The 57,671-nt window shown below is 36.5% G+C and carries 47 protein-coding genes and 1 pseudogene (1 of these 48 running past the window's edge); 10 read left to right on the top strand and 38 right to left on the bottom strand.

Annotated elements, in window-relative coordinates; genetic code table 11:
• Positions 1-443: the 3' portion of a metallophosphoesterase family protein gene (locus AAIB49_RS10245; protein WP_186868414.1), read on the top strand. 274 nt of this gene lie to the left of the window's left edge; 443 of the gene's 717 nt are visible here — the last part of the coding sequence; the start codon falls outside the window, past its left edge; the stop codon is at positions 441-443.
• A 66-nt stretch (positions 444-509) separates the two neighbouring features.
• Positions 510-1,250 carry a YdcF family protein gene (locus AAIB49_RS10240; protein ID WP_343458018.1) on the top strand — a complete coding sequence of 247 codons (741 nt, stop codon included), beginning with the start codon at positions 510-512 and terminating at the stop codon, positions 1,248-1,250.
• A 63-nt stretch (positions 1,251-1,313) separates the two neighbouring features.
• Here AAIB49_RS10240 and AAIB49_RS19995 read toward each other — a convergent pair.
• From AAIB49_RS19995 to AAIB49_RS10195, 10 genes and pseudogenes are all read right to left on the bottom strand, one after another.
• A pseudogene (locus AAIB49_RS19995) lies at positions 1,314-1,589 on the bottom strand (ATP-binding protein); the annotation flags it as partial.
• 228 nt (positions 1,590-1,817) lie between these two features.
• Positions 1,818-2,699 carry a UTP--glucose-1-phosphate uridylyltransferase GalU gene (gene galU / locus AAIB49_RS10235; protein WP_343458017.1) on the bottom strand — a complete coding sequence of 294 codons (882 nt, stop codon included), beginning with the start codon at positions 2,697-2,699 and terminating at the stop codon, positions 1,818-1,820.
• Between the two features lie 586 nt (positions 2,700-3,285).
• On the bottom strand, positions 3,286-3,708 hold the full coding sequence (locus tag AAIB49_RS10230; RefSeq protein ID WP_343458016.1) for a hypothetical protein: 423 nt from the start codon (positions 3,706-3,708) through the stop codon (positions 3,286-3,288).
• Positions 3,709-4,006: 298 nt separating this feature from the next.
• Positions 4,007-4,768, bottom strand: coding sequence for a tyrosine-protein phosphatase (locus AAIB49_RS10225; protein ID WP_343458015.1), 762 nt, complete (start codon positions 4,766-4,768; stop codon positions 4,007-4,009).
• Positions 4,769-5,251: 483 nt separating this feature from the next.
• Complete coding sequence (locus AAIB49_RS10220) at positions 5,252-5,992, bottom strand: hypothetical protein (protein ID WP_343458014.1); 741 nt, start codon at positions 5,990-5,992, stop codon at positions 5,252-5,254.
• 79 nt (positions 5,993-6,071) lie between these two features.
• Entirely contained in the window at positions 6,072-7,307 is a 1,236-nt protein-coding gene (locus tag AAIB49_RS10215) for a serpin family protein (RefSeq protein ID WP_343458013.1), read from the bottom strand.
• Positions 7,308-7,411: 104 nt separating this feature from the next.
• Positions 7,412-7,546 (bottom strand): YvrJ family protein, encoded by a 135-nt coding sequence (locus AAIB49_RS10210; protein WP_343458012.1) that lies wholly within the window; start codon positions 7,544-7,546, stop codon positions 7,412-7,414.
• Positions 7,547-7,609: 63 nt separating this feature from the next.
• Entirely contained in the window at positions 7,610-7,825 is a 216-nt protein-coding gene (locus AAIB49_RS10205; RefSeq protein ID WP_343458011.1) for a DUF2922 domain-containing protein, read from the bottom strand.
• Between the two features lie 48 nt (positions 7,826-7,873).
• Positions 7,874-8,098: a DUF1659 domain-containing protein gene (locus tag AAIB49_RS10200; protein ID WP_339213253.1), complete on the bottom strand. Its 225-nt coding sequence runs from the start codon at positions 8,096-8,098 to the stop codon at positions 7,874-7,876.
• Positions 8,099-8,299: 201 nt separating this feature from the next.
• Positions 8,300-9,232 (bottom strand): LCP family glycopolymer transferase, encoded by a 933-nt coding sequence (locus AAIB49_RS10195; RefSeq protein ID WP_343458010.1) that lies wholly within the window; start codon positions 9,230-9,232, stop codon positions 8,300-8,302.
• A 230-nt stretch (positions 9,233-9,462) separates the two neighbouring features.
• Between AAIB49_RS10195 and tagD the strand changes: the two genes are divergently transcribed.
• A complete protein-coding gene (tagD, locus tag AAIB49_RS10190) occupies positions 9,463-9,861 on the top strand; it encodes a glycerol-3-phosphate cytidylyltransferase (protein ID WP_186868395.1) in 399 nt (132 codons plus the stop codon).
• A 143-nt stretch (positions 9,862-10,004) separates the two neighbouring features.
• Here tagD and AAIB49_RS10185 read toward each other — a convergent pair whose 3' ends face one another.
• The gene (locus tag AAIB49_RS10185) at positions 10,005-11,171 is read right to left on the bottom strand and encodes a nucleotide sugar dehydrogenase (RefSeq protein WP_211741155.1); all 1,167 of its coding nucleotides are present in this window, start codon (positions 11,169-11,171) and stop codon (positions 10,005-10,007) included.
• A gap of 455 nt (positions 11,172-11,626) precedes the next feature.
• Here AAIB49_RS10185 and AAIB49_RS10180 point away from each other — a divergent pair, with 455 nt between their 5' ends.
• Positions 11,627-12,661: an LCP family protein gene (locus AAIB49_RS10180; protein WP_186868393.1), complete on the top strand. Its 1,035-nt coding sequence runs from the start codon at positions 11,627-11,629 to the stop codon at positions 12,659-12,661.
• A gap of 228 nt (positions 12,662-12,889) precedes the next feature.
• On the opposite strand, the gene AAIB49_RS10175 is transcribed toward AAIB49_RS10180, so the two are convergent.
• The 4 genes from AAIB49_RS10175 to AAIB49_RS10160 form a co-directional block, all read right to left on the bottom strand.
• Complete coding sequence (locus AAIB49_RS10175; RefSeq protein ID WP_343458009.1) at positions 12,890-13,975, bottom strand: glycosyltransferase family 4 protein; 1,086 nt, start codon at positions 13,973-13,975, stop codon at positions 12,890-12,892.
• A 179-nt stretch (positions 13,976-14,154) separates the two neighbouring features.
• Positions 14,155-17,736, bottom strand: a complete 3,582-nt coding sequence (locus AAIB49_RS10170) for a peptidoglycan-binding protein (protein ID WP_343458008.1) — start codon at positions 17,734-17,736, stop codon at positions 14,155-14,157.
• A gap of 167 nt (positions 17,737-17,903) precedes the next feature.
• A complete protein-coding gene (locus tag AAIB49_RS10165; RefSeq protein ID WP_343458027.1) occupies positions 17,904-20,117 on the bottom strand; it encodes a peptidoglycan-binding protein in 2,214 nt (737 codons plus the stop codon).
• Between the two features lie 424 nt (positions 20,118-20,541).
• On the bottom strand, positions 20,542-21,993 hold the full coding sequence (locus AAIB49_RS10160) for an acylphosphatase (protein ID WP_343458007.1): 1,452 nt from the start codon (positions 21,991-21,993) through the stop codon (positions 20,542-20,544).
• A gap of 368 nt (positions 21,994-22,361) precedes the next feature.
• Between AAIB49_RS10160 and AAIB49_RS10155 the strand changes: the two genes are divergently transcribed.
• Positions 22,362-23,906 (top strand): ATP-binding protein, encoded by a 1,545-nt coding sequence (locus tag AAIB49_RS10155; RefSeq protein WP_343458006.1) that lies wholly within the window; start codon positions 22,362-22,364, stop codon positions 23,904-23,906.
• A 317-nt stretch (positions 23,907-24,223) separates the two neighbouring features.
• Here AAIB49_RS10155 and AAIB49_RS10150 read toward each other — a convergent pair whose 3' ends face one another.
• From AAIB49_RS10150 to galU (AAIB49_RS10095), 12 genes are all read right to left on the bottom strand, one after another.
• The gene (locus AAIB49_RS10150) at positions 24,224-25,255 is read right to left on the bottom strand and encodes a CapA family protein (RefSeq protein WP_343458005.1); all 1,032 of its coding nucleotides are present in this window, start codon (positions 25,253-25,255) and stop codon (positions 24,224-24,226) included.
• Between the two features lie 85 nt (positions 25,256-25,340).
• Positions 25,341-26,981: an acylphosphatase gene (locus tag AAIB49_RS10145; RefSeq protein ID WP_343458004.1), complete on the bottom strand. Its 1,641-nt coding sequence runs from the start codon at positions 26,979-26,981 to the stop codon at positions 25,341-25,343.
• A gap of 32 nt (positions 26,982-27,013) precedes the next feature.
• The gene (locus tag AAIB49_RS10140; RefSeq protein WP_343458003.1) at positions 27,014-28,636 is read right to left on the bottom strand and encodes an acylphosphatase; all 1,623 of its coding nucleotides are present in this window, start codon (positions 28,634-28,636) and stop codon (positions 27,014-27,016) included.
• A 39-nt stretch (positions 28,637-28,675) separates the two neighbouring features.
• Positions 28,676-30,118 carry an ATP-grasp fold amidoligase family protein gene (locus AAIB49_RS10135; protein ID WP_255488051.1) on the bottom strand — a complete coding sequence of 481 codons (1,443 nt, stop codon included), beginning with the start codon at positions 30,116-30,118 and terminating at the stop codon, positions 28,676-28,678.
• Entirely contained in the window at positions 30,111-32,267 is a 2,157-nt protein-coding gene (locus AAIB49_RS10130; RefSeq protein WP_343458002.1) for a glycosyltransferase family 2 protein, read from the bottom strand. Before AAIB49_RS10130 ends, AAIB49_RS10135 begins: the two co-directional genes overlap by 8 nt.
• Before the next feature lies 1 nt (position 32,268).
• Positions 32,269-34,185 (bottom strand): glycosyltransferase, encoded by a 1,917-nt coding sequence (locus AAIB49_RS10125; protein WP_343458001.1) that lies wholly within the window; start codon positions 34,183-34,185, stop codon positions 32,269-32,271.
• Positions 34,186-34,210: 25 nt separating this feature from the next.
• Positions 34,211-35,752, bottom strand: a complete 1,542-nt coding sequence (locus AAIB49_RS10120) for an ABC transporter ATP-binding protein (protein ID WP_343458026.1) — start codon at positions 35,750-35,752, stop codon at positions 34,211-34,213.
• A 53-nt stretch (positions 35,753-35,805) separates the two neighbouring features.
• The gene (locus AAIB49_RS10115; protein ID WP_186868381.1) at positions 35,806-36,582 is read right to left on the bottom strand and encodes an ABC transporter permease; all 777 of its coding nucleotides are present in this window, start codon (positions 36,580-36,582) and stop codon (positions 35,806-35,808) included.
• A gap of 37 nt (positions 36,583-36,619) precedes the next feature.
• On the bottom strand, positions 36,620-37,417 hold the full coding sequence (locus tag AAIB49_RS10110; protein WP_481857859.1) for a glycosyltransferase family 2 protein: 798 nt from the start codon (positions 37,415-37,417) through the stop codon (positions 36,620-36,622).
• Positions 37,418-37,421: 4 nt separating this feature from the next.
• On the bottom strand, positions 37,422-38,549 hold the full coding sequence (locus AAIB49_RS10105; protein ID WP_211741147.1) for a glycosyltransferase: 1,128 nt from the start codon (positions 38,547-38,549) through the stop codon (positions 37,422-37,424).
• 4 nt (positions 38,550-38,553) lie between these two features.
• Positions 38,554-39,735 carry a glycosyltransferase gene (locus tag AAIB49_RS10100; RefSeq protein ID WP_343457999.1) on the bottom strand — a complete coding sequence of 394 codons (1,182 nt, stop codon included), beginning with the start codon at positions 39,733-39,735 and terminating at the stop codon, positions 38,554-38,556.
• 183 nt (positions 39,736-39,918) lie between these two features.
• Positions 39,919-40,812: a UTP--glucose-1-phosphate uridylyltransferase GalU gene (gene galU / locus AAIB49_RS10095; protein WP_281413748.1), complete on the bottom strand. Its 894-nt coding sequence runs from the start codon at positions 40,810-40,812 to the stop codon at positions 39,919-39,921.
• Between the two features lie 184 nt (positions 40,813-40,996).
• Between galU (AAIB49_RS10095) and AAIB49_RS10090 the strand changes: the two genes are divergently transcribed.
• Entirely contained in the window at positions 40,997-42,310 is a 1,314-nt protein-coding gene (locus AAIB49_RS10090; RefSeq protein WP_186868376.1) for a nucleotide sugar dehydrogenase, read from the top strand.
• A 334-nt stretch (positions 42,311-42,644) separates the two neighbouring features.
• Here AAIB49_RS10090 and AAIB49_RS10085 read toward each other — a convergent pair whose 3' ends face one another.
• The 3 genes from AAIB49_RS10085 to AAIB49_RS10075 form a co-directional block, all read right to left on the bottom strand.
• Positions 42,645-43,727: a glycosyltransferase family 4 protein gene (locus AAIB49_RS10085; RefSeq protein WP_343457998.1), complete on the bottom strand. Its 1,083-nt coding sequence runs from the start codon at positions 43,725-43,727 to the stop codon at positions 42,645-42,647.
• Between the two features lie 284 nt (positions 43,728-44,011).
• Complete coding sequence (locus AAIB49_RS10080; RefSeq protein ID WP_343457997.1) at positions 44,012-44,710, bottom strand: glycerophosphodiester phosphodiesterase; 699 nt, start codon at positions 44,708-44,710, stop codon at positions 44,012-44,014.
• Positions 44,711-45,044: 334 nt separating this feature from the next.
• The gene (locus tag AAIB49_RS10075; protein ID WP_343457996.1) at positions 45,045-48,125 is read right to left on the bottom strand and encodes a S8 family serine peptidase; all 3,081 of its coding nucleotides are present in this window, start codon (positions 48,123-48,125) and stop codon (positions 45,045-45,047) included.
• A gap of 382 nt (positions 48,126-48,507) precedes the next feature.
• On the opposite strand from AAIB49_RS10075, the gene AAIB49_RS10070 reads away from it, so the two are divergent.
• The 4 genes from AAIB49_RS10070 (at position 48,508) to AAIB49_RS10055 (ending at position 51,518) form a co-directional block, all read left to right on the top strand.
• A complete protein-coding gene (locus AAIB49_RS10070; RefSeq protein WP_343457995.1) occupies positions 48,508-48,921 on the top strand; it encodes a hypothetical protein in 414 nt (137 codons plus the stop codon).
• A 218-nt stretch (positions 48,922-49,139) separates the two neighbouring features.
• Entirely contained in the window at positions 49,140-49,850 is a 711-nt protein-coding gene (locus tag AAIB49_RS10065; RefSeq protein WP_445254547.1) for a threonine/serine exporter family protein, read from the top strand.
• Between the two features lie 131 nt (positions 49,851-49,981).
• A complete protein-coding gene (locus AAIB49_RS10060; protein ID WP_343457994.1) occupies positions 49,982-50,434 on the top strand; it encodes a threonine/serine exporter family protein in 453 nt (150 codons plus the stop codon).
• A gap of 895 nt (positions 50,435-51,329) precedes the next feature.
• Positions 51,330-51,518, top strand: coding sequence for a YjfB family protein (locus tag AAIB49_RS10055; protein WP_186868361.1), 189 nt, complete (start codon positions 51,330-51,332; stop codon positions 51,516-51,518).
• A 47-nt stretch (positions 51,519-51,565) separates the two neighbouring features.
• Here the strand turns inward: AAIB49_RS10055 and AAIB49_RS10050 are convergent, their stop codons facing one another.
• The 8 genes from AAIB49_RS10050 to AAIB49_RS10015 form a co-directional block, all read right to left on the bottom strand.
• Positions 51,566-51,880, bottom strand: coding sequence for a hypothetical protein (locus AAIB49_RS10050; RefSeq protein WP_343457993.1), 315 nt, complete (start codon positions 51,878-51,880; stop codon positions 51,566-51,568).
• Positions 51,881-52,061: 181 nt separating this feature from the next.
• A complete protein-coding gene (gene fabZ, locus AAIB49_RS10045) occupies positions 52,062-52,481 on the bottom strand; it encodes a 3-hydroxyacyl-ACP dehydratase FabZ (protein WP_343457992.1) in 420 nt (139 codons plus the stop codon).
• A gap of 65 nt (positions 52,482-52,546) precedes the next feature.
• On the bottom strand, positions 52,547-53,065 hold the full coding sequence (locus AAIB49_RS10040) for a P-loop nucleotide/nucleoside kinase family protein (protein ID WP_343457991.1): 519 nt from the start codon (positions 53,063-53,065) through the stop codon (positions 52,547-52,549).
• A 113-nt stretch (positions 53,066-53,178) separates the two neighbouring features.
• Positions 53,179-53,655: a DNA-directed RNA polymerase subunit beta gene (locus AAIB49_RS10035; RefSeq protein ID WP_343457990.1), complete on the bottom strand. Its 477-nt coding sequence runs from the start codon at positions 53,653-53,655 to the stop codon at positions 53,179-53,181.
• Positions 53,656-53,739: 84 nt separating this feature from the next.
• Positions 53,740-54,564: a flagellar hook-basal body protein gene (locus tag AAIB49_RS10030; RefSeq protein ID WP_343457989.1), complete on the bottom strand. Its 825-nt coding sequence runs from the start codon at positions 54,562-54,564 to the stop codon at positions 53,740-53,742.
• Positions 54,565-54,590: 26 nt separating this feature from the next.
• Complete coding sequence (locus AAIB49_RS10025; protein WP_339213195.1) at positions 54,591-55,394, bottom strand: flagellar hook-basal body protein; 804 nt, start codon at positions 55,392-55,394, stop codon at positions 54,591-54,593.
• A 156-nt stretch (positions 55,395-55,550) separates the two neighbouring features.
• Positions 55,551-56,552, bottom strand: coding sequence for a rod shape-determining protein (mreB, locus tag AAIB49_RS10020; RefSeq protein WP_339213193.1), 1,002 nt, complete (start codon positions 56,550-56,552; stop codon positions 55,551-55,553).
• A gap of 79 nt (positions 56,553-56,631) precedes the next feature.
• A complete protein-coding gene (locus AAIB49_RS10015) occupies positions 56,632-57,459 on the bottom strand; it encodes a hypothetical protein (RefSeq protein ID WP_343457988.1) in 828 nt (275 codons plus the stop codon).
• Positions 57,460-57,671 lie beyond the last annotated feature (212 nt).

Raw genomic sequence — 57,671 nt, 5'->3', positions numbered from 1 at the left:
TTGCTTCCTTGCCTTTCTACATTGAATTTGAATTGAACGGCAAACTAGCACGTTGTTTCCATGCATCACCGAGGAGCGTTTTTGAACGAATTGCCCCGGAGTATCATCCAACTGAAAAGTGTTTATCCCTTTTTGAGAATAGTGAAGAAACCGAATCCCTTCACTCCACTCGTAAGCCTGATATGGTGTTTTATGGTGATATTCACCTGACCTGGCTTAGAACCTACGATATTGGAATCCTCTGCAATGTTGGAAGTGTCGGTTTAGATGTGGTGGACGCTACCTATGTCATCGTTGATGGTTCGTATGGGGCGAATTCGATTAACTTTGTACGTGTCCCTTATGACAGAGAGACAGAGCTTAGGGAAGCAAAGGAACTGGGAATGGTTGGTTATGCGGAATACTATAAAGAGATTATGCATGACCAATTTAGAGATAAATAGGGACTATTAGCCTGATCTACATATTCTTTAACATATATTCTAGTAAACTACGAAAGGTTGTATCCTATGTCTATTCTTTTCGGCCTATTGGCAATTAGTTGTTTTCTTTATGTTTTTTCCCTTTATTATGTAAGTGGGAATATTGATTTTGGTATTATCGTTATTACGGTGATGGGAATTATCTTTCTATTATTAGCTATATTTCATCAAAGATTTTTTTCTTTTATAAGAAAGAAAAAGTGGCTACGAAACATGCTCACAGTACTTATCGTGCTATCTGTAGTTATGATTGTGTTTCTCGAAATTCTAATGTATCAGGCACAAGAAGATCCACCTCCCAGTTCCGATGCTCCAATCTTAGTACTTGGTGCTGGTTTGATTAACGGAGAACCATCTCCAACATTAAAAAGGAGATTAAATAAAGCGTATGAACTCTATCAGCAGAATCCAACCACTATTGTGACCTCTGGAGGAGTGGATTACAATGAGCAAATTTCCGAAGGTGAAGCAATGAAAAGGTACTTAGTTTCTCTTGGGGTAGAACCAACGGATGTTTTAGTAGAAGATAAGTCAACGAGCACACATGAAAACTTTCTTTTTTCGAAGGAACTACTCGTGCCCTCTGAATTAAATCCAGAAATCATTGTTGTCACGAATGATTTTCATATGTTTCGGGCCAAAATGATTGGTAGCCGAGTTGGTTTTACCGTATATGCAGCACCATCCAAAACACCAAAACACATTCTTGTTCAAACGCATATTCGGGAATACTTTGCTATTATTAATTCATTTTTGTTTCAGAAATAGATGGGACGCGGAGACAGGTTTCTTGTCCCGCCTCGTGGTTTTGGGGGCTGAGGATCTTGTGAACTAGGATTTTTGAAAATACCACTTCACTAGAGAATAACTAGTGAAGTGGTGGTCTGGTTTGCAGTAACAAAGAAATGGGGTCAAACATCTCTTCACTAGTGCGTGGTGGATCAACCTATCCACCAACGTTGCAGTTAGTCTCGAGTCAGTAAAGATACGATTTCATTGTCTAAACTCTAAGTAAGAAGTAATAATGCTCATACCAATCTACGAATAAATGAAATAGTAATTCAGATTCCTCCTTACTAAAAGCAAGTGACCTATTTCGTCTAAGATATTAAATCAACTTTCTCAAATTTCTATCTAAAATTTCTAGTTTATTTTTCTTAACAAATGCTCTATTTATTCTACTAGAGGCGAAACCCGAAGAAATCTGACTTCATATGTTTCTGCCAATTCCTCGAAGCTATTAATTATTGGTGAGGTACTAAAGAAATGTATAGCTTGATAGAATATTGTAATGATTTTAGGATTACACCCTTACCTCCGTATTAGAATTCTTTCTTATCCTTTGACAGTAAGGTTACTAATTTTTTCAACTAGATAAGTGATTAATTCCTCCCGAATATTTTCATCCTGTAACCCAAACTCAATATTAGTAGTCAAAAAGCCAAGCTTCTCCCCAACATCATATCGCTTACCATCAAAATCATAAGCATAAACTCTCTGTACTTCATTCAACATCTGAATCGCATCTGTTAACTGAATTTCTCCACCTGCCCCTATTTGTTGTTTATCAAGATAATCGAAGATTTCAGGAGTAAAAACATATCGGCCCATAATTGCTAGATTAGAAGGTGCCTTTCCTGGAGCTGGTTTTTCTACAAAATTATTCACCTGATAACGACGCCCCTCAATCGTATTAGGATCGACAATACCATAACGGTGAGTTTCATTATCTGGAACCTGTTGCACTCCGACGATAGACGATTCTATTGTTTCAAATTGCTGGATCAATTGTCTTAATGCAGGCGTCTCAGCTTGGACTATATCATCGCCTAATAACACAGCAAAGGGTTCATTCCCAATAAACTTTCTTGCACACCATACAGCATGTCCAAGCCCTTTTGGTTCTTTTTGACGAATATAATGGATATCGACTTCAGAAGGCTGTTTTACCTTTTTTAGTAATCCAAATTTCCCCTTGTTCATAAGGTTATCTTCCAGTTCGAAATTATTATCAAAATGATCTTCTATAGCACGTTTCCCTTTACCAGTTACAATAATTATATCCTCTATCCCCGACTCAATTGCTTCTTCAACTATATATTGAATAGTTGGCTTATCAACTATCGGTAGCATTTCTTTTGGCATCGCTTTTGTAACTGGTAAAAATCTAGTCCCTAGACCTGCAGCAGGTATTATAGCTTTTTTTATTGTTTTCATTTTCTATCCCCCATTACCTTCTTTATTTATATACAACTAAATGTACATTTTTAGCCCAATCACCATTTAGTCTTTTATTTACTAACAACGTATTAATTGACCTCTGGATAACAATTATGTTTGTACAAACATTTCACAATAAAACAAATATAACATGTCCTACAATCCACTTAACCAAATAAAAGATAGTGATAACGTAATGTTTAACCTAGCTTTCAATCTATTAAGCTGCTACTTTTCTATGATTCGTGCAAAGTTTCGACTAACATGCACCTGTAGACACCCGAGTAGGCTCGTCATCTCTTAATTCGAATGTCCATATTGCATAAGCGAAGCAACCTGCATTTGCTTCAATGTAAAATTGGATTCTATCTGCGCATGCTTTAAGAACTGATCATATTCGATATATTTTCATCTGAACTTATTTGTCAAAAAACCCATAGGCTATGTTCTCTGGCAGATAAAATGATCGTTCAGATTTTTTCCAGTAGTGCTACCGGGTCATCATTCAGTAGCTCCTGTTTAGAAAAAATGCTACAGATAACAGCGTTAGTTAGCTGGAAAGATAGTTAATTCCTTATACTTCCTATTTACCATATAATTCTTTGTACGCTATTACTTTTAACGCTTGTATTTCCTCTTCTGTAAAATTTTTTTCAACCTTTTGCATGAGTTCATTTCTTGAGATTTTCCCTTGTTTTACTTGGGATTGTATGTCTTTAAGTTCGGACAATCCTAGCTTTTTCACTACAACTCGGGTAGCTTCCTCTTTGGTTGTAAAAGGTAGTTTGCTTTCATCTATGGAATTTGCATCATTTATAAATGCTTTTAACTCTGGATCATTATCTATTGCCTTTTTGATATTCTCTACTTCACCGCTATTTACCAATTCATTAGAAACAATTTCTATTAGTTTTTCAGATGCAACCTTTGTACCAAAATAATATACGCCATAACCAATTCCTGCGAGTATAATTATAGTTATCAGTATATTTTTTATAAATCTCATATTTTCTATCCCCTTTCCAATATAAATATACTACAGTTTTAGAGGAAAGATAATACTCTATAGTGCTGCTCTGATACTACCATAGATAAAAAAAGTATATCAATCACCTTTATTTATTTTTTGTGTGCCTTCAGAGAATGAGTAGTCTTTCCGCTAATTATTTCAATTTCCCTTTTTTGTTCCTTCTCCATTGTTTTCTTCAATTATCGAACTAGTTTTTGCTTTATTACACCCAACTAAAATACTGTTCCTCATTTCGCTAACTGAAAATTGATTTTACAAGATTAACATAACCATTCTAAAATATTCCGAAAAATTTTTTCTGGATCCGGTCTGGTTCATTACAATAAACATATTGACCGTCAATTAGGAGCTGTGCATTTTCCAAGAACATATAGTAGAACTCGTTGCCAAATTTATGTCTTAAAGCTTGATATGCTTCCTGCATCACAAAACCTCTTGTTGTAATATTATGAGCATCAGACGCAATAAAGTGCGTTAAATTATGATTAATTAATTGATAGGAGAATTTTTGAATTTTCTTCCCAAAATTCCCGACTAAACTCGCTGCCGTAACTTGAGTAAGGACCCCTTTTTTTACAAGGTTAAATAAAATAGAAGGATTCTCTTTTAATTGCCGATTTCGTTCTGGGTGGACAATAATTGGTAAGTATCCTGCAACTTGAATATCAAATAGGATTTGCTCTGCATAGCGAGGTACATCTGAAGAAGGAAATTCAACAAACACATAGTTTGTGTTATTAATGGTGGCAATGATATCTGATTCTAACTCCTGGACCATATCACTGTTTATACGTGTTTCTTGTCCTACTAAAACCTTTAACGGAATATTATGTTTCTCTAAAGTATTATTAAGCCGCTTTACATAGTTCTCGATGTCTTGTCTCCGATTGATAAATTGGCCATTTTGATGATGTGGTGTAGCAATAATCGTGTGAATTCCTTGTTTTACAGCTTCCTGAGCCATCCCTATGCTTTCGATGGTTGTTTTTGCACCGTCATCAATTCCCGGTAAAATATGACTATGAATATCAATCATGGTTATCTCACTTCCTATTTCTGTAAGTATCTCATTATATTAACGATACTTTAGTTTGATAGGATTATGTTATAAAACTTAATCTTAACCCCTTCAAGTAAATATTCACTTCAATAATATTACACCTATAAGAATATCAGAGCATAGCAGCCAATAGCAATAAGGGATACAGAAGTTGTATTATTTGCTATTACTGTAATAAAACAAAATGAACTTGGTAATTCACTAAAAATCACCTTAATCATAGAACTCTGTTTAATTGTAAAAATGCTGGATACGGATATTCTGTAAAGAAAACTAGCTTGATGAGATGCTTGGGGGATTTATTGGTTAAGTTGTTACTATTAATTAGTAGTTGTTATATTGTATTAAATAGTCACTTTAATTACTTTGGTATAGATATTATATGTTTAACTATAACTCATTAACAGTAACCCGTATAGAAATAAGAAGGCTGCCAACTCCAAGTCAGCAGCCACATTATTATTTCAGTTCAAAATTCACTTCATTCAATCCACTAATCTGAATCACTTGGCCTTCTTCTAAATTCACTGTTATCTGCGTGACACCTAGTTCACCAGAAGCATCGAGAATTTCATTTGTTGCGGGCAGATCCATAGCGTTATAGATTACAAAGTTCCCCATACCACTTGGGGCCGTGACATTATACCGACCAGGTTCAATATCCAGTCCCACTTGCCAAGTTCCTGTGGAGAGTGTGTTAGATAAGGACGTTTCTGCCGGGGTAAATGTTACATTATCAAGGCCAGAGATTTCGATCTCATGTCCAGCTTCCAAATTCGTCGTAATACTGGTTACGCCCATCTCGCCTGAATGATCAAGGATTTCATTTACAGTAGGTAAGCCATTCTCATCATATACAAACAAATTACCCGTACCATCACCGTTAATGACATAACGACCAACTGGAATATCTTCCCCTACCATAAACTTTCCAGCATGAAGCGTTGTCTCTTCTGCATTTGAATTGTCCCTAGTAGCTTGCTCCTTGTTAGAATTTTCCCCTTCTGTTACATCATCATTTGTATTTGGGTTTTCTCCAACTTCGTCTGTTGTATCTGTTTGTTCATTCCCGTTTTCCCGGGATTCTAAGGAATCCTCTTCATTCCCTGTACCAAAAAGGACAAATAACAGGATGATGATAACAAGTAACCAAAACCACCACTTCTTGTAAAATGGTGCTTTCGTTTTTTCATCCGCCATAATCAATCCCTCCTTCGTGATTACTAGTATGTACTAGTATTAGGATCGCTATTACAAGGAGGGGATATGACACTATCCATTATGGATTTCGAATCGCTCCCATAAATAATATTGTTTCTGTTTCATCATCTACAATGGCTAGGAAAAAGGGCCGGTCAACCCTCATGTAGAATGGTCCATCCAAAGTAGCCGATTCTGTGACCACTCCAACAGAGGTAGAGGCAGCTGCCTCGGTACCTTCTTCATTCACTTCCAGGAATGTCTTTTGTTTCACTTCACTAATCCAAATAGGATCCTTCTCTTCAATCATCCGTGTGAAATCAGCGTTATAATCAAAGGCAGACTCCATCCCAAGTTCTTTTAATATATCATTCAAGACTAGTTCATATTCCAATTCAAATGAAGGTAGGTAAACTGTTCCTTCTTTTTCCTTGAAATCTCCTGTCCATTTCTTCCAATTATCATAAGTCAGCATTTCCAAAAATCCCTTTAAGTCCTTTTCTTCTTTTGGCAAGAATACTTTCATGCTCATTTCTTCATTTCCATATGGTAGCGATACAGCTTGAAAATCATCAGTAGCTAGGTATGCTAATTCTTCCTCAAGCATCATGAGCGGTATTTCTTTGGATGTTTCATCATCAAGATAAAAAGAGCTCACTTCTGTTCTTTTCTTATTAAATTCATACTTCCATTCACCTTTGAAATAAATCGCATTTAGAAGAATAGCCACCGTATCAGAATCGAGTGGTGATGTTATGACCTCATCAATCTTCTGATTGGTGGAACGCTTGATCCAATCATTCATTTCGTTTACTGTATCATCAGTAGAAATATCGAATTCCTCTATGTGTGCATTGAAATAATCCCGATTTAATTGAGCAAAATCCTCTTGGAAGGAAAATCGATTATTTAACCAGATGGAATTCGCTACATGTAGTTGAATATGGTCTGAATCTCGATGAAGAATGTCCATCCATGAAGCATTGGCCTTACTCAGCTCCAGTGAGTCCATTCCGTTACGATGTAAGACAGCATTCATTTCATCTAAGGTATTGCCATCTGCACCGTTTTGGACCATCGACAACGCCATGAATAAACTTATCGGCGAGAGGAATAGATTTCCATCTTGCTTTAATTCTTCAGAAGCTAGTAAGTCGAATCCTAATTGATTGTTATGTAAAACAACCTTCTGATAATCTTTACGACCAAACTCTACATCCTCGTTAATGATCGAACTATTCCTTTCTTGTCCACAGCCAATTAGTAATAATAATATTCCGCCATAGCAAATCCATAATATACATTGCTTTTTCACCAAGACCACCTCCGTAACGAATAAGACGATACAATTTAAGCAAATGTTTCAATTAGTTAAGACTGGGGACAAGATGGTTAACAAGCCTGTCCCCCTTCCTAACCTTACTTCATCTTCTCTGGCAGTGCATGAATCGACTCAATCAATAGGTTCAGCTTCCCTTCGATACGATGCAGTAAATAAAACGTTACCGCTACTGGAAAGCCTAGTTCTGTGATGAGTGATATCCAATTTTCCACCTTGCTCACCTCCATACAAGTAAAAAAGAGGCTACCTTGCGCTTAAGGTAACCTCCCTCATCGTTAGACTAATTCAATTTCTTCCACTGTGCGGTCAACGATACGTGCACTATGCTTCGCTACTAAATCCCCGCCACTTGATGTGAATGCGTTTTGGGCAATGATTTCATCCATCGCTTCTGAAACGCTAACAGGATCAACTGGCTCGATTGGTTGCTCCAATGAATAGGTTACAATTTTACCGTCCGTATTTTCGAACTTTAATTCTAGTACCTTCACGTAAGCTCCTCCTTTCTCCTATATTCCAAGCCGCTTCGCAATAGTCCCTTAACCTTGACGAATATCAGAACTATCCTTACGCTCGATGTTAAATAATGGACGCTCCTGCAATCCAGCAAACGCATTTGCAATTGCATAAAGCTGATCTGGTGTTGCGTCTGTTTTCACATTGTTAAAGCTCTTTGCTTTATAAATAGGACTCCCATTAACTGGGTCATTCCCATCATGAAACACCAGACGCAGCTGAGAATTCATTAAATCTGCCACTGCCATGCTCAAGCACCTCCTTTCACTACTATAATCGTGAGAAAGGAGGAAAAGGGGGCAAAGAATTCAAAAAAAATTTATGCGCTATGCTGTTCGATATCATGCAAATTTAATATCACTTTCCTAAAGGAATTTTCGATTATATAAAAGCAGTTGAATAAAATTCCTTGCCACAGGTAGCAGAACACTACGTCTGATTTACGTGTCTTAAAGCTCTCCCGCTGAATCACCGAGCATGTGATGAACCTTTTCCACTTCTTCATCCGGAATAAGGAGATAATAGACACCATCCATTTCTTCTATGCTCCCTTGAAGCATATAGCTCGATACTGCTTTATGACCATCAGTGTAGTTCTCAATGAAATCCTTCATCAAGTCAACATGCAAATTGGTTCTCACATTCGCTAACATAAAATCTAGTAAAACCTCTAGCTTATGTATCGTTAGCTCCTTCGTACTTGTATCGATTATGGCATCTAGGACTTGACGATGTCTTATTATTTGAGTAAGGTCATCCATAGGGTTATCAGCGAGCTTCTGAAGATATCGCATTGCCTGTGTACCACTCAAATGAAGCTCACCACTAGCAAAGTGAACACCATCTACTTCAAAGTCCAACTGATTGTCTATCATAATACCACCGAGGGAATCAACTAAATCCGCTATACCAGTTAGGTTCAATTGAACATAGTAATCTAGCTCCATATCGAGTAAATTCTCCACGGATTCCACTACCATTTCAACTCCTCCATTAGCAAACGCATGTGCTAATTTACCCTCCGTATCCTCGCTCATCATACTTACCCGTGTATCCTTGTGAATGTTAATCAGCTTAATCGAATCTGTACTTGGATTTAAGGATAAAACAACGATTGAATCGGCTCTACCTATATCTCCGGCACGTTGCTCTACTCCTAGAAGAAGAAAGTTAAGTCTCTCCTTATTAGCAAGCTTTTCCTTTGAACGCTCGTGGTCAATTGTTGAAAGAGGTTGATACATACAATCATGAAAGGTTTCCATTACACTACTATAATAGTTATCTATATGAACTACTGTTATAATGACGCATAAGATGACAGCTCCTATACTAATGGTTAGCCAATGTAGTTTTGTTTTTTCAGACTGTTTGGAATTGGACATTCTCGCCTACCTCATTCGAATTTAGAATTTTCTTTATAATTTATTTTATTATACATTTTTTAGGAGGGTTTTACCATTTATTATTGATAATAATTGGAAGACTTGCTAGTATGATAAATTACTTGTAGAGGAATATATGAGGAATTAATCGAATTTACATTTTCTTATTATTTATTAAGTATTGGTGGAACTATGCTATTATGATACTAATAACTGGAGGTGCATGTAGGATGAGGAAGGTTATCACATATGGTACATTTGATTTACTTCATACTGGACATATTAATCTACTCAGGCGAGCTAAGAATTTAGGTGATTATCTAATCGTAGCCGTGTCTACAGACGAATTTAACCAGTTAAAAAATAAAAAAGCGTATCACAGCTTCGACAATAGAAAAGCGATCGTAGAAGCAATTCGCTATGTCGATGAAGTCATCCAAGAGAACACTTGGGAACAAAAGATTGATGATGTCATTAAACATGAGATTGATGTATTCGTGATGGGTGACGACTGGGAAGGGAAGTTTGATTTCTTAAGGGAGTATTGTGAAGTTATCTATTTACCAAGGACCATCGGCATCTCCACCACAAAGATAATGCAAGATTTATGTAACGACAATAACCGATAAAAAAGTACCTGTACGAAAAAAAGAAGACATTGGATTTTGGGCCATATTTAACAAGCCAAAGATTTCAATTATACGCGTTTACGATTAAAGTGTCCTCTAATAGAAAGAAGCTCCCATTGAAAGTGCCAATGGAGCTTCTGTTATTAGTCCCTGCTAAACACATCTCTTGTATAAACTTTATCTTTCACATCTCTTAATTCTTCCGAAAAACGGTTAGCAACAATGACATCACTAATCTGTTTAAATTCTTCAAAGTCATTAACCACACTTGAATTTATAAATGTACTTTCCTTTAAGGTAGGTTCATAAATAACAACATCAACACCATGGTCTTTAATTTGTTTCATCACATCCTGTATTGCCGATTCTCTATAATTATCCGAACCAGATTTCATTGTTAGCCTAAAAATTCCAACCGTTTTTGGTTTTCGTTCCAAAATCATACGAGAAATATGGGTTTTTCTAGTGTCGTTTGCTTCAACAATAGCCTTAATAATAACATTCGGTACATCTTTATAATTAGCTAAGAGCTGTTTCGTATCTTTTGGTAGACAATAGCCACCATACCCAAAGGAAGGATTATTGTAGTGATCGCCAATTCGCGGATCTAATCCAACTCCCTCAATTATTTGACGAGTATTTAGCCCCTTTATTTCTGCATACGTATCTAGCTCATTAAAGAAAGAAACCCTCATAGCAAGATAGGTATTGGCGAAAAGTTTAATAGCTTCAGCCTCTGTTGAATTTGTAAAAAGAACCGGAATATCTTCCTTAATAGCTCCCTGTACTAGCAAATCAGCAAAAGTTTTTGCTCGATCTGATTGCTCCCCAACTATAATTCTAGAAGGATACAAATTATCGTACAGAGCCTTCCCTTCTCTTAAAAATTCTGGTGAGAAAATAATCTTATCTGTATTAAACTGCTTTCTAACTTTATCCGTAAATCCAACCGGAATAGTAGACTTTATTACCATTACAGCATTAGGATTTATCGACAACACTTTCTCTATTACATTCTCCACACTACTAGTGTCAAAATAGTTTTTATCAGGATGGTAGTTGGTTGGTGTAGAAATGATTACATAATCTGCATGTTGAAAAGCTAGGGTATCATCAGTTGTTGCAGTTAAGGATAATTGTCTTGAAGTTAAATATTCCGCAATCTCTTTGTCTTCTATCGGAGATTTTCTATTATTAATCATATCTACTTTATCTTTCACTATATCTAGTGCAATTACTTCATTATGCTGAGCTAATAAGATAGCGTTGGATAGTCCGACATATCCAATGCCAGCTACTGTTATATTCATTGTAGTCACTCCTTAAAATTCCTCTCCTAATTATACCATTATGTTATAGTGAGTAAGGATAATTTTATTCGTTTTCGTGGACATATACATAAGAAGACAACATCTCCATTAAGCAAATGTCCCAGCGTTTACTATATAGGGTAACCTATTACTTTTCCAATATTCTTTGTAATATCCATACACAACCTACATTGTGTGACAATTCACATACTAATCCCATTAAATAAGTTTCTAACCTAAATTGGTTACTATTAATAAGTTGTAGTTGAAATGATCTAAATATGCTAGAATAGTTTGTGTCTTTTGAAACATCTTTAGTTAAGTTTCGTCTAATGTAATGACAGTTTTTTCATGTACATGTAATAAATTTTTAATGTACGAGTGTCTTAATTCATAGTAAAATAAAGGATAGCTTTTAATCTACAAGTCTTTTAAGAAAAAGGGGAAAAATTAAAATGGTTAAACAGGATTCCGACCAGTCTCGGATGGTACAACGAAAGAAAAAAAGAAAGTTAAGGAAAAGAGTATTTATACTCTTAGTGCCACTACTGGTTATATTTGCTGGAGTTGGCTACGCTATATCTTTATATATAAAGGCAGACGCTGCTATTACCGACTCATATGAAGATGATGGAAGAGAGAAGTCCAAATTTAGGGATGTGGTTGTAGATCCTAATGTGGATAATGTATCGATTTTAATTATTGGTGTTGATGAAAGTGACCATCGTGCTAACGAAGGAAACTCAAGATCCGACGCATTAATTCTAGCCACTTTGAATAAAAAAGATAAAAGTGTAAAATTATTAAGTATCCCTCGTGATTCTTATGTTTATATACCAGAGGTTGGTTATGAAGATAAAATCGCTCATGCCCATGCATTCGGTGGGGTAGAAGCATCAATTGAAACAGTAGAAAATTTATTAGAAATACCTGTCGACTATTATGTGAAGGTCAACTTCCACGCTTTTGTTGAAGTAATTGATGCAATTGGTGGTATTACAGTTGAAGTACCATATGAATTTTGGGAATCCAATTCAGAAGACAAGAAAAATTCTATCCACCTATTACCAGGTGAGCAAGTATTAGACGGTGAAGAGGCACTAGCTTTAGCTCGTACTAGAAAGCTAGATAACGATATAGAACGTGGAAAACGCCAAATGGAAATCATCAAAGCAGTAGTTAAAGAATCCATGTCTGCTAGTTCCATTCTAAAACTAGGAGATGTGATTGAAGCAGTAGGGTCCAACATGACAACAAATATGACATTTGATGAAATGACAAGTTTAGTTTCCTATGCCTTAAATGGAGACGGCCTGGATATGGAATCGATGACCGTACAAGGTTCAGATTATCAACCAGGATCGGTTTACTACTGGCAGTTAGATCAAACATCACTTTATGATGTAAAAACACTGCTTAAGAACCATTTGGAGTTGGAAAATACTGAAGTAGTCAACCAATCTATAGATAATAGTAATAGTACTCCTTAAGTATAGATAAACTCAATCTAGGTACCGCTCCCTAAAAGTAAATCTTTTAGGGAGCGGTACTTTTTATTATCCCTAGTTTTAATTTCCATCTCCTTAGAAATATTTCCATTCCATTATGAATATCTACGTTTCTCATGATATTTAACCAAACTAAAAATCCCACTGAAAGTAAGATTTGAAACTCTCCCTTTCAGTGGGCATTACCGCTTAAGATTAAGTTGTTCTTTCTTATTTTACCCTTGGTCCCTTACTAAATAAGGATATCTTTCGTAAGCTATTTAATAGCGGCTGTCGGTTATCACGTGTAATCCCTGCTAATTCAGAAATTAACTGGATTCCTAAACTAATAAAAAAGCAAATAGCTAATGAAGTAAGGAGCCTTGTACTGTTAAATATAATTGCCATACTACCAAAAAACGCACTAAATCCGTATATAATAAGTACTGTAGTACGATGTGAATATCCCATTTTAATTAAACGATAGTGGATATGATCTCGGTCAGCAGTAGCAATGCCCTGCCTGTTCAGAATTCTTCTTATTATGGCAAGAACGGTATCAAAAGCTGGGACAGCTATTACGATAATAGGAATAATAAAGCTAAAGAAGGCAACATTCTTAAATAGACCTAGCATGGATATAATTCCAATAGAATAGCCTAAAAATAATGCCCCGGTGTCTCCCATAAATATCTTGGCTGGATAGAAGTTGTGGAATAAAAAACCTAGACAACTTCCAATTAAAATAATGCATAATGACACGACTATTAAACGCGCGTCCATTATCCCCATAACTAACATACTAATTAACGCAATCGCTGAAACGCCAGCAGCCAATCCATCTAACCCATCAATCAGGTTAATTGCGTTAGAAGCAGCAACAATCCAAATGATTGTTAGTACGATTCCGAAATAATCTATATAAACTGTTCCAATAAAAGGAATGGTCAATTTTTCTATAATTAATCCAGAGGAGACCACTACAACTGCAGCCATAATTTGACCAGTCAGTTTAAGTAACGGTTTCAGGTTAAAAATATCATCTATCAAGCCAGTAATAATCATAATCACTGCACCAATGATAATGGCGTTCATGTGCGGGTCATATGGCTTCAAATATAGAAACCCCACTGAAGCACCAATAAAAATAGCTAACCCACCCATACTCGCACGCTCTTTATCATGCATTTTTCTGTCTTGGTCTGGTTTATCAATGCTATTACACCTATATGCTATTTTTTTGATTAGAGGAGTAATGAATAAAGTGGTTAATGTTGCTATACAAAAAGCGATAATTAATTCCTTCACATTAAACATAATGCACCAACTCTAATAATTTTTTTCTATTAGTATTCTAACATATTATTCGAAATGTAGCTCTTAATTTTGAGGTGTAACCATGATAATTAAAACTTGATAGAATATTGTATTCTAGTAAAGGAATGAGAAAGTAAAAAGTCTAGTTCTCCATCGTAACGAAGAACTAGACTTATAGATTACTTGTAAACTGGTATATCGAAAATTAGTTTATAATTTCCTTTATCATAAATCCTTTTGTAATTGGAGATTTGTTTCGATGCCCAGGCTATGTCTGTTGCATACTGATGAGATGCTCTACCATTCTTATCCATAGAAGGTGTATTCCAGCGCATTAAATATAACGTATGCTGTCCAGCATAAATATAGGAGTTCCCAGCAAATTGCGCACCACCCATTATGGCATCATCAACAGTAAACCATTCTTCAGCAATCGCTCTTTGTGTACCACAATCCTTAGCACAGCCATCGAAAGCACCAATACCGAAAAAGTTATATACCGGCTTACCATTATGCTTAATTTCACCTGTAGATAAAGGTGATTTACCTCTTCCTGTTTCAAGAAGCGCATGGGATACTAAATAAATTTCATTAATATCCGCAATTCGTGCTGCCTCTCTAAATACTTCACCTTTACCTTCCAATACCCCAGCACCTACAAGAAGTTCATTAAGTTCTGAAGCTGGAACTCCTGTAAAATGGCGTAAGTCTAGGAATTGGTATTTCTGTGTTGCATCATTAGCAAAATTCGTTGGATCCAAGTAGTATTTCGTATCTTCTGGATTCGCGTCTCTCCATGCATAACTTAGTTGTACTTTATGCCAAAGATTCCCTTCCTCTTTCACAGTGAATATAGTACCTGGATCTACTGTTTGATAGATGGACGTACTAGTACTTTGACCAGCTCTAACATTTACTCTACCATTAGTGATTCCTACTTTCCCACTAACAGCCGCTAATGAGCTGTGAACATATACCACTTCACCTTGATATTGTCCCTTGATCCATCTAGTACTTCCATCATACATGCTTCCTGTAACATTATCATCTAACACGACAAACTGAGTACCTGCTTCAACACTAGTGAATATATTCCCATTTTTTATTTCTGGGGATAAACGCAGATTGACAACTATCCCAGTAATTCTACCACCGCTGTATACATCTAAATACTTGCTACTAATATAGCCAGTTGAGTTATCGGTTTGAGGAGCTGGGTTTTTTAATGCCATTTGTAATTCCAATGCCTTATCAAGCGTTATATTATATTGTGTTTTCATATATATTTCTTTAACACTAGCAGCCTCTTCCAGTACAGCTAACGTAATCTCATCCGCTATTCCACTTACAGGTAAGCCATAATCTCTTTGGAACTGTTTTAATCGCGTTTCTGTCCAATCACCAAAGTAATCTGAGACCTGAATATTATTATATCCCAAATAATTCAAGTACTCTTTAATGGTAATGATATAATTATCCCGATTTCCTAGTTGATACGGACTAGCAAGAATAGAATTCACCTTTGCTAAGGTAACCTCATCCGCTATTCCATTCACTCTTAATCCGTAATGCTTCTGAAAGTTTGTCACTGCTTGTGCAGTCGAAGCATCATACGTGCTTGTTGAATCCAATGGACCAAAGCCTAATCTGTCTAGGTTCGCTTTGAGAGTTGCTGTATCTTTGTGCTGTTTACCAACTTGGAAAGGACTCTCTAGTAGTTCATTTATTTTGGCAATGGTTCTATCATCTGCAATTCCATTTACAACTAAACCGTAATATTCTTGGAATGCTTTTACTTGTTGTACTGTAAATGAGCCATATAATGTTGAAACTGTAATGTAACCAAATCCAAGTTGATTTAGGTTCTCTTTTAACGTTACCGTGTCATTATGGCGCTTCCCTTCCTGGAAAGGACTATCTACAATACTTAAAATCTTTTCTAAAGTAGCAAAATCAGCAGACCCTGTTACATTTAGACCATAATACTCTTGAAACTCTCTTACTTTTTTCGTAGTGAAGTCTCCATATAGCGCAGTTAGGGAAATATTACCAAAACCAATACTATTTAGATGTTTCTTTAACACAACAATTCCATCATGTCTTTGCCCTGGTTGGAATGTTGTTTCTAATACTTCATCAATCTTGGCAATCGTATTAGGTTCAGCAATACCACTCACAGGTAGTCCATGGTCTTTCTGGAATTTTCTCACCATTTTTTCTGTGAAGGATCCATATAAATCCGTAACCGTAATATATCCATAATCTAACCAATTCAGTTTATGTTTTAATTGGATTAAATCATCATGGCGCTTATTTAATTGAAGTGGACTATTTAGAACCTCATCAAGTTTATCTAAAGTAGCTGCATTGATGGTTCCTGTTACTTCAATTCCATAATATTCTTGGAACTGTTTTACACGTGTTTCGGTCCAGCTACCAAAATAGTTTGTCTCTTGAATTCCACTAAAACCGATTTTATTTAGCCCGTTTTTCACGGTGACTAAGATATCATGACGATCTCCTAGCTTATACCCTTTATCCATGAATTCATCTAGTTTTTGGATTGTATATGCATCCGCAATACCATTAGGTTTTAATCCAATAAACTCTTGAAACTGCTCGACACGTGTTTTTGTCCAACTACCGTATAAATCAGTTTCTGATATTCTATCAAAGCCCATACGGTTTAATTTCTTCTTTAATTCAATAATTGCTTCGTCCCGATCACCAACCTGGAATGAATTATTTACTATTTCATCCAGTTTAGACAAGGTTTCAGCATTTGCTCTTCCTGTAACTTTCAAACCATAATTAGCTTGAAACTGTTCTATTCTAGTTTTAGTCCAGCTTCCGAATAAATCGGTTTCTGATATTCTATCAAACCCGATCGTATTTAGTTTCCTTTTCATGTTAACTAAGGAATGATGTCGATCTCCTACACCATAGCCAACTTCTAAAAACTCATCTAGCTTTTGTCTAGTATAAGCATCCGCTATACCATTATCTTTTAGACCGATAAAGCTTTGAAACTGTTTAACTCGTGTCTCAGTCCAGCTTCCATAATTAATAGTTAAGCTAATTCCATCAAAACCCATTAGATTTAATTTTTTCTTTAAATCAATAATTTCTTCGGAACTTCCCCCAAGCTGAAACGGACTATAATAAACTTCATCCAATTTTGCTTGTGTCTCTTCATCTGCTACACCAGTAGCGGATAAACCATAATTGTCTTGGAATTGTTTAACCCGAGTTTCAGTCCAACTACCATACAAATCTGTTTCGCTAATATTATCGAAACCGATAGCATTTAATTTCACTTTTAACTCAATAATGCCTTCATGTCTATCTCCAGGCTTAAATACGGTATAACCGTTTTGGACAGAATTTGTTGTCAGTGTAGATACCTCAGGTTCTTCTGTCTCTTCAGCAGTCACTTCTTCTTGCTGCTTAGACTCTTCTTCTTCGTTAGCAGCCTTTTCCTCTGTCGACTGCTCCACTGGTTCTTCCTCATCCGTTATTTCAGTATCTTGGGGTGATTCAGATTCTTCTTCACTTGATTCCTTTACCTCATCCAACGCTTCTTCATTAGCATCAGATTCTTCTATAACATCCGGTTCTTCTAGTGAATCACCATTTGTTACGGTCTCTTCATCCTCCGAATTTTCAGAATCACCAACGGCTAGTGCATTAATAGGTTGTAGACTAAAGCAGATTATAGAAACCATACTTAATAAGAGCATAAAGGATTTTCTATTTTTCAACTTTAGTTTCACCTCCTTTACTTATTTTATCACTATTCTAGTATCGACCAAATCTAGCATTTTTTCAATAGATTTTGTTGTTATTTGTATTATTTTATCGAATCTTATCCAAGTAAAAAGAGAGACATCCATGAAGGATTGTCTCTCTTCTCATTGATATATTTCATCTACTTTTTCTTTAATCCAAATGACTTTGCAATTGCATCAGCAGTAATTTCACCTAGCCAGTTGCGATATTGTTTACTACTCAACTTTTGATTTTCTGCTTTATTATCAATAAACATATATTCTATTAATAGAGCGGGCATATTGGTATTTCGTAGAACGCTAAAGTTGGCCTGTTTCATTCCTCTATCCATAATATTGATCTTATCAATTAAATAAGAATGAATATCATTTTGCCTTCTAATTGTTTCATTCGTTACTTTTCCATTGTAAATGTAAGTTTCAAAGCCTTTCCCTTGTCCATTAGAGGCATTTAAATGCAGGCTCACAAAGTAATCTGCTCCCCCATTATTTGCCTTATTAGCTCTTTCTTCTAATGGAATAAAAGTATCTGTTTGTCGAGAGTAGTCAACTACTACACCACGATATTTAGATGATAATACTTCTCCTACTCGTAATGCTATATCTAATACGACAGACTTTTCTTTAAGGCTATAGCCTGAAGCTCCTGGATCACTACCTCCATGCCCTGGATCTATGAATATAGTGACTGAGCTGTTTTCCAACGCTTTTACAGTTTCCTTATCCGCAATTCCACTAACAGGTAATCCATAATCTTTTTGGAACTGTTTTAATCGTTTTTCTGTCCAACTTCCAAATAAATCCGTTACGGCGATTCCATCATAGCCAAGTGCATTTAATTTTTGTTTAACTGGAATAACATCTTTATGATGCTTCCCTTTTTGAAGAGGACTATTTATCAATTCATCTATCTTTTTATTGGTCTTATTATCTACTATCCCAGTTACTCGCAGGCCATAATGTTGCTGGAATTTACGTACCTGTTTTTCTGTAAAGGAACCGTATAGGGTAGTTACCGTTATATAGCCAAACCCAAGACGATTTAATTTTTCTTTTAATTGAATCGTCTTTTCACTTCGTACCCCTTTTCGAAAAGGACTTTTTATAATTTCTTCGATCTTAGCCAAGGTCTTTGTATCAGCAATGCCATTTACTTTCAAACCGTAATATTTTTGAAAATTGCTGACTTGTTTTTTAGTAAATGAACCATATAATGTTGATACGGTAATTTTTCCAAACCCTAAACTATTTAAATCTTTTTTTAACTGTTTGGTAGCTTCATTTCGGACCCCTTCTTGAAACGGAGTATTAGCAATTTCGTCTAATAGCTTAAGCGTGTCTATGTTTGCTGTCCCAGTTGCCTTTAATCCATAATACGTTTGAAACTCTGTCAGACGTTTTTTGGTCCAACTACCAAAATAGTTCGTTTCTGCAATTCCGTTGAATCCCAATTTATTCAGTTTCACCTTTAAATCTACAATAGAACTATGACGGTCACCTGCTTGAAAGCCTATTTTTAAAAATTCATCTAGCTTTAGTCTCGTATACGCGTCTGCTATTCCATTATCTTTTAGACCAATATGTCTTTGAAATTGCTTCACCCTTGTTTCAGTCCAACTACCATAATTAGCAGTTAAACTAATACCATTAAATCCAATTGCATTTAGTTTTTCTTTTAAATCAATAATTTGTGAACTTTTACCACCAAGCTGGAAAGGGGAATTATATACCTCATCTAATTTAGATAATGTTTTCTCATCAAGAACCCCTGTTACTCCTAATCCATAATTAGCTTGGAATTGTTTTACTCTTGTTTCAGTCCAACTACCAAAATAGTTTGTTTCACTTATTCTATCAAAACCAACAGCGTTTAATTTTTCTTTAATCCTTATTAGATGAACATTTCTGTCACCTAACTTATACGTCTTTTGTTCTTTTTCTATCAAATCAGTATCCTGCTTTGATAGAACTTCATTTGTAACGTTTTCTTGGATTTCTTGACTTACCTGCTCTTTTGATTCTACTTCATCAGCTGAATGGTGATCAGATTCGGACTCTACTACATTATCATGTTCCTCTTGGTTATCCCTTACTACTTCTTCCTTCTCATCAGTCGAATCCGTACTACCTGAATCATATTCCGTATCATTTTCTACTGGCGTTTCTGTTTCTTCTATACTATCTTCTTTATTTTCTTCTACAAGCTCTTCATCTTCTGTATCTATCACGACATTAGATGATTCAGCAGTAAAATCTTCAACGCCATCGTCAATATTCTCTGCATAGGTTGTTTTGGAATGAATGAATAAAAATATGACTATTGCAAATGATAGAATAATAGCTTTCTTTGTCATTTTCACCTGTAGCTCTCCCCCACTTGTTCACTTCTACCAATTTATTATAGCTCAAACTAGTCACTATCTGCACATCATTTGTAAATTTTTCCTATTTTTCTATTAATAAATGGGAAAGAACTTGGGTCACATGTATTACAGTAAAATAAGCCAAACGCTAAGGAAGTCTGCCCCCTGAAGTTTACTTTGCTATCCAATACAAGGGAGCGACCCTAGCAAAAATAGCCTCGCAGTGTCTGATTTTTCCTCCCTGTATTGTTACGGTTAGTTACTACACTAGTCTCACCCCAAGGGATGCGTTACACCGCAGAATTTTCTCAACATATTCGATCCTCGTCGCTTTAACTTCGTATATTTCACCATAATTTAGCTGATTTTTACTTTTATTCTATTACATATGTCCCAGCTCCCCATGTTTCTATGGTCAAAGTATCAGATCAAATCCAATTTTAATGGGCTGATTAGACAATGTTACGACTTCATCGACAACGTTTTCTACCTTTGATTTTTTGGAGCCCTTAAAGCATAGTTCCTTAAGATCATCTAATACCTTTTCCGTATTACTTATCGCCAGTATCTCTACTGAGCCGTTTTCCAATTTTTTAGCAAATCCTACTATATTCTTTCTTAAAGCTTGTCTTCTAATCCAAGTCAAATAACCAACTTTTTGTACTTTTCCAGAAACGATATATTTCCGAGCATAAACTTGTCCTATAATTGGGTTACTAACAACGATTTGATCTGTAGCCCACTTGCTTAATGGTTCTAAAATGCTATTATAATCAAAATAAAAGTTACTTCTTGGTTTACCTACTGTTTCAGGAAAATAGTAGTCAATAATAGCTCCCGGAACATCTTTTGCTTTCCCACGTAATGGGAATAAGTGAAAACCTATCTCTGCTGTTGCATTAATTTCTAATACGACTCCTTTATCCTTCGAAACCGGGTCTACAATAATATCTACCCCACCATGTGGTATGTCTGGTAGTGCTTTGAAAGCATCTACTGCAATTTGTCTAACTCCTTCAGATAATTCGTCTGTTGCTTCGATTGGATCCCCACCTGAAGATAGATTACTTTTTTCTCTAAGATAAACAACCTCACCTTTTGAAGGGATGGTGTCTGTTGTATAACCAGCCTTTTTAAGAATTTGCTTTACTTCGAAATCAATTTTAATTGGTTTTGGAGCAAGATATGGATTTTTCTTTCTATCTTCATTCTTTTGATCTATTAGCTCTTTTATCGTGTGGATTCCATCACCAACGACATTTGCAGGTACTCGATTTGTAGCACCAACTACTTTATCACCTACTACGTAAATGCGGTATTCTTTACCTGGGTAATACTTTTCAACAAGGTATTCCTTGTAATTATATAATTTCTTTATGTTTTCCAAGATCTCTTTCAGTTCATCCTGATTACTTATATTGGTAAATACGCCTTTACCCATACTTCCATTCAAAGGTTTTAAAACGACCGGGAAACCAATTTCAGTGCAATAGTTAATTATTTCTTCTTCATTATTTGGGTTGAATATATCCCCAATTGGTACTGGTACATTCTTTTGAGCTAATAATTCTTTCGTTTTATCTTTATTCTGACAAATCCGAACTGATTTATTAGAAACAAAGTCTCCTCTTGATCTGAAAAAGTAATGTGTAGACGTATTACTGCTCAACGAGAAAAACTTCCCTTGGGTACTGCTCTTTAGTCTATCTAATTTGCAAAGATCAGTCTCATCTTTATACCAAGTAAGCTTTAATCCCCTTCTCCAACCTTCTAATGCTACTAAATAAGAACAAAGCTTGAATCCAGTTATATCTGAAACAACCTCATGTGTTAAGTGTGGAAACAATTCAACCTTGTTTTGACTCATATTCGATTTCCTCCTAGATGTATTCTTCGGATTACGTTTAAAAAAAGACAAGATATTATACAAATAGCTACCTCCTATTTGGAAACGTATAATCCAACTAATCTTATTCTTCTACTATAACTAAAAATGCGAAAATAGGGTATAATTATATATCGTTTATGCTTTAGTCTTGAGTTTAGATTCTATCTTCATTCAAGGACCTGATTCATTACAAGTAGTCTATCTTTAAATTAATCCATTAGTAAAGAAATAATACATGTATTATTGGATAATAATTTTTCATTTTCCACTTTTATGTTAAAATAAAATAGGCAATCTACATATTAAATAAACATCTATTACCTTGTATTAGGAAGGAATTTGATTATATGAATGAAAGATATTTAAGCCATTTAGAAAACTGTATTCCTGAGAAAGCAAATAATTATATGCTAAGTACTTATAGTATTATATTAGAGGCTTGGCGAAGAGGACTAGAGATTAATATAAAAATCTTATTGGAAAAATCGGGAGCAATAGAACCCTATTATTCCATTTCCGATGGTAATAAAACACATCATTTTTCTGCTACTCGTGGAGATTTAGTTTCTGTTGAAGCTAAAGAATTAACCAAAAACAAACAAACTACTAAAGAGCTTTTATTAAAGAATAATGTTCCAACACCTGTTGGTAAGGAATTTGATGAAACTATCTCAGATCAAGACATTATTCAATATGCTAATACACTTCAATACCCAATAGTCGTTAAACCATTAAACGGAACTGGTGGTAAAGGGGTAATAGCGAACATCAAAAATGAGGATGAGTTAATAGAAGCACTGGAGTACGTAAGAAGAGAGTTAAAACGTCCTCATATAATCGTAGAGAAATATTTTGAAGGTGATGATTATCGACTTTATATCATTGATGGTAAAGTCGTAGGAGCTTTAAAGAGAGTTCGATCACACGTAATAGGTGATGGAAAATCAACTATCAAACAGTTAATTGATAGTAAAAACAAGAAACGTTCTGCTCTTCCTTCATTAACTAATCGTCCTATTACAGTTGATAAGGAAACAAGAACATTATTAAAACGCAAAAACTATGATATGGATACTGTGTTACAAGAAGGAGAAGTCTTCTATCTAAAAACGAAGAACAATGTGTCTGCTGGTGGAGACTCAATTGATATCACCGATAACATTTCCGATAACATTAAACAAATTGCCGTAGCAGCGACAAACAGTATTCCTTCATTACCGCATTGCGGAATTGACATGATAGTTGATGAAAAAAATGATAGTGGTGTCGTAATCGAGATTAACTCTCGAGCACATATAACGCAGCATTTATTTCCTATGGAAGGTGCTGCTAGAGACATTCCATCCCATATCATAGACTTTTACTTCCCAGAAACATTCAATTACAACCGTGCTGAGGCCAATAAGCTCTATATAGATTATGATTTTATTTATGATGCTTGTATAGGTAGGAATGCAGCAGAAATTAAAGTGCCAAAAATATCCAACTTCCCAATTGTCTTAAGGAGATTTCTCATAACAAATTGTGAATATACAGAGGAGTTTGCTCAAAAAGTAAAACGTCTGGCCTTTAACCATAAGATTAATGGGTATATTAAACACTTAGAAAACGGGAATATCGCCATTATAGTTGGTTCAAGTAAAGCAAAACTTGGCATATTTGAGAAAAAGCTTGAAAGCTTAGTAACAAAGAGTGCACCTGGTTCAGAAATAATTAGGAAAGTACGTAAAACACCAATTCAACATGGCTTCCATATTCTAGAGCCAACTACTAACTCGAATGAATCAAATGATATCTCTTATCTGAAGAAATATAGTAATCTAAAAGGAGACTATCAGAGACTGGTTCGTAATTTGCAGAGTATGAACAAAGAGAAAGACTTACAGACATAACGATGAAGCAAAATAAACAACTGAAGAAAAGATTAAAACAGATGGAATCCAGCACCTCGTGGAAAGTAACAAAACCACTAAGAAAAGTACTTAAAGTTTTCAAATAAGAACAATAGTGTTAAAGCACTAAATATCAAGTCCCAAGTAAGTACTAATTGCTTGGGACTTCTTTTCATTTTGGCATGACGGTAAGGTAAGCACAGGAATTTCTACTTCTTCCTTCGGTGTTACTTTTACACGATAAGCTTTTACAATTTCTTATAACTAAAAAGACTATCGAGGGTTTCTCGACAGTCTGAAAGATACTTAAGCTATTCTTATTTTATTTCGATTTCCGGCATCCAATCTTTATATCGATTTGAAATTTCACTATAGACTTCTAAGGAATCAAACTCCCCATGTGGCGTTTTAATATATGGGTTTTTCTGTATATAGTCTACAAACGGATACATTTGGTATCCCCCACCTTTATTAGAATCAACAAATGTCAGATCAAGAATAGGTTTCTTCACTACTGCACCATAAGAATCTTTGCTAATCTCTAGAGATAATACTCCACCTATTTGTCTATAAAGTCCTTTTTGACCTGTATAGAAATTCCCTAACGAATATATGACAAATGTCTTTCTTCCACGAGAGTTCGTAATCCATTCTGCTGGTTGCAATACATGTGGATGGTGACCAATAATTATATCTGCACCTGCATCAGAAATAGAGGCTGCTACCTCTTTTTGAGAAGACACTGGATACAATGGGTACTCTCTACCGAAATGTAAAGAAACAATTACTACATCTGGTGAATGTGCCTCCTTCAAGCGTTCAATCTCTCTTCTGACATCCTTCGTTTGATTTTTAACAATTCTATTTAACAAATAATCTTTGTTTTTTGGTGGATTACTTCCTAGAGTTACACAAGTATAAGATAGGAATGCACACTTAATTCCGTTCTTTTCAATAATTCGATATTTTTTCCGGTCTTTTTCTGATTTATATGAACCCACATACATTAAGCCAATCTTCTCTAAATTTTCAATTGACTTTAGAGCACCTTCTTCACCAAAATCCATTGTGTGGTTATTAGAGTTGGAAACGATATCCGTTCCAAATTGCTTCAAATTCTCAGCCAACTCCACTGGGTTATTAAACTTAGGAAACGATGCTAGTCCTAATTCTTCCCCCGCAACAATCGATTCTAGATTAACCAGCGTAATGTCTCCTGATTTAAGTAATTTTTCTGCTGGAGCCATTTTCTTCGTGAAATCATAGGTACCATTATTCGTTTTACATAAATTATAGATTCTATCATGAAGTAACACATCACCAGTAGCTACAAGTTTTAATTTTGACATATTTTCCCTCCGTTTTAAAGAGAACTGCTAACTTACATATTCTCTTATTATAGAATAACATTTAGTGATAAACAGTATAAATATATTACTTTCTCTTCTTTAATATTGAACCTATAGTCCTAAATGGAGCTGTAATTCTCCAAGATGTACTATTTATTATATAACGATTATCTTTCTCTAGGCGATTTTTACGTTTCACTTTATTTTCAAGGTCTTTTTCTATTTTTCTAATTTTGTATTGGATTGATTTTAGACTCGACGTGTTATAATTCTCCTCTATTTCGAATCCTATAACTACTGGTTCCTTCCAGACCTCTTCATGTATTTTGTCAATCTTAATATTTCGATACTTTTGAATAACATTTCTGAATTCATTTATAACAGATCTATCGGTTCCTGCTACTAAAACTTCAATCTCGTTAAATAGTCTATTTTTGACATACCCATTTAGTCCAAGATCTAAAGCTTGCTGCTTAAGCCATTGGTGATAACTAAATCTTTGTACATTTCCCGAAATAACATATTTTTTGGCATACAGTTCGCCAATAGGAGCTGGAGAAACTTCTACTTCTACTACCGAACGATTTTCTAATGGTTCTAATACTGTTGTCATATCAAAATATATCTTTGATTTAGAAGTATCTATTCCTTTCGTTTCAGGAAAATAATAATCAATAATGGCAGCAGGAATATTTCTCGCCTTTCCTCTTAACGGATACAAAGCTCCACCAATTTGGGCGGTTGGATTTAGTTCAATCACAACTGCCGGATCTTTAATATCGGGATTTTCATTTACAATTATGTCTACTCCTCCATGAGGAAAGTTAGGAATAGCCCTTAAAGCATCAATAGCCACTTGTTTTATTTCATCCGGCATGGTGTCTGTAACGTCTATTGGGTCTCCCCCAGAAGATACATTCGTTTTCTCTCTAAGGTATAAGACCTCACCTTTTTCAAGAACATCTTGCATGGAATATCCCGCTTCTTGGACAAATTCTAGAATTTCTTTATCAACTTCTATAAGACAGCTTTTTAAACGTGCATTTCTTTTTCGTTCAAGGTTTTTTAAGTTTATCAGTTCCTCAATGGTATTAACACCATTCCCTTTTATATTGGCAGGCACACGATTATAGGCCGCTATTACCTTATTATCAACTACATATACTCTATACTCTTTTCCAGATACATGCTGCTCCACTAGCACTTCTCGGTATCCTAGTTCTTCTCGAACATAGTGTAATGCCTTTTGAAAATCGGTTTCATTTTTTATATTCGTTACAACGCCGTTTCCTAAGCTTGCATTTGTCGGCTTTAATACTTGTGGGTATGGTATTGATTTACTAAAATTAATGATTTCCTCATCTGTTGCTTCATAATCGAAGCCTTTCCCCTGAGGAACAGGAACACCTGCTTTTTCTAACCAGACTTTTGTATCGTCCTTTTCTGAACCTATTTCAACTGCCTGATTCGAAACTTTATCCCCTCTTGAACGGAAGAAAAAGTGGGTACGCTTGTCCGAGCTAAGTGAGTATAATCTTCCTGGAGGGTTAACCCCAAATATAATCATATCCTTGTAATACTCAGAGTCTTTTGTATACCATTTTAATTTTAGTCCTCTTCTCCAACCTTCCAGAGCTATAGCAAAAGAATCTAATCTCGTTTTCTGTGCGTTAACTACGATTTCATTGGGTAATTGAGGTAAACTGATACCCTGTTCTTCTTTCATGGATGATTTCCTCCTCAAAAAAACACGAAAAATTATTTGAACTTCTTAAAGACTGCTCCCGCAAAACGAATTGGTTTAGAAATTCTCCAAGAAAAACTTTGTTCTAGTTTTCGATTCTTAACCTCTGCTTTTTTCAGAGCAAGCTCCGTAACTTCTAAATCTTGAAGTAATAGCTTTAATTCCTCTAACTGCGTTTTTAAGTCTGCTTTTATTTCAAAGCCTACTTTTATTGGTTCATGATAGATTTCCTCTTGAATTTCTATTACATGTGCTCGTTCTGGATCCTCTAGTAGAGCATGTCTAAATTCATCAACCATTTTCATATTTGTTCCAGCTACCACTACTTCAATATCACCATTTTCAAGATTACTTACAAAACCTTGTAAATTTCTTTCGAATGCTTGCTTTCTTAAACCACGATGATATCCAATATCCTGCACATCTCCAGAAACTGTATATTTCTTTGCATAAATGGTTCCAACTGGACATGGCGTTACAGTAGTAATATAGCCTTGTCTCGAATTTAAAGGGTCTAATACATCATGGAAATCAAAGTAAACCTTCCCTTTATTCTCTATATCTCCTTTTGTCTCTGGGAAATAGTAGTCAATTATAGCAGCAGGTACATCTCTTGACTTACCTTTAATTGGATACAAGATTCCACCTAGCTGTGCTGTTGGGTTAAGTTCAATAATAATTCCGGAATTGTTTGAGGTAGACGGATCATACATTAAGTCTACTGCACCATGTATTAGACCGGGAACTGCCTTTAATGCTGCAACTGCCGTTTTCTTTACATCTTCAGGAAGCTCATCCATTACATCTATTGGATCTCCACCGAGAGATATATTACTTTTAGCACTCAAGAATAATTGCTCATTCTTATCCAATATGGAATCTAATGTATATCCTTTTCTGCTTATAAATTCGACTAATTCCTTTTCCATTTTGATCGGACAGCTTGCTAAACGTGGATTTAGACTACGTTCCTCATTTTTTAATTCAATTAAGGACCTTATCGAATTGATCCCATCTCCAATAATGTTTGGAGGCATCCTTTTAATAGCGCCGATCACTTCATTATCGATCACATATATTCTATAATCATCGCCTGTAACAAATTGTTCTACGATGACATCTTTATAATTTAATTCATTTCGAACATAATCTAAAGAGAATTCCAATTCACCTGCACTTGTTATATTAGCAATAACCCCTCTACCAAAACTACCATCTGTTGGCTTTAAAACAATGGGATAGCCTAAAGATTCAGCATATGTAATAATAGCTTGATTCGAATCCTCTGGTGAAAAGCGTTTTCCTTCAGGAACTGTAATCCCTGCTTGCATTAGCATTTGTTTCGTTTTTTCTTTATTCATCCCAATGGAAACGGCTTCGTTCGTAACCAGGTCTCCTCTTGTTCTAAAGAAATAATGCGTTTTCTCGTCAGAACTTAATGAAAACAGCTGCCCAGGCTTATCTACAAACCAAGTATTCATTTCCTTAAACTTTTCAGAATCTTTCACATGCCATCTTAATTTCAGACCTCTTCTCCAACCTTCTAAGGAAACTGCATAAGCATCTAACAGATTCCCATGTGCCTCTGAAGCAAACTTACTAGAAAGGTGTGGTAGCCATTGTTTCTCATCTTCCATTGAATATCCTCCTAAATTTCTCTCCTAAAATAGTTACGCTTAAAACGTTTTGATCATCTCATTAAAATAACTAAATTCCTTACCATTTAGTAAATCATTTATTAATCGACCTTCAGCTTCGTTAAAATAATCACCTAACCACTTATCTGTGGCTTCATCAAATTCATCATAGTTTCCTGGTTTAGGCGTAAATTCCCCAAACACTAGTCCTTTATCTGAACGGAGGAAGTCAATCCTAATAAATGGAGCGGGGATTAATTGGCTAATTTCCTTTGCAAGCTGAACTTCCGCTTGTGTGCATCCCTTCCCTTTAAACAAATCATTCGTATATTTTCCTGTTTTTACTCGTTCACCATTTTCTGTCCACCAGCAATACTTCAACTCTGGATAACGAGATATCTCCAATATAAGTCCAACCCTACCATAAAAGCAATAAAATTTTATATCACGTGAGGGAAGCTTATCGTCCTTATTTTCCAGGATAAGCTCTTCTATAATCCACTTGTCTTCTTCAACCCAACCTGAAGAAAGGTCTTTAGCTAATGATTCAAGTAATCCTTCCCAGCTTTTTACATTCCTAGAACGCTTTATATCAAATATATCTGTAGTGGAATATACTAAGTAAACTCCGCGTGAACCTGCACCATTTGCAGGCTTGATAACGATTCCTTCTCGTTTTGGAATGGTTGATATGCTGTACGTATCCTCTGCCACCCAAGGAATTGGAACATTTAATTTATCCATGAAGTTGTAGGCATTTCGCTTATCATCTAATTGCCATTCAGGCAACGTACCTGTTAATTGCATTTTTCTGATTCTCATATTCATGCTAGCCCGAAATGATGATACCTGCCTAAGTTCTATTGGACTATCCTTCAATCCTTCTCTTAGAATAAACTCCGGAATAGCTTCCATCGTTAAACCATCCAACACTAGTTGATAAATATAATCTCGATATTCTTCTTTTTCCTTCATGAATAGTCTTGCTATATACCTCAACATATGGTTATAGTTAGAATCGAGTTGTTTTTTGTTTTCAATTGTTTGTTTTAGGAAGGAAATTAACTCTCCATTTTCTTTCTTTTCTTTCAGAACATCATGGAGAGACCCAATATTAAGCAAGCGATCACGTATTATTAGATCATGATATTTTTCCTTCGTACTATAAAGTTCCTTTTGAATTTCAGCTAGTTTCTCTTCTAATTCTGATATAATTACCTCTTTAGAAGTTCCCCTACTAAATTTAGCTTTTGTTATTGGCTTAAAGAGTTTATAGGTATTGCTTGAGGAGATTTGTTTTGCCTTTTTTTTATTTTGTATATTTTCACTAGCTAACTTTTTTATATCTGCTTCCTTGTCTAATAAAGCTTCCAGTAAAAAATCTCGTTTACGTATTTCCTCTTCTACTTCTAAGGAATCAGTTAAATCATCCATTAGATTACTTTTGTCGATAGGGCTTATAGGATGCTCTTTTTTACTCATTTGATTGCTCCCCTTTAACATGACCTAAATGAAATGGATTTTCTTGTACAATCCAATCATCTAAATGAACAGAATAAGGTTGTAAATTCTCCTTAGATAATTTGATATATTTTAAATCATTTTTTGCTAATCGGTCTAAGCTTTCCCTGATTTCCTGGTTGCATGGATACCATTTACCTAAGTGATCAACTTGCTGAATAAGATGCTTGGCACATTTTCGTAAATGGTAGTGAGGTATGCCGTTTCGTTTTGGCGGCTGATATATCAATACCTTAACTGCCTCTGCCTTTATGTATGGTAAATATCTTTGTTTTTCTTCCAATATAGAAGGATCAATTAGGATGAGAAGGTCACATGTTATTTGTTCGCCATACACGATAAATTGAACATCCTTGCCATCAACGATTTCTCTAATTCTAGGGCTTATCATTTTTATATCTTTATAATGATAATCATTCCATTGAATTAGCCCCGTTTTTAATCCGCGTTTTAAATGTTCTTGGATTTTCATAAGAGTAGATTCAACTAATCCTTCGTTTCGAAAATCAGCCGCCATGATCACATCAAACTCTCTGAAGCCGAAACGCTTCTCTTCTCTTTGGACCCATAAAGGCTCGGGTACTGGAAATGGACGATTCTTCATGGGGAAGTCATAGTATAATGACCTTCTCGATTGATGATGAGCCAAAAAAGCCTCACGATAATCCTTACGTATCCCCATTAAGAAACCATTATATCCAAAGAAACTACTACTCGTTAAGGAGGTTAATGATTGTCTAGCAAAAGATAACGGGCCTGTATGCAAGTCAACCACGCTCTGAGATCCAAAGACTTTCATAAGTCTATGTTTGAACTCGCTGTCTGCCGCAAAACGTACACTATCCCAAGCACCTAATTTTTCTAAGACTGGCTTTCTGCGAAACATTAGAGAGGACATATTAGAAAAAATGTATTCTCCTTCTGTTCCTCTTCTAGTTAATCGAAGGGATTCTGTCATACGTGCTAGTTCTGAAGTATTGCCTATAACAGATGGATTGTTGATTAAGTGTTCCACCTGTATCGCTATTTTTTGAGCATGGGACCAATCGTCTGCGTCATTCACTGTCAAATATTCACCTGTAGCATGCTTTAGGCCGATGTTTCTTGCTACATAGGGACCACTATTTTTCCCCGTAGAAAATAGTTTCACACGAGAATCTCTTTCTATATAATGTTCTACAATCTTTACTGTACTATCCGTACTACAGTCGTCCACTACTATTATTTCTATGTTTTGCCATGTCTGCTTTAGCATGGACTCAATTGAAATAGAAATACTATTTTCTGCATTATAGGCAGGGATGATGACCGTTACAGTAGGACCATTACGTAATAACGATTTATTTAATAATGTATTTAAATGATCATAAGGATAAGCTTCACTATTCTCCCTTACTTCAATTGGAAGAAGTTGATAATGGTTCAGTGCTTTATTAATCCATTCCAATTTCGATGTCATGTCTTTCTCTAGGTTAGCCATTGCCAACAATAAATCAGGATGGTTGTGGTGGCTAATGTAAGTTGATAGGATACGTTCTGCCTGCTCTGGTTCCTCACATAACAAATAACATTCCGCCTTTAATATAGCCACTCTTCTTTGAAAATCGTCATCATTAACAGTATGTAATGCTTGTAAATAATGTAAGGCTTTAACAGCATCAATAGATGAATTTTTATTTGCATGCCAAAGAGCAAGCTCCCATGATACAGCTTGCTTCATATAACGATTATCCGTATCCTTAAAGATTGCTTCTAATTCATTCAATACTTTTTCTTCAAATCCTAAAGTATATAGCCAGTATCTGTATTCTTTAATTTTATTTGAAGCTTTCTTCTGCTTATATGTTTTACTATATAGCTGACGCTTGTCTCTTCTACCTAGAATATATGCTCCCGATTCTTTTATAGCATATTTCCATTTAGATGGTATTTTCTTTAAATGAAAGATACGACTATTCGTGATCTCTCTAAACTCTCTCTCTAGAGTTTGGCGGAATAGTCGTGATTCTTCAGTCAGCCTTTTTTGCTCTAACCATTGATTCTCTAACTTTTCTAATTCGTTCTGAAGTTCAATATTTCGTTCCTTTAGTTTTTTAGCATCATATTTCATTTCATATCTTCCAATCCTTATCTAATAGAAGGAAATCAACTTCGTTTGGATACGCTACTTTAAACTTTTCGAATAAATCATTATCTTTTACCAACCAATGCATAGGTCCGGAAAAATAACGGTCCAGATTTTTCTTATACTTCGTTATATCTGTTTCAATGAAATGGTCTACCATTACTTTAATCTGATCTGTTGTTACACTAGGTATGTAACGCTGAAAATCATGTAATATTGATGTTCCTAAAACAACTAAATGACGCGCTTTAATTTGTTCCCCGAACACAAGCATGTGTACTTGATTATTATCAATTAAAGCTCTTATTTCCGAACGAATCTTTTTGTTAGATAACTTTACGTCATACTTATTCATTTGAATAAGCCCTATCCTACTACTAGTTTTGGATAGACTTTTAATTTTATCTACTGCTTCATTAGGAATATCCCTATAATCAGCAACTAATATCATCTCAAAATACCGGTAATTTTCTTGTTTTTCTTCTCTTTTTGGCCACATTGGTTCTGGAACTGGATATAGTCTTTTATCAGCTGGATATGGATAGAACAATGATTTTCCAGACTGATGGTATGTTGAAAAGCTCTCCACATATTCCTTACGAGCTCCCATAAAGAAACCATTATAACCGAACGCTGAACTACCAGTAAGTGAATTAACAGACTGTCTCGGCAAGGATAAAGGACCAGAATTTAAATCGACAAACTTATTTTTACCGAAGGCCTTAATTAATCTACGTTTAAATTCACCATCTGCTGCGAAACGTACACTGTCCCAATTCCCTAATTTTTCTAGCACTGGTTTTCTTCGGAACATTAAAGAAGACATATTTGGAAAAATATACTTACCAGGTGTTCCTCTACGATAGAATTTAATGTCTTCTGTAAGTCTTGCATGTGCAGATGTATTCGCGATAATATCTTGATGTTGCATAAGATGACGTGCCTGTATTTCTAATTTTTGGGCGTGAGACCAATCATCAGAGTCATTAACTGTTATAAAGTCACCCGTTACATGCTGCAAGCCAATATTACGAGCTACATATGGTCCACTATTTTCTGGAGTAGATAGAAGCTTCACTCTAGGATCCTTTGCTACATACTCCTTCACTACTTCGGCTGTACCATCTGGACTGCAATCATCCACTACAATGAGTTCAAGATTCTTCCACGTCTGTGAAAGAATGGACTCAATAGCAATGCGAATCCCTTGCTCTGCTTTAAAGGCAGGTAATATTACCGAAATCTTAGGTACATCTTCAATGGATTCATTACTAGATTGCGTTCTCAAATCATCGTAGGTACTATCATTTCCCTTTTCAAAATAGATTGGTGTTAGATGATACTGTTCCATCACCTTGTTAATCCAATCTAACTTTTTATCAATTGAATTTTCTAGATTAGCCATGCCTAGAAATAAATCGGGGTGTGGTTGAATATGAATCAAATCTTGTAAAACAACCTTTCCCATCTCTTTCTTTTGTAGCAGGTCATAACACTCCGCTTCCACAATTCCAAATCTTCTTAATTGATCTTGATTTTTCTCGCCATCTTTTGCAACGGCAATATATTGGAGTGCTTTTTCAGCACCTTCCTTTGAATAATCATTGGCATACCATAATGCAAGCTCCCAAGCTGTCAGCCTTTTTATATAAGGATATTTATTTTGTTCATAGAAGCTTTTCAATTCTGATAGACCTCTATCTTGAAATCCTAAATTATATAGATGGTAGCGAATTTGTTTTAATTCTTGCCGTTGTAATTGTTGTTTTCCTAAAATTATCGCACGCAATTTTTCCTTTTGCTCATCTGTAAATAAATCCCCTAAACGCTTACGCTGATTCTCGCTTAAGACATTATACATAAACCAATCAATTGGTCCAGTTAAGACTTTTTTAATTCCCAACTTCTCCACCACCTATATAAGTACACTACCCATTATTGTCTATTCCGTTATTCTGCTTTAATTGAATTTTTCGTTTCACACCGTTTGCTTCACGATATTTGGCAACAGCTTCCTCAGCTGTACCATCGTAACGAATTTGACCTTTTTCCATCCAAATGGCTCTAGTACACACCTTTTCGATAAATCCCATGCTATGGGAAACAATAATTACAGCTTTTGCACGCTCCATCATATCTTGAATTCGTTCGCTTGCTTTTTGTTGAAATGCTATATCACCAGTGGATAATGCTTCATCAATAATAAAGACATCCGGTTGCAGTATCGCTGCAATACTAAAGCCTAAACGAGATTTCATACCTGCTGAATAATTTTTTACTGGCTTATTAATAGCATCACCAATACCTGAAAATTCTACAATCTTATCAAAGTCTCTATTCACTCGTTTTTTCGGTATCCCTAACAGCATCGCGTTTAGATATATATTATCTACACCCGTTAACTGTGGGTTGAATCCTGTACCATAACCTAGTAAAGCCGAGGTATTCCCATGTATTTCAATTTTGCCTGCATCTGGTACGAGAATATTGGTTAACACTTTACATAACGTACTTTTCCCTGCACCATTATGACCTATGATTCCAATGACTTCGCCTTCTCTGACTTCAAAATTCACATCTTTTAGAGCCCAGAATTCATTGGAGCTTAATTGATAAGAAATTCCTACATTTTCAGCCTTTATCACGATATTATCTGCAATATTCGTTTCCGTTTTTTTTAATTGTAAATTCTTATTTTTCCTAGGTGGTCTAGGTGGTACAGTTGCCCGATACTTTTGGACGATTTCTTTCGGATCGCCTATTTCTCGCACTTTACCATTATCAATCCACATTAATCGGTCACAATTGCGTTGCGCATATAGTAGACCATGCGTCACAATAATAACTAGCTTCGCCTTGTTTACAATTTCCTTCATCTTTTCTGCAGCTTTCCTACTAAAACGTGCATCACCAGTGTTTAAGGCTTCATCCAGGATTAAAACCTCGGGTTCTAAATGGGCAGCTACACTAAACCCAAGTCTAGCCCGCATTCCGCTAGAGTAATACTTCATTGGTTGATCTAGGAACTCGCCGATTTCAGAGAATTCATGAATGTCATCAATATAATGATTGATAACTTCCTTTTCAATTCCTAGCATCATACCGTTTAAATAAACATTCTCTCGTCCTGTTAACTCTTGATTAAATCCCATACCGAAGGAGAATAGGGCCGTTACTTTCCCATTAACGTTTATATCACCTTTGTCTTCTTTTAGAATCCCGGCAATAATTTTACTTAATGTTGTTTTACCCGCTCCATTGGAACCGATAATTCCCAATATTTCTCCTTGATGTCCATCAAAGCTAATGTCCTTTAATGACCATACCTTCTTTTTACTTTCTGATTTCCCCTTATCTTTTATTGCGCTGAATAAAATCGACTTTATATCATCACGTTGCCTTCCTGTTTCGAAAGACACTCCAATATTACGGGCTTTTACCACAAGGTTATTTTTCTCACTTAGTATCATGGAAGGATCTTTTTTGTTTTCCAATTTAAAACCCTCTTTATCTGATAATTTTCTTATAACGCCTTAATAATCTTATGTTCGTTCTTACTGAAGTAATAAAGCATAAAAATAATGACTATAATGGATACAAAGAATATAATCCCTAAACCAATAAAGTCAGGACTAGTGTTCCGCATTAATATATCTCGATAGGATTCGATAATGATCGCAATCGGATTATAGTCTACAGCCCAGCTATAGTTTTCTGGTAAACGGCTTCCAACCCAAATAATAGGCGAAGCATAGAAAAAGATACGAGTAACATACGTGAGTAAGTTATCAATATCACGAATAAACACTGTAAAATACCCTAAGAACAGCCCTATTGCTAATAAAAAGGCTAAGGTGATTAAGATTAATACTGGTAAATATATAATTTCCCACCCTGGTATATAGCCAAAGAATACTAAGAATAACGCAATTACTACTAGACCAAAGGCAAAGTTAAATAATTGAGTCAAAGAAAAGGCCACAGGGAAAATAGATTTAGGCAAATATACTTGGTTAATGATGGACCGGTAACGTAATACGGAACGAGCTGATGCATTAATAGATGAGCTAATCCATCTCCAAACAACTAGTCCAATAACTAGGAATGTAGGGTAATCTGGTCCACCGCGTTCCAAAATAATAACAACGACAAAATAATACACTAGTACATTCAATAATGGATCCAATAACCACCAAAAATAGCCCAGATAGCTATTTCGATGCTCGGCTTTTAGTCCTGATTTTACTAGATAAAATAATAAATCTTTTCTTTTAGCTAATTCCTGTAAATAGGATTTCATTGGAATTTACTCCTTTTTTACCTGCAATACACATGTTTTATGAAATTTTAAACTTAATTAAGTTACGAATTCCGATACTGGCGTAGTGCATAAAATACCAAATACTCTTTATCAGTGGCTGTTTTTCTATATTTCGATAAACATACCATTGGCGCTTAGCGGCTTTTACTTTATTACTAGAAATAGAATTTCCTACGTTTCTATACTTTGCAAGTACCTCTGGCAGTCCATATGCCCTAAACCCCATCTTTGTCAGGGTTAACCAATAGGCATAATCTTGCCTCGTACGAATATTAATCATTTCATGATACCCGGTTTTTTCTCGATCTATCATGACAGTTAAACAACCAATAACACAATGCTTTAATAAATCCTCATATCCAACTGATTCTGGTGCCCTTGAGATAGCATCTTTTAATGTTCCGTCTTCTTCCATCCGAATATACTTCGTAAAGGAAAAGGCTATATCTTTTTCTTGCATAAACCGAAGTTGTCTTTCAAGCTTCTCTGGATACCAAAGATCGTCACTATCTAAAAAGGCAATATATCGACCACTAGCATTCTCCATTGCTGTATTCCTCGCAATTGCTGAACCACTATTAGTTTTTAGTTGTATTAACTTTATCCTTGAATCCTTCTTTGCATATTCTTGTATATATGCCACTGTCCTATCTGTTGAACAGTCGTCCACAATGATCATTTCCCAGTTAGAATAAGTCTGGCATAGGACAGATTCAATCGTTTCTCCAATAAATCTTTCTGCATTATACGCTGGTGTAATAACAGAAATCAAAGGGTCATTTGCTAACAATTTCTCCCCTCTTTTCTCAAACATTAAGCTATTTATTCGCTAATAAATCATTGTACCATGAAACAAGCTTTTCCTCTTCCACTTTCCAATTTAAACTACGAAGCACTGCCTTCTTCCCATTCTCCCCCATCTCTCTTACCTTATCCGGGTTTGACTTTAAATAATGGAGTGCATTTTCGATTTCTTTTTCATCATAGGGATCAACGGCAATGCCGCACTGATACGTCTCGACAAATTTCTTCCATACTGGAAAGTTCGAGCATAGTATCGGAATTCCAGCACTCATATACTCAAAAAACTTCGTCAGTTCCTTTTTCATATAGTGCTCTGTAGGTGGAAATAAGGCTACTCCCGCCAACCAATTTTCATTCATGTAGTATGCTTCAATCGTTTCTTTCTGCACAAATTGATCTAAACCCTCTATAAGTAAATTATTCTTTTTATCCTTGGCTATCTGATACATTTCATCAGCTATACTACGGGAACACTTCCCAACAAATTGGACCGAAATTGTTTCATCTATTAACGGTAGTTTAGCGTGAATTAAGGCACCTCTTACATGTGTAACATTACCAGTGTAAAGCACCTTATTCACTGGTTTTTCATCATTCCGATCATGTTTCACAATTTTCTCATTAACGGTCGGATAGTTTAATATACATTTTCCCCTTGGATAGAGGTCTTTATAATACTTTTCTGCTAAGCAAAGTTCGAATTTCCTACTAAAGAATGCCTCTATTAGCTTATACGTTTTTGCTATTATTTTTCTGACAGGCTTACTCATATAATCTTTTTGCATAATACTGGTAACATAATCTTCATGAATGTCATAAATCACAATATTATTTTTTTTCTTTAAGAGCCATGCTACTAATAACAACTCAGGATCGTGAAAATGATAAACGTCTGCACTTAGTTGTTTTGATTTTTTATAAGCATCCCACGTACCAAAAATCATTCGTTTTAACCGATTGGAATATTTCTTTAGTGGAATATGCTTTATTCCCTTGTTAGTAGTGGGCTGTTCTGCCTCTTGTGCAATTAACGTTACATCAAATCCCGCATGCGATAATGACATACATTCCTTATGAAAAATTCTAGGATCATAGGGATGATGCACCGTTGTTAGGTGTACTACTCGTTTTGGAGTATTCATTTCATCAGCTCCTGCTTGCTAACCTCTGTTTTACTTCCAGGCAATCAACAAAAACATCCTCATACTGTTTGACAATTTCTTGGGCATCAAACTGAAGAGCTCTACTTAAGCCTCTTTGAACCAAGTAATCTTTTTCATGATCCTGTAAGGTTAAAACTTGATATATTTTTTCTGACATATCCTTCGGGTTACCGATTTCACATAATTTACCGTATTTACCTTCCTCTAGCACCTCGACTGCACCCGGTTTACATTTTGTCGAAACAATCGGTACACCCGCGGCCAACGCTTCTGCTAATACATGTCCAAATCCTTCTCTTAATGATGATAGAACAAATAGGTCAGCATGAGTAAAATAAATATACGGATTCGTCATAAACCCTAAAAAGAACACCTTATCCTCAATATTTAATTCTTTAGCTTGTTTTTTTAACTGCGCTTCTAGTTCTCCTTCTCCTAGTATAACTAGTTTTGCCTCTAGTTGCTGTTGTATCATAGAGAAGGCTTTCAGAAGTGTTTTATGGTCCTTATCAGGGACAAGTCTACCAGCAGTAATGATAACGTTTCCTGTTCCATTGAAGATATGTCGATGTTCTTCCTCTATCTGTCCACCCTCAATATTTTGTTGAATAACCTTTAAATCCACAGGATTATAAATTACCGTTATTTTTTCTGACGGTACCCTATACCGTTTTATAATATTCTCTTTTACGCCATTTGAAAGTGAGATTACACGACTAGAAAACTTATAAAGAAGTCCAACGAATCTTAACTTCAAATTGGCAGACCGAGAACCACCTAAAAAAGCAGCTTCCCTAACGATATTCTTTGCTTTTGTGAAAGATAATAGTCTCGCTAAAATTGCTACAATATTATAATTCGGTATCGTACTGAATACAAGGTCGACTTTTTCTTTTCGTATAATCTTAGACAATGGAATAATTGCCGAACGAAGTCGTCTTGTATGTAATTTAATGAACTTTACATCTTCATTTAAATATTTTTCATAGCTACCTTCATAATTTAATGTAACTAGAACAGGAGTAAACCTATTTCGATCCAAATGGTTAACGATATTCAGCATCGTTCTCGCTGCACCACCGGCTCCCATTTGATAAATGAAAAAAAGAACCTTCTTCTTCAATGTTAACAGCCTTTCTTCATCATTTGGCTTATTTAATAACAAATACTCATGGAATTATACCATAGCATGAAAAATTTATAAATTATAGTTCCGGACTAGCCAAATATAACCTTTAGAAAAACTCGGATTCGCTTGCCTTTTAGAAAATATCGTAGTTTCTCTTATTCTGTTGGGGAAGATTTTTAAGCCTTCCTGCTAAAAAAAGGAATTTGGAAGCCAAATTCCTCATAACTTCTTATCTTCTAATGATTGAAGCTTCTTTTTCATAAATTGCTTAACATCCTCACGTAATTCAGGTCGATTTAACGCAAATTCAATGGTTGCTTGAACAAAGCCTAATTTATCTCCAACATCAAACCGCCTACCATCGAAGTTATAAGCTAAGACTTGCTCTACTTCATTTAACTTTACAAGTGCATCTGTTAACTGGATTTCATTATTTTTACCAGGATTAAGACTCTCTAATATAGGAAATATTGCCGGGGAAAGTACGTACCGACCCATAATGGCTAAATTAGATGGCGCTTCTTCTATACTAGGTTTCTCAATCAAGGACTCAATTGCTGTAACCTTTGAACTATAGCTTACATCTTGTAATGGTTTAATAACGCCATACTTCGATACTTCCTGCATTGGAATATCATGTACTCCTACTACAGAAAGTTGATATTCGTTATAGATGTTTATTAATTGCTTTAATGCCGGTTCACTCGATTCAACAATATCATCTCCGAGTAATACCGCAAAGGGCTCATCTCCTACAAAAGTATGAGCACAAGCAATTGCATGTCCTAATCCTTTCGGTTCCTTTTGCCGGATATAATGAATGTTTGCTAGGTTGGAGATATCACGTACCATTTTTAAGGTCTCTTCATCCCCTTTACTTGCAAGTTTTTCTTCTAATTCATAGGAAATATCAAAATGATCTTCTATTGCTCTTTTTCCTCTACCAGAGATAATGATAATATCTTCTATACCAGAAGCTACTGCCTCTTCGACTATATATTGTATCGTTGGTTTATCTACAATGGGGAGCATTTCCTTTGGTTGTGCTTTTGTAGCAGGTAGAAAACGCGTGCCTAAACCTGCTGCAGGAATAATCGCCTTTTTAACCTTCATCATCATATCTCCTCTACTAATGTTACAATGGATATGTATAAGTTTATCATAAGCTTTTTACACGTCCAATTTTATTAAGGTATAAAGAAATGCATTCAGCTAATAAACAATGTATAATATTAATTGCTAGACAGGTCAAGATAAAGTTGAATTACTATATAAACTAAAAAAGGTAGGCTAAATAATGAGTTTATATGAAAAAATAATAACAAAAGAAGAAAAAATCTCTGTAATAGGATTAGGTTACGTAGGACTTCCACTCGCAGTTGAATTTGCCAAAAAATATGATGTCGTTGGATTTGATGTTAATCGAGCAAAGCTTGATAAATACTTAAGTGGCATAGATGTTACAGATGAAGTGGGAAATGAAGCACTCCAAAACACCACTATGAAATTCACAAGTGAAGAAGAGGAGTTAAAGCATTGTAAATTTCATATCGTCGCAGTTCCAACTCCGATAAACATTGATAAAACACCAAATTTGGATCCAGTTATCGGTGCCAGTGAAACGGTTGGAAGGAATCTTACAAAAGGTTCTATTGTTGTTTATGAATCTACGGTATATCCTGGTACGACTGAAGAGATTTGCATTCCGATTTTAGAGGAAGTATCTGGACTAAAATATGGAACTGATTTTAAAGTTGGGTATTCCCCTGAAAGAATTAATCCCGGAGACAAAGTCAATACATTGACTAAAATTATTAAGATCGTTTCCGGATCTGATGATGAGGCGCTTCAAGAAATTTCTAATGTATACAGCTCCATTATTGAAGCAGGTGTTCATGAAGCGGAATCAATTAAAGTTGCAGAAGCAGCAAAAGTAATAGAAAACTCTCAACGAGATATTAACATTGCTTTTATGAATGAGTTATCTATGGTCTTCAATAAAATGGGTATTAATACTAAAGCTGTATTAGAGGCGGCAGGAACAAAGTGGAACTTCCTTAAATTCACTCCTGGATTAGTTGGTGGACACTGTATCGGAGTTGACCCATATTATTTCACCTATAAGGCGGAGCAACTCGGGTATCATTCCCAAATAATCCTGTCAGGGAGAAAAATCAACGATGATATGGGGAAATATGTTGCTAGTAATGTTATCAAACAAATGATAAAAGCAAAACAAGATATTGATGGTGCAAGAGTAGCTATATTAGGATTAACCTTCAAGGAAAATGTTGGTGATGTCCGTAATACTAAGGTTATTGATATCATTGAAGAATTAAAAGAATATGGTGTAAATGTGCTTGTACATGACCCAATCGCAGAGGCTAATGACGTTTACGAAGAATATAATATTAAACTGGTAAATGAAGATGAGCTCAATAATTTAGATTGTGTTGTATTAGCAGTTCCACATAAAATATATCAAGAAATTTACAATCTAGATAATCTAGAGAAGTTATACCGAAATGATAAAAAGGTATTAGTAGATATAAAAAGTGTGTTAGATCGAAAAGATTGGCAAGCAAGAGGCTATCAATATTGGAGCTTATAAAAAAGTAATTTTTTCCTTCCCATGCCATATTAATTATAAGTAGCATCATGACTGGTTTGAACAGTAATTAAACTGAATCATTCCAGTCATATTTGCTTTTATCGATTCCTTTTAACTATAGGTAAACAGTACTAGTCACATTAGGTAACAACGCAATCCTATTTTGGCATAAAAAACCCCTTGTGTTAGCATTTATTTACACTAACCCAAGGGGACTATTTCTTTTACCACATAATCACGCTCTCACTGTAGCGAGACCTAGTTTACATTTTTCTTCTCAAAAGTAACTCATACAGTAAAATGCTCCACTTTCTATTGTATAATTATATATAAATTATCGCTCCTGGTTTGGCTGCTTTCTTTTAAACAATTTAACAATTGCATCTAGAATAGGCCGCTTCCCACCAAAAACAAGTCCAGCCAATTCCGCTAAAATATGTAGTAAAAATAGCAGAATCAATATGATAAAGAGATTCATTGTTACAGAAACTTCATTAAAAATTACGGCCAATGTACCGAAGATAGCACTAATTCCATATAGGATTAGTACTGTTTTACGATGACTATAACCAGCTGCAAGCAATTGATAATGAATGTGTTTATTATCAGCCTTCAAAATACTTTGCTTGTTTAACATTCTTCTTACAATAGCAAATAATGTATCGAATATTGGTACAGCTAATACAATAATCGGTATAATAAAGCTAAATAAGGCAATGTTCTTAAACAGCCCAAGAATTGAAATAACCGCAATCATGTATCCTAGTAAATTAGACCCTGTATCGCCCATATAAATCTTAGCCGGATAGAAATTATGATATAAAAATCCAAGGTTTGCACCTATTAAAGCAACACACAAATAGACTACAATTAGACGTCCATCAATAATTCCCATAACAAATAAACTTATTAGCGCGATAGTCGTAACACCAGTAGCTAATCCATCCAGACCATCAATTAAGTTAATGGCATTCGTTATTCCTACTACCCAAAGAACGGTTACTAATACACTCATAAAGCCTAATTCGACTTGTCCTATAAACGGAAGCGTAACTTTGTCTATTATTAAACCACTAGATACTAAGAACGAAGTAGCTATCAATTGACCAGTTAACTTAGGTATTGGACGAAGGGTAAAGCGATCATCCAATGCACCAGTAATAACAATGACAATTGCACCACATAATATTGCAATTAAATGTTGATCCTGTGGCTGTAGATATAAAGCCCCAAAGAAAGCCCCAAAAAATATCGCTAAGCCTCCCAGTCTCGGAGTTATCTTTTTATGGATTTTCCTATCATTCGGTAAATCCACCGCACCAATTTTTACCGCAAACTTATTCACTACAAAAGTTAATAAGAAGGTGGATAGCAAAGCTATGATAAAGGCAATTGCTAAATCTATATAATTGAACATAGTATTCTCCCATTACATTTCATCATTTACTATGTAGAATTATATCGAAGTAACGATACGCTGGCAAATTAATTCTCGCTGGAGATTTTCTATTTACACTATGATAAAGACAACATAAGGAACCTCCCGATGGAATAATCCTAGGGAGGCTCCTTTCAAATTCTGACATACTGTTCTCTCCGAAAACTCTTCCGTATTAGCAAAATCAAAACCGGAAAAAACATGAAGTAAACTAACTTTTTCAAATAAGATTTACGTTTCATTTTCTAAAACACCTTCCCCTTCTACCCTAAAGATAAGGCCTTATACCTTTCCAATTCATCTGTTGTAATTAAAATTGATGGGTACGCTTTAAAGCTCTTCATTTGTTCTATAGTATTAACCGTCCAAACCACTAATTGAACTTCCATGCTTTCGCACTTTTTGATGTGCTTTTCTTTAATCGCCTTACAATTCACAGCAAAGTACCGAGCATTCATCTTCTTAATGAGTCTAAAATGGGATGGACGAACTTTATTTACTAAAGGGCCTAATTGTATTTCATCTGATATCGCACGTAGCTTTAATAAGGAATCATGATTAAAGGAGATAACATACACTTGATCTTCCATCTCGAATTTCGTGATTATGTCATATATTTCCTGTTCAATACCGGGATATAGTTTTGGCTTCTTTAATTCGATTGAAACGATAATCCGATCTTTAGCTATCGTCAACACTTCTTCTAAAGTCGGGATCTTTTCTTCAGAATGAATCGTAAATTGCTTTAATTCCTCTAGTGTATAGTCACGAATCTCTCCAGTTCCGTTCGTCATCCTGTCAATCGTATGATCATGCATGACAACAGGAATACCATCCTTACTCATATGAACATCTAATTCCATATGAGAAAATCCTAAATCAATCGCGGCTTGAAAAGACGATAGTGTATTTTCTGGGTAGTTCACAGGATAACCTCGGTGAGCAATACCTCGAATCGTCATTAAACTTCCCCCTCAGTCTACGATTTCCTTGTTACTACAAGTATAGAAATAGACTATTAAGTGTATATGGAGAGTTTGTGAAGAGTGTGTAAATTGAAGTAAAATTTGGAATTAAACAGACTGGTACAGATTAAATGAAGAGTAATGAAATTAATGATAGTTTGCGCTACATTTCGGAAGGTTCCCGTTTGAAGAATAGGCTGGGGCAAAACTATTTCTAACATAGGATAAACTGAACATGAAAGTTAGCGCATAAAACTAAAAAAGAAAAATAGTGGGCAAAGTCAACCGTCGATGACCTTACCCACTAGTCTCAGTATGTTTTTTTGTACGTTTATTGTAAGACCTTCACTTTACCTTTTGCCTTCCCTTGTGGTCCCATCACTCTTTCATAAGTAGTGTTACCCGCATTATCAGTAACCGTTACTTCTACTACTGAGCTTGGATGAAGATCTGTAATGAGTTGTTGTGTTTCCCCTTCAAGAATTTCAATAGGTTCTCCATTTACCTTGATTTCAAACTCACTGACTCCACTTCCTTGTCCATCTTCTACCATGATTAGCGCTTCACGCTTACCGCGTCGGATATCAGATGTTACGGTTGGTGCCTGTGTGTCTAATAATACTGGAATTTCAATAGATTGTTCTCTAGCTCCTTCATAGTCAATAACTCCAACTGCTTGTAAGTAGTATTGACCATCTGGTGCTACGTTTCCATCAATCGTTCCATCCCACATCCAATCAGAAGAAACCTTATAATAGGATGCTCGACCAGAATCATAGTAATCTTTACGTATATTCGATTCGGTGTAAATTGTTTCTACAAGATTACCATCCTTATCTAGAACATTGAAGCTAACTTCCTTCGCATTTCTTAAGAATGATAGGATTAGACCTACATCATCTCGTACACCATTACCATTTGGTGAAAATGCTAGATTAGTAGCGTCTTGACCTAAGTAGTCATATGATCCTTGATTAACTGTTGTTACTACTCCAGTCATTTCATAATATGACATTGGATCCCATAATGGAGCATCAAAGATTGGTGCTTCATCCCACGCACCTTTGAATCCTACATAAGGTACCGTTAGTTCTGGATTAGTATCAGTTGGATCTGTTAACGTAACAAATCCTTCTAACCAATAACCACTAGTAAAGATGGTTTGTAAATCTTCATCCCACTCGCTAACATCAATCGTAACTTCAAAGGTGGTTGTACCATTCGCTGGGACCTCCACTGTACTACTTGCTTTCCCATTAACCGTTGTAACTGCACCTAAATCAAGGGCACCCAATAAATTCGGTGCTGTAACCATAAATCCAGAAGCACTTACTGGTGTATCCGTTTGTGCATTTGCACGTACCTCATAGCTTACAGCTTCATCCGAATAGTTTTCTGCAGTTAATTCAAATGTAACTTGGTTATCAGCAATTTCTTTCAATGCAACTTTTGCTTCACCTGTTTCAGCATTTGTCACTACTACAGGAGTTGAAAGTGCTGAGTGAAGTTGCATTAAGCCGGCACCTTGACGACGCGGCGATACGAATGCCCCATCAAACTCTACAGGAGTAGATGTATTCATTAAAATGTTCTTTGCTAGTTCAACTCTATTTCTACCCTCAAATCCAAATTCATTATCTACACGTTCCAATACTAAAGCACTACCACCAGAGACATGTGGAGCTGCCATAGATGTACCTGATTTCACACCATATTCACCATTATTTAATGTAGAGTAAATTTGTCCACCTGGTGCTGTAATTTCTGGTTTGAAATCCAGGTTCGGCGTTAATCCCCAAGATGAGAATTCACTCATTTGTCCCGCTTCTGCATTTGGTACAGATGTCTGTTCCCCAGTAAAGGTAACACTTACAGCTTGTCCATTTAATAGTGCTTCTCTTAGTTTGTCACCATCTGCCTTCGATAAGAATACCTGTGGAATCACTATTTGAGGATCTGTTGCCATACTGACCATGCCATCTGTATTATTATATACAATAACACCTGATGCTCCTGCTTCTTGTGCATTTAATGCTTTCGTTACAAAGTCTATCTCTCCACGCTGAACGAGCGCATATTTCCCTTCCAGATCTTTCCCTTCATAATCTTCTGGGTGACCAAGACCTGCTTCTACCAGTTCATACGTATTGCCTACTTCTGGATCTGTTTGGCTAGAAGACATATATGCCGCAACGCCACTTTCTCCACCTTCAATTGCAAATTGTAATGCATCAATTGTCATGAAACTATTTTCAAACGATGCAACCTGCAATGAATCATATGCTAAGCCTGGAGAACCACTAACCCCATAATCTGGATTAGATGCGTATGGATAGAAGAACCCATCAGCAAACAATGCAGAGTTTCCAGCAGAAATAGACATGACAATACCATTTTCCACTGCTCGGGTAACAGCTAATTGCTCTGGATTTTGACTATCTACAAAGCCAGATGCTGATCCTAAGCTCATATTTAATACATCTGCGCCTAATTTAATCCCATCATCAATGGCCGCTATGTAAATATCTCCATACGTATATTGCATACCTGGGTCGTTCCCAAATACTTTAAAGTTTAAAATTTGTGCATCTGGAGCAATTCCGTCAATCCCGCCATTAGCCTCACCATTTGCACCAACAGTACCAGCTACATGCATACCATGTGAGGATGCACCAGGATAATTATCTGTGTAATTATGGTTTTGATCCATATAGTTGTATCCATAAGGAACCTTTTCTGTGTAATATTGACCAGGTAAACCTTCTGATTGTATCTTTTGATTTACATCTTCTTCAGATAAGGCTACAGAAACACCTTCTGAAAGCACCATATCTTGGTGAGTATGATCAACACCAGAGTCAATTACCCCGATAACCATACCCTCTCCTTTAAAACCATAGTCACGCCAAGCTTGCTGTGCTTGTACTAATTCCTTACTATTGGCCATATTCGGTTCATCAATTGGTCGCTCATACTTAGTTGAAATGACAACACTTTTTACATTAGGAAGTTTTTCTAATTCCTCCATGTCACTGTATTTCACTTCAGCACTAAAGCCATTCACCACAGTATCAAATTCATGAAGGACCTTTGCATTGATTTTCTTATCCTTCATTGCCTTTTTGGCTTTATTTTTCTTTTCTTTCGCTTCATTTAGAAGTTTCTTCTTCTCAGCTACACTTAAGTCACCAAACTTTTTTCCTTGTTTTGTAGCTTTTTCAATCGGTGCCTCACCGTCTATTTCAACCGTGACACGAACGATTTCGTTAGGATCGATTGTTTCTGCTAATTCCTTGGAAAGATCACTCTTTTCAAGGTTACGATCAACGACAATGTCACCCGGTGCTGCAAAGGTAACCGTACTAAACGCTAAAAGAAATATTAAAGATAATACCGAAATTCTCTTAAGCATTTTCTTCCTCCTCTAAAAAGTTTTGACTTAAGTCTTTAGCCCCCCTACTAAATCTAGTAGCCTAAAAACTTAGTACCTCTAATAATAGAGAATTCCAAAAACTTGGACAAGTTACTAAAGTCTTAGTTAAATATAACTGTATATTTAGATGAATCTACAATATTCTGCATGTTTTTACAATTAAGCGCGATCAAAAATAGGCTAAATAATCTAGAAAATGTGCGATCTATACTAAGTAATATTCATCAAAGAATTCTAATTCGACAATAGTTTTATTCTTAAATACCGGATTGGCTTTAACTTTCGGTTGAGCACTAGTAAAACCTATGCTATGATACCCATGATACAAAGAAAAAAGATTCTGAAATGAAGGTGATTTAAAATGAGTAGTGCTTACCTGATCGCGATTGCAGCAATCCTTGCATGTGTTTCTATTCTATTAGTCTTTAAAATTAACATCGAAAAACTCAAAGAAAACCCTGAAAATACTGCAGCCATCCATACGAAGTTCTTCATCGGTGTCGCTATTGCAGAAGTTATCCCCATGATTTTGGTCATCTTTGGCTTGATGGACTTGACGCCTGCTGCCTCTATAGAAGAACTATATATTCCTGGAATCATCGTTATTTTCGCTCTAGTATTTTCACCATTATTCATTTTCCTTCAACGCTTCGTGGGCGTTCCAGAAAATGCGAAGCAAACTGTCATGACGTTCTCCCTAATCGGAATCGCCCTGGCAAATGCCATTCCATTAATAGCGTTAGTTGGTTTGTTTTTAATCTTACCGCAAGCCTGAAAGCCTTCCTTAGTTCGGAAGGTTTTTTCTTTTGATGTTAGTGGTGAGAACGGTAACCATTCTCCAAGGGACCGTCATACTTTCAAATCCCGACTATTACCAAACAATTTTATTGAAATATCCCTTCCATCCCAACCGAATCCCTACTATAATAAGGAGAGAATTTTGTACGGAGATGATTATTTTTGAATAAGCAGGAGAGAATCACCGAAGTTTGTATGCTTGCCGGAAAAATTATGTTGGAAAGTAGTGCGGAGACGTATCGTGTGGAGGATACGATGAATCGGATTGCACGGGCATTTGGTCTAGATAATTCACAGAGTTATGCAACGCCAACTGCGATTAATTTTTCCATCGATATAGCAAAGCCTGCCAATATGATGCGGATAGAAAAGCGAACAACGGATTTAAATAAAATTGCGGAAGTGAATAGTGTCTCAAGAAGAATCGCTTCCGGTGAATTAAATTTACAAGCAGCATTAAAAGAACTAAAACAGCTAGAGGGGCAAAAACCCTTGTATTCCAATCCAATCATGGTGCTCATTGCTGCCCTTGCAAGTGGCAGCTTTACCATCATGTTCGGAGGTCTGTGGGCAGACTTTATCCCTTCATTCGTTGCGGGGGGAATCGGTTTTATTGGATTTCTTTGGTTTGATAAACTAGTAGAAATTCGCTTTATCTCTGAATTTATTGCTTCCTTTATGATCGGACTACTAGCTGCCCTTTTCATTCAAACTGGAATCGGTGTAGAGCTTGATAAAATCATTATTGGTGCCGTGATGCCGCTCGTTCCTGGATTACATATTACCAATGCAGTGCGTGATTTGTTAGCAGGGCATCTGGTTGCTGGTTTATCAAAAGGTGTGGAAGCACTACTAACCGCCTTTGCCATTGGTGCCGGAATCGCTGTTGTATTAGCATTTATTTAGCATCTTAGGGTTTTATGGGAGGACAATTCTCTAGTCAGTGTTTAAACCTATTTTAGAATATACGATTGCAGTTTCAGTGGGGATTGGTTTAGAATAGAATTCATGTCTCAAAGGGTATCGGAGGTTATGATATGGGAATTCTTGCCCAGCTAGCGACAAGCTTTGTAGCATCGCTAGGTTTCGGCATTTTATTTAATGCACCAAAGAAAGTATTAATACAATGTGGACTTAATGGAATGGCCGGATGGATCGTCTATTATCTATTAGTTGACTATGGGATGGATCCAGTTGCAGCAACAATTCTTGGTGCCATGCTAGTCGCTGTCATTAGCCGAATATTTGCCAAAATGTACAAAACACCAATTATAATATTTAACGTTTCTGGCATTATTCCACTCGTTCCAGGTGGAATGGCATATAACGCCATGCGTAGCTTTGTCCAAAACGATTACTATAATGCATTTCAATATTCCACAAAGGTCATGCTACTTGCAGGCGGCATAGCCATGGGACTTATGTTCTCAGAGGTATTGAATCAAATTATGTGGAAAACATCTGGTAAAAGAAGAAGAACACAACTGTAAGCTTATTTGTTTGATTAGATGGACCTGGGGGGTGGGGAGATGCTACCTGTGTTGGGGGGCTTGTGACCGTTTCTGATTTAGATGCGACCGATTATCTCTTTCATCCGCCCGTTCTCGTGGCTGATGCTCCCTTTCTCGAGGACCTTGTGACCTTTTCTAGTTCAGATGCGCCCTTTTCTCTCTTTCATGTGCCCGTTCTCGTGGCTGATGCTCCCTTTCTCGAAACCTTGTGACCTTTTCTTGTTTAGATGCGCCCTTTTCTCTCTTTCATGTGCCCGTTCTCGTGGCTGATGCTCCCTTTCTCGAGGACCTTGTGACCTTTTCTAGTTCAGATGCGCCCTTTTCTCTCTTTCATGTGCCCGTTCTCGTGGCTGATGCTCCCTTTCTCCTGAACCTTGTGACCGTTTCTTGTTTAGATGCGCCCTCTTTTCTCTTTCATGCGCCCGAAATCCCGGGAGATAGTCCCTTTCTCCTGAACCTTGTGACCGTTTCTTGTTTAGATGCGCCCTCTTTTCTCTTTCATGCGCCCGTAGCCCCGGGAGATACTCCCTTTCTCGAGAACCTTGTAACCGTTTCTTGTTTTCATGTGCCCGGGTCTCTCTTTCATGTATCCGAACTCCCGGGAGATAGTCCCTTTCTCGAGAACCTTGTGACCGTTTCTAGTTTAGATGAGCCCATTTCTCTCTTTCATGCGCCCGAAATCCCGGGAGATAGTCCCTTTCTCGAGGACCTTGTGCTCTTTTCTAGTTTAGATGAGCCCGCTTCTCTCTATCATGCGCTCGAACTCACAGATAATACTCCCTCTCCCCACTCTCTATCCTCCCTAATGAATCGATGGTTTCTTATAAAGTTATGTATGTTACAATTGATGTATCGGGTGAGGAGGTTTTTCAAGATGGATATTGCAGCTATGTCTGTGGTGATGGCAAATAGTCAAGTTCGTTCAGATGCTAGTCTAGCCATGATAGCCAATGTTAAAGATCTCATGCAGCAGCAGGGAGCACAATTGACGGAGATGCTAAGTCAATCTGTTCAACAAGCTCCACATCCAACACTTGGTAAAAGTGTGGATATTCGGTTATAATCATGAAAAATCCCCTTAGCTACTGTGCAGAGGGGATTATTTCATCATTATTGATTGTTATCGTCGTCTCTTCTGTTATTCTCATCTTCTAATAAATTGTCATCATTATTATCTTGCCCATCTTCTCCAGTACCAGTACCATTATCATTTCCATTATCTGTGCCAGTACCATCGTTTAGGCCATCATCCATACCATCGTTCTCTAAACCATTGTTAAGGCCATTATCATCTTCCTGATTTAGCGGCGCTTCATCTTCAATGGGATCTTCGATTGGATCTTCTGTATCATCATTGCCACATGCCGCCATAAGCGATAATGCCAAAACAGGTGCCCCTAGTTTAATTAGCCATTTTTTGTTCATGACATTTCCTCCTTGTAGTAATAACTTTCGGAATTAGCTTACCCCTTTATACCAAATCTGATACGGATTTTTTTACGGAAATTTAATGTATTTATAGGATGAAGGAATATTTTATTATCTGTTTAGTTCCGAAGTCCTGGAGAAAATAAAAAATGCTACCATAAAGGCAGCATTCTTAATTTTATTTAATCGCAAAGGTGATTTCCGCTTCACAAGCTAATTCGCCATCAACTGTTGCGATTCCTTTACCTTTTCCGATTGGACCTTTCACACGAACGATTTCCACCTCTAGTTTGAGCTGATCGCCTGGTTTCACTTGTCGTTTAAAGCGACATTTATCAATACCGGCAAGAAATCCGAGCTTTCCGCGATTTTCTTCTTTCCCTAGAATAGCGATAGCACCCGCCTGGGCTAAAGCTTCGACAATTAATACCCCTGGCATTACTGGATAATCTGGAAAATGCCCTTGGAAAAATGGTTCATTTACTGTTACATTTTTTAAACCGACAACACGCTTTCCTTCTTCCACTTCAAGAACTTTATCTACTAGTAGGAAAGGATAGCGATGTGGAATAGTATTTTTAATTTCATTAATATCCAAGTTAAAACGCTCCTTTTTGTATGTTTCTTCTATTATACCAGATAATAGTAGTAGGTATTAGTAATTTATGCTTTTATATAATCCATCACCTTTTGTATATACGTATCCAATCTATTTTTCGTATCAATAACTAATATGGGATGATTCATTGGTTTTTTACTATTGCGGAGTCTGCTTTGAAAAATAACCTCTGAGCTGACTTCCTTTATCTGACTAGGTAAGCTTTCCCGTTGTTTAAGACGGTGATTGATTTCTTGAAAATCATCCAGATAACATTCCACATATTTGTATTTTACATTATATTGCTCCGCAAGTTGTTCTCCCTTTTCAATGATCGGTTGATATAGACAAGGACTGTCTAAAATGGCACTGTTGCCGATAGAAAGGTTCGTCTCAATCATTGCCCAATCCATTTTATAGGAAGCTTTTCCAGCTTGCTTTGTATCAATATCAGGTATTTCTTCTAGTAATGCTGTTTTCGACAGATGATGATTTACTAATACCGCACCTGTTTGGGAGGCAATCTCTCTAGCTAATGTTGATTTTCCCGAACCGGGAAAGCCTGACATTTGAAGAAAAAACATCCACGCACCTCATTTCGAAATAGGTTTTGTATCCTTATTTCTACATTTTGGCTAATTTTTCCTTCTAAAAAATATAAAAAACCTGTACTTATCCGTAGTACAGGTCCAATTCATTAGTTTTCTTTTTTCACAATATCAATTATATGCTGCCAAGTTTCCCATTTTAATGCATCACCAGGTTCCCCATCACCTATTATGCCATAACCAATCATTAATCCTGCGGCAAAAGCAACTACACTAAGGCCTGCAACAACAATAAGACGTAACCAAATTGGAAAAATACGTAGTCTTGGCTTTTTATTCTTACGTTTTTCTTCTTTTTGCTTTTTCTTTTGTTGTTTCCTAGTCTGCTGTAACGTTTCATCTAACTCCGCTTCGGCATTAGCAGACCTCTTCCTCCGTTGCTCTTTTGCAGTAGAAGCTTCTTTACTAGAAGAACTTTCCTCTTTACTTACCGGTGGTTTGGATTGTTTTTTTTCCGCTGTGCCATTTTTCTTTGCACCACTTTTTTCTTCTGCGGTTACTTCCAAACGCCTGCTTCTAGTAGATTTTTCTTCATTCGATTTCTCCACTTGGTTCGTTGTGGTCATAACTTGGTTCACCTATTTCCATACAAATCATTATTTATCTAAATATAAGTTATTCTGGATACACACGTCAATCCTCAATTTGGATTACGAACGTAGTTGACTTACTAATCCCATCATTTGATCGCCCATGGAAATTGTTCTTGCATTAAATTGATAGGAACGTTGTGCCGTGATTAGATCTGTTAATTCCTTACCCATATTAACATTCGATGTTTCCAAAGTACCACTTTTCAACTGTGCTGGTACCTCTTGAATAATTTCTGCCTGATTATATCCAAGTGCCGCTAAATCTGTTGGTAAGCGGAAATTGTTATTGCCAGTTGCCTCTAAAAGTCTTGGTCTAACCGCTTCGACTACTTCTAATTGCCCAACGACTTCCGTATTCATTCCTCGTTTTACAGTAATTAATCCATTATCTGCAATTTGAATATCATCAAATCCGTTTTCAAAAATGATTTGACCTGTTGTTCCTAGTACAGGGGCACCATCTTTTGTTGTCAGCATGACTTGGTTATTCGCAATTGGACTTAGATAAAATGAACCGTCTCTTGTATAACGTGTTTCTGTTACGTTATTCTCCGTTACCGAAACTTGGAATAATTGATTTGGCTGCAATAATGCAATATCTAAGGCACGACCAGTCTCTTGAAGAGAACCAACAGATAAATCAATATTAATGGAACCAAGCTTTGCACCCGATCCGACACGTACTCCATCCGGTGTTAATCTGCCTTCAGCGTTCGCTGGATCATTCAAATTATTAATTTGTTGATACAACAAGGAAGAAAATTCAGCTTGTCTTGCTTTATATCCAGTCGTCTGACTATTTGCCACGTTATGCCCAATGACATCTATCTTTTGTTGGAGTTGATTCATGGTTACTGCTGCTTGAATCATAGACCTAGACATGACGTTCCCTCCTTCTCCACTGGTAATTATCCAATTCGCCCAATCTCACTTACTGCTTTTCCTAAACTTTCATCATATGCTTTTAATACGCGTTGATTCATTTCGAACGTGCGATAAGCTTCCATCATTTGCGTCATCGTTTGTGCCGAATCAACATTAGACTGTTCTAGAAAGCCTTGTTGAACAGAGAACGTAGCCCCAGCAGGTACTGGTCCTGCTTCCCCATTATAAAGGCCATTTCCTTCCTTAGCTAACTGATTGGCATCCGGTGTATATGCAATTCCAAGCTGGATTTGTTGCCCACCTACTTGAAGCTGCCCATCAGGTGTCACGGTAAATTCCATCCCGTTCGTTTGAATCGGGTTGCCGGCTTGATTCAGAACATAATATCCTTCCGTTGTTACTAGGAATCCTTGTCCATCAACCGTAAAATTACCGTTTCTTGTATAACGTGGCTCACCATTTTCATTTTGCACGGTGAAAAAGATGCTTCCAGTCTCATCAGGAAATACACCATCAATTAATGCAAGATCCGTGGAAACTCCAGTCTCTCTTAAAGCACCTTGAACAAAATCTGGCACATATTCCTGCACATAAACACCTGTGTTTAAAGATCCAATCGGATTTTGAACTGGTAGGTTTTTCGGTTGCTTGGTTGGGAGCGTCTCTTGCCCCATTTGGTACATTAGCATCTCAGGAAATGCTCGTAGCGTCGCTTGATCTGCCTTGTAACCAGGAGTATTAGCATTGGAAATATTATTCGCTAAAGCTTCCTGTTGTCTTTGCATCGAAATCATTCCACTTGCAGCAGTATAAAATCCTCTTAGCATTACCATTACGCCTCCCCTTATGCGTACGAAATCTGTGATGCGCTCTCGCATAAACTTCAACGAGCTCATATCTTCTTTAGTAGAAAAACTCATTCGCTCTTTTTTAACGAATATACTGCCGGAAAAGCTTTTTACACTTCTCTATCTACCAAAAAATTAAACGATACTTCTACGTTCTACTTTATCAATATTTTCAAGCATAATTCCAGTTCCTTTTGCCACACAGTGCATCGGCTCTTCTGCTAGGAACACTGGTACCTTCAATTCTTCTGCTAATAACTGATCTATACCGTGGATTAGTGCACCACCACCAGTTAAGATAACACCTCGATCAATAATATCTGCAGATAATTCAGGTGGTGTACGTTCAAGAACAGACTTCGCACCCTGTACAATTAACGACACTGACTCGCGAAGTGCCTCTTCAATTTCATTAGAACGAACCGTGATCGTACGTGGAAGTCCACTTACCATATCACGCCCACGAATATCCATTTCTTCCTGGCGAGCATCTTTAAATACTGTTGCAATATTAATTTTAATATCTTCTGCTGTACGCTCACCAATTAGAAGCTTGTATTTACGCTTTATGTATTGAAGTATTTCTACATCAAATTTATCCCCAGCCATTTTAATCGACTCTGAGGTTACAATATCACCCATGGAAAGAACGGCTACATCTGTCGTACCGCCACCAATGTCCACGACCATATTCCCACTAGGCTGATAAATTTCCATCCCAGCACCAATAGCCGCAACCTTTGGCTCTTCTTCTAAGTATACTTTTTTACCACCGGACTTCTCCGCTGCCTCTTTTATCGCTTTTTGCTCTACCTTTGTAATATTTGTCGGGCAGCAAATAAGCATTCTAGGCTTTGAAAGAAACCCTTTTACATTGATTTTATTAATAAAATATTTTAACATTGCTTCTGTTACATCAAAATCAGCAATAACCCCATCCTTAAGTGGGCGAATAGCTTCTATATTTCCTGGTGTCCGTCCAACCATACGTCTCGCTGCTTCTCCGACCTCAAGTACTTTGCCTGTATTTCGATCCATAGCAACTACCGATGGTTCATTTAATACAATTCCTTTTCCCTTAACATGTATCAACACATTGGCAGTCCCAAGGTCGATCCCAATATCCCTTGAAAACATCAAAATCCTCCTCGTAAGAAACTTTCCGCACTTGTTTAGAAAACACAATGCTACTTATATAATATAATACCACAAATTTCTACATAAAACTGCAAATTAGGAAAAAAGTAGTAAAAATTAGTTTAGGTGAACTGGGGGCGGGGTATAGGACTGGATTTGGACTGTCTTGGGGCGGGGTGGATTTATTTTTTAGTTTTTTGGGAGTATTTGGGCTGGGGCTGGGCTTATCTTTTGGTTTATTGGGACTATCTGGCCGGGGGGCGGGCTCATCTTCTCCTTTATTGGGAGCATCTGGCTTCGGGTTGGGCTCATCTTTCGGCTTAGTGGGACTATCTAGCCTGGGATTGGGCTCATCTTTTGGTTTATTGGGACTATCTGGCCGGGGGGCGGGCTCATCTTCTCCTTTATTGGGAGCATCTGGCTTCGGGTTGGGCTCATCTTTTCCTTTATTGGGAGCATCTTCACTCGGGACGGGCTTATCTTTTGGTTTTTTGGGGCTATCTGGCCTGGGGACGGGCTCATCTTTCGGTTTATCGGGACTATCTGGCCGGGGGGCGGGCTCATCTTCTCCTTTATTGGGAGCATCTGGCTTCGGGTTGGGCTCATCTTTTGGCTTATTGGGACTATCTAGCTTCGGGTTGGGCTCATCTTTTGGTTTATCGGGACTATCTAGCCTGGGATTGGGCTCATCTTTTGGTTTATTGGGACTATCTAGCTTCGGGTTGGGCTCATCTTTCGGCTTAGTGGGACTATCTAGCTTCGGGTTGGGCTCATCTTTCGACTTAGTGGGAGCATCTGGGCTAGGAGTGGGTTCATCTCTCAGTTTATTGGGACTATCTAGCCCAGGAGCAGGCTCATCTTTCAGTTTATCGGGGGCATCTTCACTCGATTCAGGTTTATCTCCCATTTTATTTCGTGAATCATACCTTACTCATTTCATCTAAAATCCCAGCCCTACAAGCGGTTAATTTTCCCCGTATCAAATTTCCTAGAAATAGAGTAGGCGCATGAATCACTCATGCGCCTCTCGCAGTTCCGTACGTGCGGGTCATCGCATACGGCTCCTCCATGATTATTCCCTTTGGGAATGATGTTCATTGTAAATATCAACCAGAGAAA

This window comes from Ornithinibacillus proteolyticus, from assembly GCF_039581225.1.
Lineage (GTDB): Bacteria > Bacillota > Bacilli > Bacillales > Amphibacillaceae > Ornithinibacillus > Ornithinibacillus massiliensis.
This window is presented reverse-complemented; position numbering and strand designations above follow the sequence as displayed.

What these genes read in the sequence shown, in the direction of transcription:
- AAIB49_RS10240 (WP_343458018.1), top strand. Translation starts at nt 510, where the DNA reads ATGTCTATTCTTTTCGGCCTATTGGCAATTAGTTGTTTTCTTTATGTT.
- galU (WP_343458017.1), bottom strand. Translation starts at nt 2,699, where the DNA reads ATGAAAACAATAAAAAAAGCTATAATACCTGCTGCAGGTCTAGGGACT.
- AAIB49_RS10230 (WP_343458016.1), bottom strand. Translation starts at nt 3,708, where the DNA reads ATGAGATTTATAAAAAATATACTGATAACTATAATTATACTCGCAGGA.
- AAIB49_RS10225 (WP_343458015.1), bottom strand. Translation starts at nt 4,768, where the DNA reads ATGATTGATATTCATAGTCATATTTTACCGGGAATTGATGACGGTGCA.
- AAIB49_RS10220 (WP_343458014.1), bottom strand. Translation starts at nt 5,992, where the DNA reads ATGGCGGATGAAAAAACGAAAGCACCATTTTACAAGAAGTGGTGGTTT.
- AAIB49_RS10200 (WP_339213253.1), bottom strand. Translation starts at nt 8,098, where the DNA reads ATGGCAGTGGCAGATTTAATGAATTCTCAGCTGCGTCTGGTGTTTCAT.
- AAIB49_RS10195 (WP_343458010.1), bottom strand. Translation starts at nt 9,232, where the DNA reads ATGTCCAATTCCAAACAGTCTGAAAAAACAAAACTACATTGGCTAACC.
- tagD (WP_186868395.1), top strand. Translation starts at nt 9,463, where the DNA reads ATGAGGAAGGTTATCACATATGGTACATTTGATTTACTTCATACTGGA.
- AAIB49_RS10185 (WP_211741155.1), bottom strand. Translation starts at nt 11,171, where the DNA reads ATGAATATAACAGTAGCTGGCATTGGATATGTCGGACTATCCAACGCT.
- AAIB49_RS10180 (WP_186868393.1), top strand. Translation starts at nt 11,627, where the DNA reads ATGGTTAAACAGGATTCCGACCAGTCTCGGATGGTACAACGAAAGAAA.
- AAIB49_RS10175 (WP_343458009.1), bottom strand. Translation starts at nt 13,975, where the DNA reads ATGTTTAATGTGAAGGAATTAATTATCGCTTTTTGTATAGCAACATTA.
- AAIB49_RS10165 (WP_343458027.1), bottom strand. Translation starts at nt 20,117, where the DNA reads ATGACAAAGAAAGCTATTATTCTATCATTTGCAATAGTCATATTTTTA.
- AAIB49_RS10160 (WP_343458007.1), bottom strand. Translation starts at nt 21,993, where the DNA reads ATGAGTCAAAACAAGGTTGAATTGTTTCCACACTTAACACATGAGGTT.
- AAIB49_RS10155 (WP_343458006.1), top strand. Translation starts at nt 22,362, where the DNA reads ATGAATGAAAGATATTTAAGCCATTTAGAAAACTGTATTCCTGAGAAA.
- AAIB49_RS10150 (WP_343458005.1), bottom strand. Translation starts at nt 25,255, where the DNA reads ATGTCAAAATTAAAACTTGTAGCTACTGGTGATGTGTTACTTCATGAT.
- AAIB49_RS10145 (WP_343458004.1), bottom strand. Translation starts at nt 26,981, where the DNA reads ATGAAAGAAGAACAGGGTATCAGTTTACCTCAATTACCCAATGAAATC.
- AAIB49_RS10140 (WP_343458003.1), bottom strand. Translation starts at nt 28,636, where the DNA reads ATGGAAGATGAGAAACAATGGCTACCACACCTTTCTAGTAAGTTTGCT.
- AAIB49_RS10135 (WP_255488051.1), bottom strand. Translation starts at nt 30,118, where the DNA reads ATGAGTAAAAAAGAGCATCCTATAAGCCCTATCGACAAAAGTAATCTA.
- AAIB49_RS10130 (WP_343458002.1), bottom strand. Translation starts at nt 32,267, where the DNA reads ATGAAATATGATGCTAAAAAACTAAAGGAACGAAATATTGAACTTCAG.
- AAIB49_RS10120 (WP_343458026.1), bottom strand. Translation starts at nt 35,752, where the DNA reads ATGATACTAAGTGAGAAAAATAACCTTGTGGTAAAAGCCCGTAATATT.
- AAIB49_RS10115 (WP_186868381.1), bottom strand. Translation starts at nt 36,582, where the DNA reads ATGAAATCCTATTTACAGGAATTAGCTAAAAGAAAAGATTTATTATTT.
- AAIB49_RS10110 (WP_481857859.1), bottom strand. Translation starts at nt 37,417, where the DNA reads ATGTTTGAGAAAAGAGGGGAGAAATTGTTAGCAAATGACCCTTTGATT.
- AAIB49_RS10105 (WP_211741147.1), bottom strand. Translation starts at nt 38,549, where the DNA reads ATGAATACTCCAAAACGAGTAGTACACCTAACAACGGTGCATCATCCC.
- galU (WP_281413748.1), bottom strand. Translation starts at nt 40,812, where the DNA reads ATGAAGGTTAAAAAGGCGATTATTCCTGCAGCAGGTTTAGGCACGCGT.
- AAIB49_RS10090 (WP_186868376.1), top strand. Translation starts at nt 40,997, where the DNA reads ATGAGTTTATATGAAAAAATAATAACAAAAGAAGAAAAAATCTCTGTA.
- AAIB49_RS10085 (WP_343457998.1), bottom strand. Translation starts at nt 43,727, where the DNA reads ATGTTCAATTATATAGATTTAGCAATTGCCTTTATCATAGCTTTGCTA.
- AAIB49_RS10080 (WP_343457997.1), bottom strand. Translation starts at nt 44,710, where the DNA reads ATGACGATTCGAGGTATTGCTCACCGAGGTTATCCTGTGAACTACCCA.
- AAIB49_RS10075 (WP_343457996.1), bottom strand. Translation starts at nt 48,125, where the DNA reads ATGCTTAAGAGAATTTCGGTATTATCTTTAATATTTCTTTTAGCGTTT.
- AAIB49_RS10070 (WP_343457995.1), top strand. Translation starts at nt 48,508, where the DNA reads ATGAGTAGTGCTTACCTGATCGCGATTGCAGCAATCCTTGCATGTGTT.
- AAIB49_RS10065 (WP_445254547.1), top strand. Translation starts at nt 49,140, where the DNA reads ATGCTTGCCGGAAAAATTATGTTGGAAAGTAGTGCGGAGACGTATCGT.
- AAIB49_RS10060 (WP_343457994.1), top strand. Translation starts at nt 49,982, where the DNA reads ATGGGAATTCTTGCCCAGCTAGCGACAAGCTTTGTAGCATCGCTAGGT.
- AAIB49_RS10055 (WP_186868361.1), top strand. Translation starts at nt 51,330, where the DNA reads ATGGATATTGCAGCTATGTCTGTGGTGATGGCAAATAGTCAAGTTCGT.
- AAIB49_RS10050 (WP_343457993.1), bottom strand. Translation starts at nt 51,880, where the DNA reads ATGAACAAAAAATGGCTAATTAAACTAGGGGCACCTGTTTTGGCATTA.
- AAIB49_RS10040 (WP_343457991.1), bottom strand. Translation starts at nt 53,065, where the DNA reads ATGTTTTTTCTTCAAATGTCAGGCTTTCCCGGTTCGGGAAAATCAACA.
- AAIB49_RS10035 (WP_343457990.1), bottom strand. Translation starts at nt 53,655, where the DNA reads ATGACCACAACGAACCAAGTGGAGAAATCGAATGAAGAAAAATCTACT.
- AAIB49_RS10030 (WP_343457989.1), bottom strand. Translation starts at nt 54,564, where the DNA reads ATGTCTAGGTCTATGATTCAAGCAGCAGTAACCATGAATCAACTCCAA.
- AAIB49_RS10025 (WP_339213195.1), bottom strand. Translation starts at nt 55,394, where the DNA reads ATGCTAAGAGGATTTTATACTGCTGCAAGTGGAATGATTTCGATGCAA.
- mreB (WP_339213193.1), bottom strand. Translation starts at nt 56,552, where the DNA reads ATGTTTTCAAGGGATATTGGGATCGACCTTGGGACTGCCAATGTGTTG.
- AAIB49_RS10015 (WP_343457988.1), bottom strand. Translation starts at nt 57,459, where the DNA reads ATGGGAGATAAACCTGAATCGAGTGAAGATGCCCCCGATAAACTGAAA.